This is a genomic window from Glaciecola sp. HA4-3, from assembly GCF_055693685.1.
Genome location: NZ_CM146340.1, coordinates 3,088,871 through 3,146,541 on the forward strand (window position 1 = coordinate 3,088,871; position 57,671 = coordinate 3,146,541).

The window sequence follows — 57,671 nt, forward strand, 5'->3', positions numbered from 1 at the left end:
TAACGACGAAAAACTATGGATTGGCACTCCAAGAAACGGAACGTTGGTAAAGCTGACTAAAGGCAGCGAAACAAAGTTTGCGTCACTATTTAACAGTTTAACTCCATTAGAAGAGATAACAACTGACCATCAGACAGATTGGAAAGAGTTATTACCAACAGGGGCGATATTGATTTCTAATGAAAGAATGTATCTAGCATCTTCAAATGGCATTGTCTCAGTGAAGAATGGTGAAATTACACCGATAGTTTACTTTGTATATCCTAATGGAATGGAACGAACCCCTTATACTTCGAGTCCTCAATATGGATATCACATTAAGCCACAACGATTAGGCAAATTTGAAGATGGAAGCTTTGTAATTGGTGATCGATTTGATGGAGTGTACTTACTTTTGAAAAATGGAGAGTCTTTCGAATTTTTCTTACCCTTGATTTCAGAAGAGGCGCATCACATTGAGGATTATGAACAAGTAAATTAAAAACTTGCAGGGTACGCTAAGTCCACTACGGGTAAATATTTGTTGACCAAACTCTCTGAAATCGATTCACTCGAACGACCGCTTTCAGCACTTTTGCTATCATTTAAACATCCGAGTGAACGCTACACTTACACAACCTGTCCTGCGACCCAGCCGCTGGACCACGCCCATTGGAAATTATAGCCACCCAACCAACCGGTAACGTCAACTACTTCACCAATAAAATACAAACCTTTGTTATCTTTTGATTCCATAGTCTTTGATGACAAATAGTCGGTATTAACACCACCAAGTGTTACCTCTGCTGTGCGATAACCTTCTGTCCCATTTGGTTTGACTTGCCAATTAGTAAAGGCCTGAGCGGCTTCTTGCAATGCTTTAGCGTGATATTGCTTAAGCGGTTTATTTTCAAGGCCAAAATAATCAATTGCCGCCTGAATAAAGCGTTTGGGATAATGTTTAGACAAGGCCGTCGACATGTGAATGTCGGCTTGGCGTTTTTGCGTTTCCTGCAAATAATCAAGCAAATCGCCATTGGGAAAAAGGTCAAACTCCACAGCTTGTCCAAGGCTCCCAAAAAGAGCTTATTTGCAACACTGCTGGCCCACTTAAGCCTCGATGTGTGAATAAAATATTTTCATTAAAGCTAGTGTTATTGCAGCTAGCGCTTGCATCAACTGATATGCCACTTAGCTGCGCAATAACCGCCTTGTCTTGTTCGTGAAGGGTAAATGGAACCAAAGCTGCTCGTGTTGGTACCATGGGAATATTGAACTGCTCGGCAATTTGGTAACCAAATGGCGTCGCGCCCAGCTTTGGCATACTTAATCCACCCGTTGCAACAACCAAGGATTCACATTGGTAGTTGCCTTTAGATGTTTTCACAATATAACCAACGCTGTGTTTTTCAACCGTATATATCTCTGTTCGATTACTCACCACTACCTTGGCTTTATCGCACTCACTCATCAGCATATTTACGATGTCTTTAGCACTATCGTCACAAAATAGCTGCCCTAAGGTTTTTTCGTGATGGGGAATTTTATATTCGTTTACCAACGCAATAAAATCCCACTGCGTATAACGACTTAACGCCGATTTACAGAAGTGGGGATTTTGTGACAAAAACTGCTCTGGTGACGCATACATATTGGTGAAATTACATCGCCCGCCACCACTCATTAGGATCTTCCCGCCAAGTCGTTTAGCGTGATCAAGCACTTCAACATTTCGGCCTCTAAAGCCCGCTTGAGCCGCGCAAAACAATCCTGCGGCACCTGCGCCTAATACAAGTACATCTCGTTTTATGGTCGCCGGTGCATTAGAAGCCATATTGAAACTGACTTAAAGCTGAGCAAGCATTGTTTGTGCATCTGATACTTCGAACTTACTCAGGCGCTTCAACATTCAGTGATTTAATTACACCATCATCTACTAACATACTGTAGCGCTGCGATCTAAAACCACCAAAAGTGTCCGTTTCCATGCCTAGGCCCAGTGCTTTGGTAAATGAACCATTACCATCAGCTACCATACTTATGTGCTCTGCATTTTGAGATAACCCCCATGAATGCATAACAAACGCATCATTTACCGAAATACAAACGATACTATCTACGCCTTTTGCCTTTATCTTGTCTGCAAGGGCAACATAGCCTGTAGTAAATGAGCTTGAGAGCAGGTTGGAGTGTAAGCTCCTAGCACAGCAAACATTACTACTTTTTTGCCTTTAAATAGCTCTTCGCTTGTCGGATTTTTCATATCCGACCCATCAATCATACTCAGTGTTGCTGATGGGATACTTGCGCCGACTTCTATCATAATATTTCCTTACCTTAGGGTTATTTATAGCTTATGGTTGAGACATTAAATACACATCAAATCGATGCTTTTTTGATTTAATTGCCATACTTGGACGCAAGTCATGCACATTGTCTATACTTGGTGCACTTGCGGGTCTTTTTACTACGATACGTTTAGGCCGATAGTTTATAGCGGCATCCATTAATTCACGGCTATCTACATCTTCGCCTAGTAACATTTGAAACGCTCGCATCTCTTTTTTTACTAATGCGCTTTTCTTTTTGTGCGGAAACATAGGATCTAAATAGATCACATCAAAACGCGCATCTGTATTTTGTAAATAATCAATCGAGTCCTCGTTAACAAAGTTCATCGAATGATTCAATGTTGGCTCATTTTGGTCCATATTCCCTTTTTCAAAACGCCATAATGCGTCTTCTAACAGCGCTGCTATAAATGGATGACGTTCAAGCATTGTCACTTGCGCACCAACATTTGCCATTATGATGCTATCTACGCCCATACCCGCAGTACAATCTAATACCTTAAGCGTGCTTTTGCCTTTGATGCCAATCGCTTTGGCTATCGCTTCACTGCGCCCGCCACCGTGCTGTTTGCGGTAATTAATGGTATCGGAAAGAAAATCAACACTAATATCAGACCATGATGGTTCACTAGTAACGCGAAGAGACAATCCGTTTTGCGTATATACTAATATCCACCTTGCACTATTAAAAGTATTTTTGACCGCCCCCAAAGGGATAGTGTGTACTTGCAAACCAAGCCTTTGTGCTAACTTTTTCGCTCGTTCTTGAACAGAGATGCTGTCTAAGTCTTCTATAATAATTGCCGCATCTTCACGCATTAGAATACTCATCCTTGTTGGCTAACCACCGGCGAATGAGGGCTTTTGATTGTTCAGGATGGGCGCTCCACATTGTTTCAGCTAAGGCTTTAACTTGAGGAATAAGTGCTGCATCTCGCACTAAATCTGCAATTTTTAAGTCAGCGATACCGGTTTGTTTGGTGCCAAGTAGCTCTCCTGGGCCTCTAATTTCAAGATCTTTTTCGGCAATATAAAAACCATCGTTAGATTCGCGCAATACTCCTAAACGTTTACTTGCCGTTTTTGATAAAGGACTTTGGTACATCAACACGCAATGGCTTTCAACAGAGCCGCGCCCTACTCGACCCCGTAGCTGATGTAATTGAGCCAAGCCTAAGCGCTCTGGATTTTCAATGATCATTAAACTTGCATTAGGCACATCCACACCCACTTCTATCACGGTGGTTGCCACAAGCAAATCAATGCTCCCCGATTTAAATTCACTCATCAACCTTTGTTTTTCTGCCGGCTTTAAGCGACCATGAACCAATCCAATGGCTAATTCAGGAAGCAGTTCAGCAAGTGAGCTTGCTGTATCTTCAGCTGCTTGACACTGTAGCGCTTCAGACTCTTCAATTAACGTGCATACCCAATAAATTTGGCGTTTATCGCTCAGTGCGCTGTTTCGAACACGCTCAATAATATCATTACGTCTGCTGTCAGGTAGCACTACTGTTTTTACAGGCGTGCGCCCTGGTGGCAGTTCATCAATAATAGAGGTATCTAAGTCCGCATAGGCTGTCATCGCCAAAGTACGAGGTATAGGCGTTGCTGTCATAATCAATTGATGTGGGTATTTACCGGCGTGCTCACCCTTTTTGCGCAAAGCCAAGCGCTGGTGCACACCAAACCGATGTTGCTCATCTACAATCACCAAGGCAAGCTGGTGATAATTTACAGCTTCTTGAAATATTGCATGCGTACCCACTAACATATTAATCTGGCCATTTTGCAGCGCTTCAAGTGTTTCGTTTCGTACTTTGCCTTTAGTTTTACCTGCTAACCAACCCACTTTGATATCTAATGGCTCAAACCATTGCCTAAAATTATGTGCGTGTTGTTCTGCTAGCAATTCGGTAGGGGCCATCAACGCTACTTGCATACCTGCTTCAATAACAGGCAAAGCAGCTAATGCAGCAACAAGCGTCTTGCCCGAGCCCACATCTCCTTGCACCAATCTCATCATTGGTTGATGTAAACCAAGGTCATTGTGAATTTCGGTGACCACACGAGATTGTGCTTGGGTGGGTGAAAACGGTAAATTAGACAAAAATTTATCTATCAACAAATGACGGCTATCTACTCTAATACCAGGGTCTTGATTAGACTCACTGCGGACTTTCAACATTCCTAAATGATGCGCAAGCAACTCCTCTAATACCAGCCGAGTTTGAGCAGGATGCTGTCCTTCATCCATCATTTGCAAATCAATATCAGGAGGTGGTCGATGCACCAATTGTAGCGCCTGTTTTAGAGAAAGCTGCTGAGCATATAAACCTTCAGGTAGAAGGTCTGTCAATGCGCCCTTTTCAAGCTGTATCAAAGCCTGTTCGGTCAATTTGCGCAAGGTAAGTTGATTCACGCCATCGGTGGTTGGATAAACGGGTGTTAAGAACGCTTCGACTTCGACCTCAGCCTCAGGATCAATTATTTTATATTCCGGATGCATGATTTCCCATCCAGTGCCGCCAGAGCGAACCTCACCAAATGCTTTTACGGTATTTCCAGTTGAAAAACCATTAAGTTGGGCGGCAGAAAAGTGGAAAAAACGCAAAGTCAGTATATCGCTACCATCACTTACCTTTACAAGTAACATGCGCTTACGACCATATTTTATATCGGCACTCACAACCTTAGCGACGACGCTTGCGTGTATGCCGGTATATAAATCGGCTATTGGGTACACGCGAGTACGATCCTCATAGCGCAAAGGCAAATGAAACATCATATCTTGTAGATTTTGAATACCCAGTTTAGCGAGTTTTTCTGCAACTTTTGCCCCCACGCCCTTTAAGGTGGTGACCGAAGTATCAGCCAATGACAACATGCTGCCTGTGTTCCTGATTGCTTAGTCAATAAAGAGTAACAAAATCAGGGTTTTTCGCCAGCTGTAATCAAGATCAGAAAGACTTTTGTACCGAAAAACTGATAAATGCTGAACGAGGGGCGTCAGTACCGTCTATTTCGGCACTCTCACTGCTCCAACGTACATCTAGCTGAGCATGCTTGAACATGGTAAGTCCCAAGGAATAGTATGCCAGCTCAGTGCCGACAAGGTTTTTTGAGTAGCCAAGGCGCAGTTGTGGAATAAACCAATTATTAAATTGCGCCGTCATACCAATACTGGCCCACTGATACAAATCCCCAATTGGGTCATTCTTATCATTTAAATCAATCGCCCCACTCAAACTCCATACCGTTTTTTGACCAAACCATGCGCTAGCTTCAAGCGTTGCTTGTGCATTAGCAACATACACCTCGTTTGCGGAGATTCGCCCATCAGCAATAATATCTTGCGCAACAAAACAGTTATCAAGCGAGAGACCAACAAGATCTGCGCAATCTGACGCTAAACTACCATAATCGTATTCAGGCTCATTTATATCCTTAACACTAAACCCTAGCGAATACTGTGAAGCTGCCCAAAGCAATCCTAAATCAACACCAAGATTGACCGTCGCATTGGCGTTATTTTCATAATCATCTTGTATCGCATTTTCAATATTTTCACCATCTTCCAGACCCGCTAATGAAATTATGTTTTTTGAAAGGCTGTAACGATTCAAGCGAAATGTGGTACCAGCATATAAAAATGCGTCATCTAATTTATACACCGGTCGACTATATCCTGCAGCCACAGATACTAAACCAGCACCTTTAACGTAGCTGGCCGCTGATGTATTAATTTGAAAGGAATTATTAATAGCAATGATATCAATCTCATCATCTAAGACTGTGCTTCTAAGGCTACCACTGACATGCATATTGAAGCTAAATGTTCCGATTTCAGTACTTCTGTAAAACGCAGGCAATAGCGGAACGCCTGCACTACCAGTCGCTTTCACCATTCCATCAATTGCCGCTTGGCGCAAGAAAGGATCAAAGCGGTCTTTAGCATCAAGTGCATCTTGAGCACTTAAATCATCTTGCTCAAGGATATCAATTAGCTCGTCTAATTCATCAATCAAAGAATCTATTTTACCCACTTCATAACCGCCGGTGATGGGCGCTATGTAGTTCATTCTAAAGCCTTCATAAGTTCTTGAGAAATAAGCGGCTGAAGCAGGATTGTGCGCGGTTGAATAAGGATCGCTTATATAAGCGACACTACCACGGCTTAATGCACTGCCAGTATGCTGAAAAGGGTCATTTGCTAGTGCGTTTTCCAATATCGAAAAACAAAGCAGGGGCGAGAGTACAAGGCTTGCGGAAAGTCGCTTCAAAACATTATCCTATTATCTAAAAAGATGTATAAGATGTTAACGGTAAAGGCGATGATTCCTTTACCTGTGTTTTAAAGCAACTTGATTTATATTACTGGTATTACTGAGCTGGTGCTTTGACTAACTTAGCGGCGCTTAATACCAAATCAGCAGACGGCCTTACTCTGAAATTTGGGTTCACGTAACTAAATACAACCTGGCCTTCGGTGTTAGTAATAAACACTGCTGGCGCTGGCAACACTGCACGATCTGCTTCATCTACAGTCAAGTCAACGTTCATGCGTTCTTTATATAATTTTGATGTGTCGTTAGGCACATAAAAACCTATACCAAAGCCTTTTATCGCTTGTAGTTTATCATCCGAGATAAGTTGAGCAGCAAACTCAGTCTCTAGCTTTTGTTCATTTAGCTTTTCAACAGTTTCAGGCGAAATTGCAATGATCTGGTAACCTTCATCAACCAAATCTTGTTCAATGTCTTTTAGCTCAGCAAGCTGTCTTGAACAATAAGGACACCACCCCCCACGGTAAAATACAATGACTGCTGGCTTTTGCATCAATAACGCTTGTAAGCTTACTGGTGACCCATCAGCCGTTTTAACCGAAGCATTTGGCGCCATCATGCCGTTGAGCAAAGGCGTAACATCTTCAGCATTTTCTCGTATTTGTGTACGATCTACAGCAAAAGCTTGGCTTACAAAAACGCTTGCGATAAGCACTAATATTAATTTTTTCATCAATTTACCTGTTTGAAATATCACACTGAGCATGTGAAATAAGTTAACACTTGAATAAAATATTCATTCCCATCCATCAGACCGGACCAGCGAATATTTTATTTCACGTTTTCTTATTTTTCTCAAAAATATTAATAAACGCTTGTTTATACAAGATCCTAAGAATATTTCAGTGCATCCCACCACTGCTGCGATGCTTCAATTTCACCTTGATCATTGATATGCGGATATTGAAGGCCACGTTTAAGGCATTGTTCATGCAATACTGGAAATCCACCTTCAAATAGCACTTTTTGTATTTCATGCACCGGTAACAAAGCTTGTTTATACATGCCAGCTAGCTCACGTTGTCGCTGAGCTTCATACAAAATAGTAGCTGCGGCAACTGATACATTTAACGATTGAACCATCCCTACCATCGGTATCAAGATTGACTGGTCAGCCAACGCGATTGCTTCATCAGTTGCACCGTCTTTCTCTTGGCCCAAAATGATCGCGGTAGGCTGGGTGTAATCAATTTGTCTAAAATCAACGGCAGTATCATCTAAATTGGTCACTAGCACTTGCATTTTTTGTTCATGTAAATGCCTAACTGCATCACCGACGCACCCATGTGTTTTTGTATCTACCCATATCTGGCTGCCCATAGCGGTGCCTTTTCGAAGCTCAGTGTCACCCTCCCATACCGCATGAATTCTGTTAATGCCCACCGCATCTGCGCTTCTAATAACTGCCGACACATTGTGAGGTTTATGTACCTCTTCGAGCAGTAATGTTAAGTCTGGCTGACGCATCTTAAGCATTTCGGTAATACGTTTATATCGCTCAGGCGACATTTTCTGAGTGAAGCTCATATTATTCTGGTAACACCATAACAGCGTCTATTTCTATTTGCGCACCTTTTGGTAGAGCGCTTACTTCCACCGCAGCTCTTGCTGGATATGGCTGAGTAAAATACCTTGCCATAACTTCATTGACCTTAGCAAATTGCCCTAAGTCAGTTAGGAAGATATTGACCTTGACCAAGTTTGATGTGTTACCACCTGCTGCATTGGCGACCGCCTGTAAGTTCTCAAACACCTGAACAGCTTGTTCTTCAAATTCCTCAGAAACCATCTGCATGGTTTGTGGCAAAAGTGGGATTTGCCCCGAAATATAAACCGTGTTGCCCGCTTTGACAGCTTGACTATAGGTGCCAATGGCCTCTGGGGCATTGTTTGTTTGTATGATAGATTTTGACATCATGCTCTCGCGTAAATAAAAATATAATTACAAAGTGTAGTGGTCTTTGCGTCGAATGATAGGTTTATAGCATGGAATGTCATTGTTTCACAGCCTATACTTTGCCGAGGCTCTAGCGACATAAACGACACATTAAACGATTAGACGAAAACAATCGTACTGATAAGGTCTAAAACAAAGATTGATTATTTATGGTACAAAATACAGTAGCATCATGGCTTGCACTAATGTTGTTTTTAGCAACAGGCGTCGCATTTGGCAATGAGGAGTCAACAAGCCATCAAACTGTGGTAAACACTGCCAGTGCAACGGGTCCCCATATTGAAGTTTTTTTGTATTCTGAGCACGATGCATTTGTACCAGGGTCTACAAGCCATATTGGTGTATTATTAAAACCAGAAACACAATGGCACACCTACTGGTTAAACCTAGGGAGACTCTGGTGAAGCCCCAGTGCTAGATTGGCATGAAACAAAAGGGATTTCATTTGGGGATATTCAATGGCCAATTCCCAAGGCGATACCAGTAGCGCATCTTGTTAATTATGGATACTACAATCCCAACTTGTTAATTGTTCCTGTTGAAGTATCAAACGATGTATTAATTGGTTCAAACCTTTTGGTCAAAGTCGACCTTTCGTGGTTAGTATGCAAAGAGGATTGCATACCTTGGTTGGGCTACACTTCAAATCGAGATACCAGTACGCGCCCAAGCAAATAATAGTCAATATGCCGAATTATTCTCAAATACCCGTACCAAACACCCTAGTGACCTAATTTTAAATGGACAATTCGAAATTACTCAAGAGCACATCGTGGTGGGTTTGCCAAATGCAGGCCAGTCACTTGAGGATTTAGATGTTGATTCACTCAGTATATTTCCGTTTAGGGGTGATGTTATTGACCATGCTGGTCAACAACAATGGTTGCTTAACGATGATATGATTAGCGTTGTCATTCCGCGTTCGTTATATTTTGATGAGTCTGCTTTTACCCAATCGCAAACCAAACAAACCCTTTCGTGGCTAGTGAGCGACTCAAAACGTGCTTTTTATCTGGAAACAACCTTTAGTGATATAAGTGCAAATCCTATCATTGATGAAAATCTGCCTTTACAAGACATCCTACTTTATGCTGGTATGGCATTTCTAGGGGGATTGATCCTAAATTTGATGCCCTGTGTTTTACCAATCTTGTCTATTAAAGCCCTAGCGTTACAACATTCAGATAACGCAAATATGCATAAGTTTTCTTACTTAGCGGGTGTAATGGTCTGTTTTAATTTATTTGCCATAATCATTATCGCCCTACAAGTAAGCGGTCAGCAAATTGGCTGGGGGTTTCATATGCAAGAACCTCTAGTCATTGTATTGTTGGTTTTTCTATTTACATTTATTGCCTTAGTATTGTTTGACACACTGACTGTAGGCACCAGTCTTACTGGGTTTGGCCAAGGGTTTGTCTCTGGCGATTCTGCAAGCTCTCATTTTGCAACCGGCGCCCTTGCCGTCATAGTTGCTTCACCATGTACAGCTCCATTTATGGCGGCCGCCTTGGGTATAGCGTTTATTAGTCCACCAAGTATTACCTTGCTGCTTTTTAATGCTTTGGCGTTAGGGTTTGCACTACCTATCACGTTATTGTTTATGTCCAAACGCGCCCTTAAATGCTTGCCCAAGTCAGGCGCTTGGATGGAAACGTTCAAACGCTTGCTTGGCTTTCCAATGCTAGCAACGGTTGCATGGTTATTATGGGTATATGCAGGTCAATTAGGCGGCGACGCACAATTTTTATTAATAATATGCTTAATTCTATTTTGCATGGCGTTATGGCTTTTGGGTTTGCTCAAAAGTAAGTGGGCTAAAACACTGTGCGTAGTGCTTGTTTTGCTCAGTATTAGTCTACCGATGATTAGCGTAAATACCTTTAAGACGACGCTCAAGAAGCAAAACACCACTGATGATAATTTCGCTATTCAATACACACCCAACGCACTTTTAGAATTGCGTAAAGAGGGCCAAGTTGTGTTAGTCAACATGACCGCAGATTGGTGCATTACCTGCAAAGTAAATGAGCAGCTTGCCTTAAGTGACCAAGATGTAATTGAGTCATTAACGCAAAGCAATGTTCATTACATGGTAGGTGATTGGACTAACAAAAATGACGAAATTTTGAATTATTTAAGCCAATATGAACGCGCTGGCGTACCACTATATGTGGTTTATGCAGGCACAAATTCGCACGAAGTGCTTCCCCAAATACTCAGTCCCAATATGGTTATTGAGGCTATCGAAAAAGCAAAACAGGAGATTAACAATGTCAATTAAACGAATATTTTCAGTCGCATCTGTCGCACTGTGCTCTGCAGTCCTAAGCTTTAGTGTTAACGCTAAAAAGGTAGATGCTCCGGCACCTGATTTTACATTAACTAATAGTATGGGTGAGCAAGTCAGCTTATCTGACTATGCGGGTAAACATGTTGTGCTTGAATGGACCAATCATCAATGCCCATATGTAGTAAAACATTACGATAGTAATAACATGCAAGACTTGCAGCGCAAATTCACCGAGCAAGACGTCGTGTGGTTATCCATAATATCGTCTGCACCTTATGGTAAACAAGGCCATGTAGACGCGGATAAAGCAAATGAGCTCAGCTCATCGCGCAACGCGGCGCCTTCACATGTTTTGTTTGATCCAACAGGCGAAGTCGGTAAAGCTTATGCAGCTAAAACAACACCACATATGTATATAATTAACCCTGAAGGCGAACTTAAATACGCTGGTGCAATTGATAGCATTAAGTCGGCTAATCAAGCAGATATTCCAAAAGCAGACAACTATCTTGACCTTGGCCTAAGCGCACTATTATCAGGCGAAGAAGTTAGCAAAAAAATAACCCCTCCGTACGGTTGTTCAATCAAATACGCAAGCTAATTTACGTTTTGTATTCAAAATAAGCTACGTGCACGAATAGACCTATCACAAGATTTATTCGTGCATATACGGCATAACCTGATCAGTAAATAATCCATCAACACCTGCTTTTTTGAGTACTTCAAATTGTTTACTCGCTGGAAATTGTTTTTTAGCGCTGTCTTCGCGGTGCGTAAAAGGATGAACAAACAAACCTAGTTGCTGTGCATCTTTTAATATTGGCATGACTGTTCTGTTTTTAAGGTTCAATATAACCGGAATCCATGGCCCTATACCATCAGCATATTCAGAGATTTCCTGTAGGCCCAATTGGGTAGTCATGTGCGCATAATCAACGTTTGGATGCTGCCAATTTCTGCCCCCAATTAACTGAAGTAAAGGGACTTTAATACCCAGCTCGTGTTTCAAACGCTTCAAACTTGTAGGATCAAAACTTTGCACGATAATGTTCGCTTCAACGTGATTTAGACGGTGCTTGTTTAGACTTTTTACTAACAAACTGGCTATATCGACACCTTCTGATAGGTGCCATTGTGGCGCTTTTATTTCAGGGTATATGCCAACATTCTTATCAAACATTCGATTCAGCTCATTGATGAGCTCTATGTGCTCATCAAAACTAGCGATTGTGAAATGTGCGTGGCCACTATATCTATTGTCAAAGACTTGCTGGCCCTTAATATTTTGACGTTCATGTACGCGCAATTGCCTCAGCTCATCTAAGCTAAAATCGATAACATAAAAGCGGCCATCTTGGCGTTTCCTACGTGGAAAAACGACTTCTACATTAGTAACGGTATCAAGATATATGTCGTGCAATACTATAAGCTGGCCATCCTTGGTGACGACCAAGTCTTGCTCAATGTAATCCGGGTTTTGCGTATGCGCTAACACGACAGCTTCTTTGGTATGCTCAGGCAAATAACCTGAAGCCGCCCTATGGGCAATAATGTCCATGGCCATCGTTGTTGAGCATAACAATGTAGAAATACTGCCAAGTACAACTAAGGCGATACAATTTCGAATATGACTGCACTTACGATTTGTCTTAACCCATGCTATACGCATTGTTATTGACTGTGTCTTGAGACTTTCTGAAGCTCATCAAGGGTGCGAATCTTACGCATAACCGTGGCAAAATGAATGCGGTTACGAGTGGTAAGCTCAATATCGATAATAAAGCGCCCATCATCCCTATCTTCTGTTTGCATATTGACAATCGACGAGTCACACGCTGCTATAGCAGAGGTTAATGCTGCCAGCGAGCCTCGTTGATTGGTTAACTCGACACGCAAAGCCGCTTTAAAATCACCTTGTGCATCGTCATCCCATTCCATTGGTAACACGCGTTGAGGCTCTTCTCTAGACAACTTACGAATATTTGTACAACCGGTTTGATGGATGACGACACCGCGCCCCGGGCTTAATATTGCTACAACTTCATCATCTGGTATAGGATGACAACAGCGTGAATAATAAACGCTCAATCCTTCAGTACCTCGAATAGCTACATTTGATTTTTTCTCAGGTATTTCAGTGTTATCGCCAACTAGTCGCCTTGCAATCATAGCGCTTAGTTCATTCCCCATGCCAATGCTGGTCAGTAGTGCATCAAAATCGTCATACTTAGTTTCGTCAACGACCCTTGCTTTGGTCTGGTCATCAATTTCATCTAACTTTATGGTACCTAGGGCATGACGTAACAAGCGATTACCCATACTGATAGCATCATGCCGATGTTGCGTCTTAAGATAACTTCGCACATTAGCCCTTGCCCTTGCACTGACCACAAAATTAAGCCAGTTTGCATTGGGTTTAGCTCTAGGTGAGGTGATAATTTCTACGCTATGACCATTTTCAAGCGGCGCGCTTAACGGATAGTTTTTGTGATCAACTCTTGCGCCTACACAAGTATTACCTACACCTGAATGCACTGCATAAGCGAAGTCAACAGCCGTTGCGCCAGTTGGTAATTCGACAATTTTGCCTTTGGGTGTAAATACATAAATTTCGTCAGGGAATAAATCTGATTTGACGCTTTCTATAAATTCAACTGACGTGCTTGCATTTTGCTGTAGTTCAACCAAAGACTGCATCCATTGATTGGCGCGCATTTGCGAAGTATTGTTCTTCTCACCGTCATCTTTATACTGCCAGTGTGCTGCCACGCCTTTATCGGCTAAATGGTCCATATCCTCGGTTCGAATTTGTACCTCAAGTGGAATGCCGTGTGAACCTTTCAAAGACGTATGCAAAGACTGGTAACCGTTTGAACGGGGTATTGCGATGTAATCTTTAAAACGATTTTCAATCGGCTTGTACATCCCGTGTATCGCACCTAGTACCCGATAACAATTGTCGACACTATCTACCACAATCCGGTAGCCATAAATATCCATGACTTCAGAAAAAGAAACTTCTTTATTTTTCATTTTCCGATAGATTGAGTATAGGTGTTTTTCACGGCCAAATACCCTGCCTTGAATATCAAATTGCTCAAGCTTTGCGCTAAGCTCTTTTTCAGTGCGCTCGATAATTTCTTTGCGATTCCCACGCGCTTGAGCAACTGCGCCTTGCAATGCGCGATGGCGAAGTGGATACATCGCTTGGAAACCAAGGTTCTCAAGCTCGTTTTTAATATCGTGAATACCTAATCGATGCGCTAAAGGGGCATAAATTTCGAGGGTTTCTAGCGCTATTCTGCGACGCTTATCAGGTCTTAAGGCGCCTAAGGTTCGCATGTTATGAGTACGGTCAGATAGCTTGATTAAAATGACCCGTATATCTTGAACCATCGCCATAAGCATTTTACGGAAATTTTCAGCTTGAGCTTCTTGCTTTGAACTAAATTTCAATTTATCTAGCTTACTGACACCCTCGACTAACTCTGCAACAGTTTCACCAAATGCTAAACTAAGGTCTTCTTTTGTGTATTCGGTATCCTCAATGACGTCATGTAGCAATGCCGCCATGAGCGTCTCGTGGTCAAGTTTCATATCTGCAAGGATGCCAGCTACCGCCACAGGGTGGGTAATGTAAGGGTCACCACTAGAGCGAGTTTGCCCTTCATGTGCATCGCGCGCAAGCACATAAGAAGCCTTTACATAATCGACTTGTTTTTTCGGCAAGTAACTACTGATTTTCGCTTGCAGACCTTCAAACAAATACACTAAAAAAAATGTCCTTTCTATACTCTAATCATAAATTAAGAATACGTATATTTTTGGGATATGCAAACGCAAAACGCCGATAATAATCGGCGTTTTGTAAAATAGTAGTAATTATCTCGAAACAGAGCTGTTTCGTTAGAAAATACTTAGCCGTTGTTAGCTAAAATGCTGGCTACTGAAGCAAATTCTGCTTCTTCTTGAGCGCGTTGATCTTGCATCTCAGTTTGCTCAACTGTCTCTGCGGTCACAAGGCCTTGTTCAATTTCACGAAGTGCCACTACTGTTGGCTTATCGTTTTCAGCGTCTACAAGCGCGTCTTTGCCTTCGGTTGCAAGCTGACGAGCGCGTTTTGCCGCAACTAAAACTAAATCAAAACGGTTACCAACCTTAGTCAACTGCATCTTCAACGGTTACACGTGCCATATATTGCTCCGGTCTTGTAGTGGCTTATTTTGAAAAAAGTAAGCCAAATTAGGTCGTTAGATAGTGACTAAAGGTAAGCCCTATCACTTGTTCAAAAATTGGTCGCGAAGTATAAAGGATTCCGCGCTAATAATATAGACCACTTAGTGAATATTTGCGGCATAAGCGAAAAATTATTACTTATTTACTTAAAAGCTCATCAAATAATGCTTTATTTCGGATGCTTTGCTTGGATTTGCTCAAGCTCGATGCCTTCACGATCGTAATGAGCTCCTCAAGGGCATGGGTAAATTTGTCATTGATCAGTACATAGTCGAACTCATCATAGTGCGACATTTCTGATTGCGCTTGTTGCATCCGTTTATCGATAACTTCCTGTGAATCACTGCCACGACTCAACAATCTAGCATAAAGCTCGTCTCGTGAAGGCGGCATGACAAAAATAGTGATGACATCAGGATTGACCTGCTTGACTTGGCGTGCGCCTTGCCAATCAATATCTAAAAATACATCAATACCGTTTGCTAGCTTATTTGAAATCGCTTGCTTGGATGTACCGTAATAATTATCAAATACCTTTGCATGCTCATAAAATTCGTCATCTTTTATCATGCTTTCAAATTCATCTGTACTGACGAAATGATAATGCATGCCATCTACCTCACCTTCGCGAGGTTCACGAGTTGTATGTGAAACAGACAATTGCGCTTGATTGAACAAAGTGCCCTCTTGAGCGCGTTGCAAAAGTGCTGTGATCAAGCTCGATTTACCCGCGCCAGATGGCGCAGCGATGATGAATAGATTACCTAATTGCCGATTGGAGGATTCACTCATTATCAGTCCTTGTATCGTGTAAGCGATTAATAAAATTGTTTGCCAACTAACGCGCTAGGGACTACATAAGCTCGCCGGAAATATGCTAACATGCACTGTATTATACACATCTGTAGCTAGTTAGAGACACAGATCGTTAAAAAAACCAAATATCGCCAATTTTTTGCTTGTGTATTGGCTGATTGATTAAAGAAAGGATCCGTAGATGAACGAAAGCCAATATGATCAGATGATTGACGAACTATTTATCAAAATTGAAGAAGCCCTCGATGAGCTTGAAACACCCGATATCGATTTCGAGAGTGCCGAAGGTATCCTTACCCTAATTATGCCTGATCAGTCTAAAATCATCCTAAATAAGCAACCACCTTTACTGCAGCTTTGGGTGGCAACTAAGTTCAATGGGCACCACTTCAACTACACTGATGGCAAATGGATTGATGAACGCTTTGGTGGGGAGTTTTTTGAGTTTTTCGATGACGCAGTGAGCAAACAAGCTGGCGAACAAGTCACCTTAAATATTCAATAAGCACTAAATAGTTTTTATCACTTTGAGTAAAAGGACATTTTATGTCAAATAATCTATTGTCATCTGTAGACATTGCTCCACCAAGCCTACACAAATCAACCATCATCTGGCTTCATGGCCTTGGTGATTCAGGTAACGGTTTTGCTCCCATTGCCCCTGAACTCAGGCTTGCAGACGAGCTAGGCGTTAAATTTGTATTTCCCCATGCACCCGTTCGTCCAGTCACAATTAATAATGGCATGGAAATGCGAGCATGGTATGACATTAAAACATTGGATATGGAAAGCAGAGCTGATATTGAAGGTGTGCTCGAATCAAGTTCTGCGGTTGAAAGATTAATCGATAAAGAAATCGAGGCAGGCATACCCGCCAACAAAATCATGTTAATTGGTTTTTCACAAGGAGGCGTTATTGCACTTCACCTTGGCACTCGTTATCAAAACAAACTTGCCGGTATTGTCGCCTTATCCACATATATGGCCAGCGCTAAAACACTAGGTGATGAAAAAAGTGAAGCAAATCAGAACACGCCTATATTATGCTGTCACGGACAGCAAGACGAAGTCGTACCATTAAGCCTTGGGAAGGCTGCCTTTCAAGCACTTGAAAAAGAAGGTTATGATGTGCAATTCAAACAGTACGTGATGCAACATAATGTATGCATGCCTGAAGTAAACGACATCGCGACCTTTATCACTCAGCACCTACGCTAAATCGACTTAGATAAGGATATTTAATCATGGAAACAAAACCGCTTATTCGCATTGCAACACGAAAAAGCGCCTTGGCTATGTGGCAAGCTTATTATGTCGAAGCGCAGTTGAATAAGCATTTTCCTGAAACAAAGGTCGAGTTAGTGCCAATGTCGACCAAGGGTGATCGAATACTAGATACGCCTTTGGCAAAAATCGGTGGTAAAGGTTTGTTTATCAAAGAGCTTGAAATCGCAATGCAAAATGATTTAGCAGACTTAGCTGTGCATTCCATGAAAGATGTCCCTGTCGCCTTCCCCGATGGTTTTGGCCTGCATTGTATTTGTGAACGAGAAAATCCCTATGATGCATTTGTGTCCAACCAGTATGATTCATTAGATGCATTGCCCGCTAAAGCAGTTGTTGGTACATCAAGTTTAAGAAGACAATCACAAATTAAAGCCGCGCGACCTGACCTAATTATTAAAGACCTTCGCGGAAACGTAAATACACGACTCCAAAAGCTGGATGACGGTCACTATGATGCAATCATATTAGCTTGTGCTGGTCTAATTCGCTTAAATATGCAAGAGCGAATCAAGCAAGAAATCCATTATCAAGACTCGCTACCCGCCGTTGGACAAGGGGCAGTTGGAATTGAGTGCCGAAATGACGACACTGTATTGATAAATATGTTGTCTAGTTTAAATCATGATGAAACCGCGTTGCGTGTAACGTGTGAACGGGCCATGAATGCAGCGCTTGAGGGTGGATGCCAAGTACCAATAGGCAGTTTTGCTTTGTATAAAGACAAACAACTTACTTTGCGAGCCTTAGTTGCCCAACCGGACGGCAGTGAGATATTACACGCCCAACAAAGCACTAGTTGCGCAATTGATGATCTAAATGAAGCAACAAAGCTTGGTCATCAAGTAGCTAATGCTCTATTGGGACAAGGCGCTAAGGCAATTTTAGATGCCTTACCTGAATAATACGACTTTCGGTATGTAAAGATGAGTTTCTTAATCGCTCGTCCCGAACCAAAAGCAAAATTCACATCTGATTATTTTGGCAAACATGGCCTACCCAGTTGCACTTTATCGGTTGTTGATATTCAAATTTGTACAAAAAAAGTCAATGTTGACTCGCTTCTTAGGGATAAGCCTTATGCCATTATCATCACATCGAGTTATGCCGTAGAATGGCTCACCCAGCAAGCGCTTACTACTAGTCTAAAGTCAATAAAATTAATCTGTGTGGGTAAAAAAACCTTTAATGCTTTATATGCCTATTTACAAGATAACAATCACACTTTTGAGCCTCAAAATGTTATCTGCGCAAGGCCTGAAAATTCAGAAGGCGTTTTGGCTCTTGAAGCACTAAATGTGGATATGGAAAATAGATCTGTCCTATTACTGAAAGGTGAAGGTGGGCGCTCCTTGATTTTTGATGCGCTGACCACGCGAGGTGTTTTAGTGAAGGAATTAAACGTTTACAAAAGAGTAGCGCGTGACATAAGCCACCAAAAGGATACATTGGTAAGCCAAGGTATTCAGTGTATTATAGTAACAAGCGTTGAAATTGCGCACGAGATAATAAAGCAATTACCAAATATATGGCTTCAAAACCTTCATTGGATTGTCGCTAGTAATCGAATTCGTGACTATGCTATAGAACAAGGCATAAAAAACTTAAGTGTAAGCGAGGGAGCAAGCCCCCAAGCACTTGCCAACGCCGCCAATAAGCTTGTCTCTAAAGGAGTTGTTAATGTCTGATAAGCCAATCTTGCCTGAAAATGAAAAATTATCTGCTCAATCGGGCGCATCAAGTACAAGTGAAAAAAAGCAAACATCCACCGCCTTATCTGGACACAAAAAAGACACCAATAGTAAACATACACCAAAAGATGCTGCCGTAAGTCCAGCGCCTAACAATAAAGGCAACTCTGGGCCAAAAACAACATTATTATGGGTAATTAGTGCGCTCAATTTTGTCTTTGTTTGCCTTTTGGGTGCTGCTGCATATTGGTATTACATACAAGTAGACGAAGTCGAAACCGAAACTGCGAGCAGCATTACCCGTCTTGAGCAAGGTCAATCACAACTTAAACAAAATGCGCTAGATATACAACAACAAGTCACAAGCACCCTTAGTGCGAGTCAAAACCAGCTAGCTAGTAACGAGCAACTTCAGTCTCAAGTACTCAAAAGCGTCGAAACCTTAAGCGAACAAGTGAATCAAAATGCAACAGGACTTGAAGTTCAAGGCCAACGGGTCGCAGAGTTAAACGGACGTAGGCCTTCAGATTGGTTATTGGCCGAAGCAAACTACCTAGTGAACATGGCTGGACGTAAGTTATATTTAGAAAAAGATTTAAGAACCGCTTTAACGCTTTTACAAGAAGCAGATGCCCGTATTGCTGACCTAAACGACCCATCGCTATTTCCTGTTAGGGCGCTAATTGCAGGTGATATCCAAGCAATTAAACAAGTTAATCCGGTTTCAACTTATTCAATTGCTTTAGCAGTAGGTGCTATGTCGCCGCGTGTTGAAGCACTCCCAATGGACTCATTACAACTACCAGAGCTAGAAACAACCACAGACAACGAGTTAAGCAATGATGTAGCTGATTGGCGTGATAATCTTGCTAAAACATGGCGTTCGATTGTTGGCGATTTCATCACTATCGATACCATTGATGAGCCATTAGAGCCTTATTTAGCTCAGCGTCAGCAGTGGTTAATCGAGCAGCGTTTACAGTTTGCCTTAGCACAAGCACAGACGGCAGTACTTAATGAGCACATTGAGCTTTACAGAGCGTCCATGCAACAAGCAATAACACTTATTGTGGACTTTTACCAATTAGATGATACTAGCGTTGGTCAATTTTTAAGTGCTCTGCAAGAGCTACAAAATGCTGACCTTGAAAGTAAGCTTCCCACGCAATTAAAGTCCGTCATCTCATTACAAGATATCACTAAAGCCCGCATTCAAAGCTTATATAACAACATTCCCAAGCAGCCAGAAGTTGGTTCTTTAGTTCCGCAAAATGAGAACGAAGGTAATGCGCTATGATTAAATTTATTGTCATTATTGTATTAATTCTCTTTGCCCTTGTTTTCGGAGAGTTGTTACTCAGCGTTGAAGGTAAAATTATTATTGCCTTACCGAATACAGTTATCCAACTAAGCATCATTAGCGCAATAATTATTGGCTTATGCTCAATCATGCTGTTTTGGATAGGCGAATGGAGTATAAAAAAACTAATTCGATGGCTACAAGGTTCAAAAAATTGGTTTGGTGCCCTATCTAAGCGTCAACGTGACAAAGCATATTTTGAAGCGACCAAGGCACTTTTACTCGATGACAAGCAAAACGCCTTAACCTTATTGCGCAAAACCCAAGGTGGTGACTTCAAAGGCAGTAACCTTTTGTTAGCAGCCGAGATTGAAAAACAGCTTGGTAACACCCAACAAGCAAAGGCTTTTTTAGTACAAGCAATGGAAACTAAAGAGTCTTTACACGTATCGAGTTTAAAACAATCCGAGATTGCCTTACTAGAAGGTAAAGCAGAAGAAGCAATGGAGCTACTTGCAAGCATTGAAGGCAAGTTACGCAATACCAAAGCATTTGTGTTGTTGAAGCTAAATATACTAGAAGCACTAGATGATTGGTCACAAATTCAAAGATACGCACAAGCCAATAAAAAAGTATTAGGTGATGATTATGAAAAATGGTCAACACAATGTGTTTTTGGTGAATTTTCTGCGATTGCTAGCAAAGAAGGTGCAAATGCCCTTAAACTGCACTGGCAAGCCTTACCTAGAAGCGTACGTAAAGATGTCGCCTGTCAAACTGCATATGCTCAATTATTGATTGATCAAGGCTTGTATTCTGATGCCGAAACTATGCTTGTCAGCTTTGCCACAAAGCAACGCAATCCGTCATTTTGGCCTTTGTTTAAGCAAATAAGAATGCCCAACCCGGCCAAAGCAATTGGGTTTATTCAGTCAGCGATAAAGAAAACACCTGCAGATGCGTTGTTGTACTCTGTTTTGGCAAACCTTGCATATAACAGTGGTGATTACGCGCTTGCCGAAAAAGCCTTAACAAAATCACTTGAGTTAAAAGATAATCGAGATGATCGCTCACTGCTAGCTAAAATCCTTGAGCACGCTAAGGACTATGAAGGGGCTAATCACATCTATCATCAATTACTTGATCAGTAGATACCTAGCTTATAGCTTGACCCTAATGAACAGGCTTATTCATAATAGGAAGTGTAATGCAAAACACGCTTCCTTTTTGCAAATCACTATCTACGCTCAAATGACCTTGATGTTCGCTAACAATATCCCGCGCAATCGCAAGGCCTAAGCCTAATCCACCAGGATTGCTTTGCGTGCTGTAGAATGGGTTAAATATCTCTTGAATATTATCCTGTGCGATACCGCAACCGTTGTCACTTACGTATACTTTTATGGCTTGCCCTTTATAGCTTGAATGAATATGAATCTCACCTAAGGCATGTTTTGTATCAATCGCTTGGCAGGCATTGGCAATTAAGTTACTAAATAACTGAATGATCTTGGCATTATTGAGTAAGGTGTAAGGCACCTTATCTAGCGTCAAGTGCAGCTTAGCGTGTCCTGCAATCTTATCAAGGTTATAGCCACAAGCTGTTTTGATACACTGATTAATGTCACGTGAATCTTTCTCACCCTGCTCATACGAGTGTGCAAATATATTGCTACCAAGCACATTGTTAAGCCTAGACAAGCTTTGATGCATATCGTCTAACAAATGCGTCGCCATATCGTCATCGGTTGTTTGTGTAGCTTGAGTGTACATCTTATTTACTTGTTTTTTAGAATCAGACATTTGACGCATCCATGTCATCTAAGAAACTGGCAAAATGGTACAAATCGACAGGTTTGGTAAAGAACTGAAGGTTGCTTTGCTTACCAGATATATTAATAGTATTGCTTGACGAGTTCTCATATACGAAAGCAATAATATGGGCATTAAAACTGGCAGAAGACTTTATTTGCTCAAGTATAGAATCGTCAAAACGGTTCATTTGCGAGGTGTCTAATATAACTAAGTGAGGCTCATGCTGTGCAATTGACAATCCTGCCTCAATTTCATTTGAAACTACATGTCCCACATAGTCTTCATTGCGCACTATTCTCATTACGTGACGCGTTAGATGCTTGTCGTTTGATAACATCACGCAGTGACGCTCAACCTGCCCCATCATCTCAACGGGGACAGGGATTTTATTGGCCATTAAAAAAGAAATTAAATCAGCCTGTAGCAACTCTGTTATTGCCTCTACCTGTAGTAACTTAAACGCCTTAATTCTTCCTGCATCAATCCAACGAATCACGGTACGTGGTGTAACATCGCACAATTTTGCTACTTCACCACTTGAAAACGACTTCATTTATACCTCACTGCAATTTTAAACCGGACTTAGGTTATCAAAACAGCGGTATGAAGTTATCTACAGCATTAATACATAGGTATTTTCGGATATGCTTATTTTATTTGTACCTTTACTTGACTGGTATCCTCACATTACCTTCCATCAATATTCTTGCACTCCTGCTCATGCTGACTTTTTCTACCTGCCAATTACTGTTAGTTTGATTGGCTTGCGCTCCTACTTTTAAAGTACCAGAAGGGTGTCCAAAGGTGACTTCCTGACGTTGTTTAGCAAGTCCATTACCAGTTGCAAGATTCACCAAGGTTCCGGGAATGGCGGCCGCTGTGCCGATTGCTACGGCCGCTGTTCCCATCATCGCATGATGTAGTTTACCTATCGATAATGCGCGCACACAAAGATCAATTTGCTCTTTAGTTACTGATTTTCCACTTGAGCTGACATAGTCAGATGCTTGCGAGACAAAAGCAATTTTAGGTGTATGTTGGCGTTGTTTAGCTTCTTCTACATCACTAATTAAGCCCATCTTTACCGCTGCGTGAGCACGAATTTTCTCAAGCTTCGCTAAGGCATGTGGGTCACTGTTAATGTCTTCTTGTAGTTCTGTACCCTTATAACCAAGGGCTTGTGCTTGTAGAAATACGGTTGGGATGCCCGCATCAATATAACTAACTTGGAAATCCCCCACATCGGGTACATGTAGAGTATCGATCACGTTTCCTGTGCTTAATACTCCACTGTTTTCGCCATCGGCTGCAGGCTTCAAAAAGTCTACTTTGACTTCTGCAGCTGGAAAGGTAACGCCGTCTAAGTCGAAGTCACCTGTTTCTTGAACCACTGAGTTTACAATAGGCACATGCGCAACAATCGTTTTTTGAATATTTTGCTGCCAAATATAAACTTCAAAAATACCGTTTTGTGGTAGTAAATCCGGATCCACCAAGCCTTTTTCAATCGCAAAGGAACCAACCGCCGCCGTTAAATTGCCACAATTACCACTAAAATCGACAAAGGGCTTATCAATGGCAACCTGCCCAAATAAATAATTTACATGGTGGTCGGCTTTATCACTTTTACTCAAAATAACAATTTTGGAGGTGCTTGATGTAGCGCCCCCCATTCCATCGGTGTGTTTTCCATAGGGATCTGGGCTTCCAATCACACGCAAAAGCAAATCATCTCGCGCCTTCCCTGGTACTTGTGCGTCTTTGGGGAGTTCATCTAAGCTAAAAAAGACGCCTTTACTTGTTCCACCGCGCATATAAGTGGCGGGCACTTTTATTTGTGGTTTATGAATTTTTGTCATAGACAATGCTCCTTTGCACACACCACTAACTTGCGTTAGCTAAAAAGTCTTCAGCAAAACGCTGTAATACGCCGCCGGCATTATAAATAGAGACCTCTTCTGCTGTATCAAGCCTACATGTTACCGGTACAGTAATTTGTTCACCCGAATTACGCGTGATATTGACACTTAATGTCGCACCTATGGCGATATATCACCGCTTACGTCGTAAGTTTCACTACCATCAATTTGTAAGGTATTTCGTGTAGTGCCAGTTATAAACTCAAGCGGCAACACCCCCATACCTATAAGATTGGTTCTATGAATACGTTCGAAACCTTCAGCGACTATAACCTCTACACCAGCCAACCTTACGCCTTTTGCAGCCCAGTCGCGTGAAGAGCCTTGCCCATAGTCGGCCCCAGCAACAATAATTAATGGCTGCTTACGATTCATGTAGGTTTCGATTGCTTCCCACATACGCATAGTTGTGCCCTCAGGCTCTACTCGCGCATATGAGCCTTGTTTCACATTTCCAAGCTCATCTTTTACCATCTCATTTAACAGTTTTGGATTGGCAAACGTCGCGCGTTGGGCGGTTAGGTGATCACCACGATGCGTAGCATAAGAATTAAAATCTTCTTCTGGCAAGCCCATTTTAGCTAAATATTCACCTGCTGCACTACTGGCTAAAATAGCGTTTGAAGGTGATAAATGGTCCGTAGTGATATTATCACCAAGCACTGCTAAAGGCCTTAGACCTGACAGTGAGCGCTTACCTGCAAGTGCGCCTTCCCAATATGGTGGGCGGCGGATATAAGTACTCATTTCACGCCAATCATACAAGGGATCAGTCAAGCTATTGCTAGCTTCTTTTACCGCAAACATCGGTTCATAAACCTTTCTAAACTGCTCTGGTTTAACAGATGATTTGATCACTGCATCAATTTCTTCATCAGTGGGCCAAATATCTTTTAAATAGACTGCCTTGCCACTTTCATCAAAACCAAGCGCGTCTTTTTCAATATCAAAACGAATACTTCCTGCAATTGCATATGCGACAACTAGTGGCGGTGAAGCTAAAAACGCTTGGTCTGCATGCGGATGGATACGTCCATCAAAGTTGCGGTTACCCGATAATACCGCCGTGCTATACAGATCGCGGTCTTTTATTTCTTTTTCAATTTTCGGATCTAACGCTCCACTCATACCGTTACACGAGGTACATGCAAATGCCACAACACCAAAGCCTAAATCCTCAAGTTCAGGTAGCAACTTTGCTTCTTCTAGATAGAGTTTTACCGCTTTTGAGCTAAGGCGCTAAAGAGGTTTTTACCCAAGGTTTACGTGTTAAGCCTTTTTGGTTGGCATTTCGAGCAATTAATCCAGCTGCAATCATATTGCGAGGGTTGCTTGTATTAGTACAACTTGTAATAGCGGCAATAATCACTGCCCCATCAGGCATTTCACCGTCTTTTGACGCGTAATCACCCGTTAGACCGCGTGAGGCTAGATCTGCTGTTGCTAAACGATTATGCGGAGTAGAAGGCCCTGCCATATTTCGACCGACACTAGATAAATCGAAAGTAAGCGTGCGTTCATACTCAGCACCTTGCATTTCATCTCCCCACAGACCGGTATGTTTAGCATAAGCTTCAACTAATCTGATCTGTTCGTCTGAACGACCTGTTAAACGCAAATATTCTATGGTTTGCTCATCAATGTAGAACATCGCGGCTGTCGCGCCATACTCTGGTGTCATATTCGAAATAGTTGCTCGGTCACCTAAGGTAAGATGTTTATTGCCTTCCCCATAAAATTCTAAGTAAGTGGATACAACACGTTGCTCTCGTAAAAACTCAGTTAAGGCCAGTACAATATCCGTCGCAGTGATCCCTGATTGTGGTTTACCGCTGAGTTCTACGCCCACAATATCGGGCAAACGCATATAAGATGCTCTACCTAACATGACGCTTTCAGCCTCTAGACCACCAACGCCAATTGAAATAACACCTAGGGCGTCAACCATTGGTGTATGACTATCAGTTCCTACTAATGTATCGGGGAAAGCAACACCATCTCGTTGTTGAATAACAGGTGACATTCTTTCAAGATTGATCTGATGTAAAATTCCGTTACCTTGTGGAATAACATCTACATTCTCAAATGCAGTTTTACACCAATTGATGAAATGAAAACGATCTTCATTGCGTCTGTCTTCAATCGCTCTGTTTTTCTCAAACGCATCTTTGTCATATCCACCATGCTCAACTGCAAGAGAGTGATCAACAACAAGCTGTGTCGGTACGACCGGATTCACTTTGGCAGGATCACCTCCTTTGAGTGATATCGCGTCGCGTAGGCCAGCTAAATCAACAAGCGCAGTTTGTCCTAATATATCGTGGCAAACGACGCGCGCTGGAAACCAAGGGAAATCCAAATCACGTTTACGATAAATAAACTGACTAAGTGCGGCGTCCAGTTTTTCAGGTTCACACTTACGTACTAAATTTTCTGCTAGCACTTTAGAGGTATAGGGTAGTTTTGCATAGGCCCCTAGCTCTATTTTGTCTACAGCTTCCTGCGTATCATAGAAATCTAAAGTAAACTCTTCAGATGGAAAAGGTTTTCTATAGTTGTAATTCATTATGTACTTTCCTTTTGTGTCTACGCTCTATCTTGAATAGGAGTCACCGGGCGCAATGCTTCACCAGTATAGTCTGCAGATGGTCTGATAATTCTATTGTCTGCTCGCTGCTCCATTACATGGGCAGCCCAACCAGTTAAGCGTGACATTACAAAAATTGGAGTAAATAATTTGGTCGGAATAGCCATGTAGTTATACGCAGAAGCATGGAAAAAATCGGCATTACAAAAAAGCCCTTTTTCTCGTTTCATAACAGCTTCACAACGCACAGAAACATCATATAAAGTACTATCACCAAACTCTTGTGATAACTTTTGCGACCACCCTTTTATAATATCGTTGCGCGGATCTGACTCAGAATAAATCGCATGACCAAAGCCCATAATTTTTTCTTTTCGCTCAAGCATTCCAAGCATTTGCGTTTCAGCATGTTCTGGATCATTGAACTTTTCAATCATATCCATCGCAGCTTCGTTAGCACCACCGTGCAAAGGGCCTCTTAGCGAGCCAATAGCACCCGTAATGCAAGAGTGCATGTCAGATAATGTTGACGCACATACTCTTGCGGTAAATGTGGAGGCGTTGAACTCATGTTCTGCATACAAAATAAGTGAGACATGCATCACTTTCTCATGTAACTCAGACGGCTTTTTGCCATGTAGTAAATGTAAAAAGTGGCCGCCAATCGAATCATCATCTGTTGCAACATCTACACGAACACCATCATGAGAGAAACGATACCAATAACAAATGATGCTTGGGAAACATGCCAACATGCGATCAGTCATTTTGTCTTGTTCAGTAAAATCATTTTCAGTTTCAAGGTTCCCTAACATTGAACAACCTGTACGCAACACATCCATTGGGTGAGCATTTGCAGGAATTCTTTCAAGCACGTCTTTTAGGGCTTGTGGGATATCGCGTAAAGATTTTAAAAGAGTCTTATAGTCTTCCAATTGACTGACAGTAGGCAAAGCGCCTTTCAAAATTAAATATGCTACTTCTTCAAACGTGCAGTTTTCAGCTAAGTCTTTTACATCATAGCCTCGGTAAGTCAATCCAGAACCAGATTGTCCGACTGTTGATAATGCTGTCTTACCCGCTACTTGACCGCGCAAGCCTGCGCCACTTAATACTTTAGCCATTGGAAACTCCTAAATAATACTGATAAATTGGATAATTAAAATTGGTCTTACGTGTTAGCTTTTGTCTTTTTCAAACAAAGCATCTAATTTTTGCTCATAGTCGTGATATCCCAGATAATCATATAAGTCCATCCGGGTCTGCATTGTGTCAACAACCGCTTTTTGGTCACCGTCCTTAAGGATATGTTGATATACGTTTTCAGCTGCTTTGTTCATAGCTCGAAATGCACTCAATGGATACAACACCATATCCGCGCCCCACTCACCTAGCTCTTTTTTGTTCCAAAGCTCCGTCTTACCAAATTCTGTAATATTGGCTAGGATAGGAACAGACAAGGCATTTGAAAATGCTTCGTAGTGCTCTTGAGTTTGGATCGCCTCGGCAAAGATACCATCGGCGCCTGCCTCAACATACGCTTTTGCCCTTTCTATTGCTTTTTCTAAGCCTTCTTGAGCAAAAGCATCTGTTCTTGCCATAATGAAAAAGTCAGGATCAGTTCGAGCATCTACCGCTGATTTAATTCTATCTACCATTTCTTGTGTAGATACGATTTCTTTATTTGGTCGATGACCACAACGTTTTTGCGCCACTTGATCTTCCATATGAACGGCTGCTGCACCTGCTTTTTCCATATCTTTAATGGTTTTAGCAATATTAAAGGCTCCCCCCCATCCTGTATCAATATCAACTAACAGGGGTAAATCACACGCCGCGGTAATACGCTGCACGTCAACGATTACATCGTTCAAAGACGTCATACCTAAATCTGGAAGTCCATATGATGCATTTGCCACACCACCACCTGACAAGTAAATTGCTTTGTGACCAATTTGTTTTGCCATCATTGCGCTATAAGCGTTAATTGTACCTACAATTTGTAATGGCGAGTTTTCAGCCAAAGCTTGTCTAAATTTTTTACCTGCACTCATAACAACTCCTCAAAATTAGTGTTTGGGCTCTAGCCCTGATTTAAAAGTAATTTGGCTTCGATATTTTGCCGAGAGTATGCGATATGTCGACGCATTAGCATTTCAGCTAACTCCGGATCACGATGACTTATAGCGTTGACGATATGCTGATGCTCAGCAAAAGCAGTAGTCACACGAGGGCCAGCCATCCCCAACTGCACGCGGTACATGCGTACTAGGTGGTAAATATTATTCATCAACATGCCTATTAGATATTGATTATGGCTTCCTAGTACAACGCGATAGTGAAAATCAACATCTCCGGCTTCTTGATAATATGATTGTCCATCTTTGACAGATTCAAAGTGAGTGGATAGTAAACTGTTGAGTTTATCTATTTCGTCTTCTGTCATATGCAATGCTGCTAATCTAGCAGCCATGCCTTCTAAAGACTCACGAACTTGATACAATTCAACAAGTCCTTCAAGGCTCAGGGTGACGACTTTTGCGCCAATATTTGCGCGACGCTCAAGCAAATTCGCATTTTCAAGACGGTTAATACATTCTCGGATAACCGCTCGGCTAACTTGGTATTTACTCGACAATTCTGACTCATTTAACTTACTCCCCGCCACAATCTTTCCCTCAACAATATCGCTTCTTAACGCGATGAAGATTCTATCGGCATGAGTAATGGGCTTTTCTATTAGTGGTGACAACATGAGAGGTGACAAAATTCTACCCATTTAATAATTGTCGACAATATAGCGTAAATTTCATCTTTATTCAATCTTAAAGTCATTAACTACACGCATATTGTCGACTATATTTGTATTTTACGGCTATGAGTATGCATTACGCTTGCGTGAGAATTTAGACTATTTTTAGTCAATCAAGACTACAATTTGGTGGTTTTGACGAATTCTTAATTGTCGCTATTACCACATAAAAATTATCTTGTTGTTTTACATAGGTTTTTTATTTTGGCACCTTTTTTGATACTAACTGCTAACATATAAAAAGTACTATGCAACCTTATACACAACAGGAACATACTTATGACATCTCACGTTAGAAAACCACTTTTCACGGCTATCTTTACGATTGCTTCATCTATTTTGCTATTAACTGGATGCATTATTCATGTTGGCGCCGATGATGACTATTCTAGTTCATTCCATTTTGGTGAAAACCGCTCTACCGTCAATAAATCCTTAAGTATTGGTGAGGGTAAAGAGGTCGGCGACCTAAGTACTGTCAATGGCAGGCTAACGCTTAGAGACAATGTTACCGCCAAAGAAATTGAAGGCGTCAATGGTGGGATAACTATTGGTCGTAATGTTAGTCTTGAAGACGTTTCTAGCGTCAATGGCAAAATTGCAGCTAAAGAAGGTCTGCGTGTCAGTAATAACATCAGTTCGGTAAATGGCCGCATTACACTTGAGAAAGATACTGTAATCGATGGTTATATTGAATCGGTAAACGGTGATATTGATTTGTCAGGCGTCAAGGCAAATAGCCTGACAACGGTTAATTCAAATATCACGCTAGCTGATGGTTCGATCATCACTACTGATATTATATATGAAGCTAATAACGGCCGAAATCGTGGTAGCAATCCAGTGTTAAGTATCTCCGCAGATTCACAGGTCAAAGGCCAAATTATTCTTCGCCGCCCCGTAGATTTAGAGCTTTCAGATAGCTCACTACAAGATAAAGTGCTTGTGGAGTATTAAGTTACCCTTCAAGGTAATTCACACTAAAAATAGTGGTTTTATCTTTATTTTGGCGTCCACTAGGACGCCTTTTTTATTTGGTGAAAAAGAAGGCTGAATATTGCTCCCTGCCTATTCAGCGGCCTCTTTGACTAAACCATTTTTAGACATTATTTGTTTAAGCTCCTCTATGCTAGCAGGGTCGTCAATTGTTGATGGCACCACAATTGATTCATTCTGTGCTATTTGGCGCAGTAATTTACGTAGAATCTTACCAGAGCGTGTTTTAGGAAGACGAGGGACAATAAGTGTTTGTTTTAAGCAGGCCACTGCGCCAATTTCTTTACGTATCATCATTGCAAGTTCTTTTTGTAAGTTGTCTTCGCTTATACTTACACCATCTTTTAATAAAGCTAAACCCACTGGAACTTGCCCTTTTAGCGCGTCATGAACACCAATCACGCTGCATTCTGCAACCGCTTCATGAGACGCTAGCACCTCTTCCATCTCGCCGGTTGATAGGCGATGACCTGCGACATTGATAACGTCATCCGTTCGCCCCATCACAAACAAATAACCATCCTCGTCAATATATCCGCCGTCACCCGAACAATAGTACCCAGTAAATTGAGTCAAATATCCACTAGTGAACCTTAGCATGATCACCCCATATTGTCGATAAACAACTTGGTGGTAAAGGCAGTTTTATCGCAATTGCGCCCTGTTGATTAGCAGATACCTTTTCACCATTTGCGTCTAGTATATGAATTTCAAATCCAGGTACAGGTTTTGTTGATGATCCCGGCTTAGTCGGTAGCATTTCAATACCGGTTAAATTCGCGGCGATTGCCCAACCAGTTTCTGTTTGCCACCAATGATCAACAACCGGCTTTTGTGTTTTATGTTGTGTCCATTCAAGCGTTGATGGGTCTAACCTTTCCCCTGCCATAAATATGGTCTGTAGACATGTTAAATCATATTTATTGATTAGTTTACCTTGTGGATCTTCTTTGCGAATCGCTCTAAATGCAGTTGGCGCAGCAAAAACTGCTTTTACATTGTATTGTTCAATGACTCGCCAAAATGCGCCTGCGTCAGGCGTTCTAACTGGTTTACCTTCATAAACAATAGTTGTACAACCATGCAATAAAGGGGCATAAACAATATACGAATGGCCAACTACCCAGCCAACATCCGATGCTGCCCAAAAAACATCACCTGGTTCCATGTTATACACAGCGCTCATCGAATATTTCAATGCCACAGCATGACCGGCGTTATCTCTGACTACCCCTTTAGGCTTACCTGTTGTTCCGGAAGTGTAAAGAACATAAAGAGGATCACTGCCTTTGACACAGGCGCAAGGCGCGGGTTTTGCAGTAGACATAGCTGTTATCCAATCTACGTCATGGGGCTGACTCATTTGGGCAATACATTCAGGGCGTTGAAGCAATATAACAGCATCGGGTTTACTATTGGCCAGCACAATGGCTTGATCTACCATCGGCTTGTATTCAATTATTCGATTTATTTCAATACCACAAGATGCTGTGACGATGGCTTTAGGTCTTGCATCATCTATTCGAACGGCTAGTTCATTTGCCGAAAAACCGCCAAACACAACCGAATGAACGGCCCCTAATCTGGCACATGCAAGCATCGCAACTAAAGACTCAGCAATCATCGGCATGTAAATAATTACGCGATCGCCTTTGACAACGCCTTGCGCTTGCAGAACGCCGGCAAACTTTGCTACCCATTGCTGTAATTCAAGGTATGTATATGATTGCTGCTGCTTGGTTACTGGCGAATCATAAATGATTGCAGTTTGTTCACCTCGGCCTTGTTCGACATGATAATCAAGTGCCATGTAACAGGTATTGAGCTCGGCATCAGGAAACCAACTTTGCAATCCGTTTTCGTCTGTCGATAAAATCGTGACGGGTGTTTTAAACCACGGAAGATCTTCAGCCTTTCTGGCCCAGAAGGCTTGTGGCGTATTAATTGAAGCATTGTATTCATGCTGATAACTAGTCGCTTGGACAAACGCAGAATTCGTTGACATATCGGCCTCGGATGCAATTAATGTTACTAGTTTGTAACAATAAAGCACACACGACACCTCGGGAATTCGACTTAAGCCTTACATCTTAAGGCGTAGATTCATTCTCAGGCTTAGACTCTATCTGATCTGGCACTGCGCGCGACACTGCACGAGGCCTTGCACAAGCGATGAGTAATAGTAGCAGCCAAAGGTAATGCAAAGCGCCACCGCTATCTTCATTATCGGGTGGAGCTGCAACAGGGCTTGTATCGACAATCGTTAATATAGTTGATGCAAGCACTTCTTTATTTGCATCACTAACAATGACGCTAAAGCTAATCGTTTGTTGCGTATCTACTTCGGGGGTAATAAATGTGATCTGAGGACTGCCTTGACCGTCAAAGCTAATGTCAGGGCCTGAAGTTTGTTCCCAGCGAATATTAAGTACATCACCATCAGGGTCATTCACATTTGCGGTAAATGTGAAGGTCGTATTTTCATCTATAACTGCACTATGGGAGGCAATGCTAACGCTAGGTGCACGATTGGTATTGCGAATTTGCACGCTAACGGTGACTGACGAAGTATCACGACCATCAAAGACTTCTAGTAAAAACAATAGATTTTCATTATTTGTAACCTGCGGGGCAATAAAGGTTAGTAAAGGACTGTCGTTACGCCCAAAGCTAATAGGTAAGCCTCCAATTTGAGTCCAATTAAAGACCAAGGAATCACCCTCTATATCACTAGTCAAAGAGGCATCTACTCGTAGCTCTTCGCCCTCAGTCACGACTACTTGTGTCGCCACGTTAATATTAGGAGAAGTATTTGGCAAGGGATCCGTTAGTACACTAACAAACCTAATAGCACCGTTGGCAACTTTGTCACCATCATTGAGCCCACCGTCGCTAATTGTTACGCGAATACAATTATCTGCGATATTTAAGCCCGGTAAATACAATGACGAACTTGCTACTGGACAATTACCATTGCTATCTTTTGATGCACTGGCAAGTTGGTCGTTACTATTTTCAACAAAACTCCCCCAACCATTATTTGGTTCATAAACTCGTAAGGTCATTCCTTCAGCTAACACTGAATTTGCTGCCAAGGGTATAAGAATACTGGCGCTTTTCCCAACTTGCTGGGTATGCCTTAAAGACAAATCATAAATCCCTTGGACGGGGGCATAATGCACATCAGTCGCAAGGCCAGAAGATTCAGCGTTGATGCCACCATATGCTGCAATATCGTTGGTATCGATATTCACCGAAACTAAATCGCCTGGATTTGCTAATTTAGCTATATTGCCAGCGGCAAGTGCGAAGTCGCCTTCAATGACAATAGGTTGCAGGCCGTCACTTGTTTGTATTGTGGTACCTGCTAGGTTGTTATCAAGATAATCTGCAATTCCATCTTTATCGCGATCGGATATGCCTTCAACTGCATCAGAAAGCCCATCAAAGTCACTATCAGTATTCGCACCCAAAAGTGGGGCACGTTGACTTAATGTAAATGCTATTTGTTGTGTGTTCTTAAAGCCCTGGGTCGTGTTTGTTTCAGTTAAGGAAAATTCTGCTAAATAATTACCTAGTGGCAACGCGCTTGTATCAAGGTTTAACACCCTATTGTTAGCTGAAATACCCGCTTGACCGATATCAATAGGGCTTGCGGCACCGCGGCTTACTGAAAACAAAGTCCATTGAGTGTCGTATACGTCTGCTGAGTTAATATCGATGATCTGAGCAATCACACTTGCTTGACCTTGGTCTTGATACAAAGTCGCCACTAATTGGTCGTTTTGACGCAAACTGATATCAACTAAAGGCGCATACTCTTGCGAATCAATGTCTATTTGAGCAATATTGTTTTGATTACTGCTCGCGTTAGATGCGTTATCAAATAACACAACTATCGTTTCGCCATTTACAGCCGTTGCTGCAACCTCAAGCTCCAAGTTACCAGTTTGACCTTGGCTGATTTCAAGTTGCCCACTTCTAGGGCCAAGAATTGGACCGGTCACGTTATACTCTATTGTCACAGGATAAACTGGAGCTAAGCCGCTTAAGGTAACAGGGATATTTAAGCGTGCACCGGCAGTAGCGACACTAGATGCTTGCACAAATATTTGCGGGAGCACGTCAATGAATACTTCGTTAGTTGCGGTATTTCCGGATAAATCAGTTGCAGAAACAACAACACTATTGCGACCAGAAGCGAATACTGTTTGTGTTAGTGTATTTGCTTGTACGATCCCATCAACAATATCATCTGCGGTAATAGCTAAATAAGATTGCACGTCAGTAAAGAAGCCTTGCGCTTCAATCACAATGGGATCAAGTTGTGTAAATGTGGGAGCCGTTGTATCTTCCACGGTGATTGTTTGAACAAGCTGTGCCATATTGCCGGCAAAATCGATTGCAGTCCAAGTGACAATATTTTCACCTAAAGCTAGGGCCCCTGAGTAATCACTGCTTAAGGTACTTGGAAAAAGATTATTGTCGCGCACTCTGGGCTCTTGTAACACTAATGGTGTTTGTAAGCCTGTTGCTTCTATTGTGAAATCACTGATGTTGTCAAGCACCGGTGCTTGGTCATCACCTATGCTGGGGTTTTGGGGCTGGCTATCTTCTTCATCAATAATCCCATCATTGTCATCATCAGGGTCTGCGTTATTACCAATACCATCACCATCTGTATCTTGTGATTCGGCAGCAGATAACGGGAACGCATCAACATCATCTAACACGCCATCGTTATCGTCGTCATCATCTGCATTGTTACCAATACCATCTTGATCAGTATCTACGGTCTCAGAGGCATCAAATGGAAAAGCATCCTGCGCGTCTAAGACGCCATCATTATCATCATCGTCGTCTCTGTTATCGCCCAATGAATCATTATCAAAATCAGCCCACTCGCTAGCATCGAACGGAAAGATATCATCAACATCGTTAAACCCATCGTTGTCATCATCCTGATCAGCATTGTTACCGATACCATCTTGATCAAAATCGGCGCTCTCGCTAGCATCAAATACAAAGGCATCTTCAAAGTCTAAGACGCCATCATTGTCATCATCTGTATCTGCATTATTGCCAATACCGTCTAAATCATTATCTCTAGCTTCAGTTGGGTCCAAAGGGAATAAATCATTTTCGTCCAATACACGGTCACCATCATCATCAGTATCGGTATTGTTGCCCAAACCATCAGAATCTGTATCTGTATCTTCAGTCGGGTCAAAAGGAAAGGCATCGTTGATATCTTCAACGCCATCGTTGTCATCGTCAGTATCGGCATTGTTACCAACACCGTCATTATCGTTATCTAAGGTTTCATTAGGATCGTTTTCAAACGCATCAAAACGGTCCTCAACACCGTCATTATCGTTATCTGGATCAGCATTATTACCAATACCATCACCGTCCGTATCAAACCACTCTCTCACCGAAAAAGGAAACGCATCAACAACATCTAACACACCATCATTATCGTCGTCGGTATCTGCGTTATTACCAATACCGTCGCCATCAAAATCAGTAACTTCGTTTGGATCAAGCGGGAAACTATCAAATTCATCATCCAATCCGTCGTTATCGTCGTCATTATCTTGATTGTTGCCGATGCCATCGTTATCTGAATCAACTGATTCTAAGGGATTAAATGGAAACGCATCTGAGGTATCCACTACACCATCATTATCGTCATCATTATCTGCGTTATCGCCTATACCATCTTGGTCGTTATCTCTGAAGTCACCAGGGTCAAGCGGAAACTCATCATCACCATCGACGATTCCATCGTTATCATCATCATCATCTGAATTGTCACCAATACCGTCTTGATCACTATCGATACTTTCATTTGGGTCTCGAGGAAACGCGTCTTGGAAATCTGGAATACCGTCATTATCATCATCGCGGTCTTCACTGTTACCCACGCCGTCGCCGTCAGTATCAAGGACTTCACTTGGGTCCAATGGAAAAGCATCAATTGTATCAAGTGCGCCGTCGTTGTCATCATCACGATCTTCGTTGTTGCCAATACCATCTGCATCGGTATCAATTGACTCGCTTGCGTCAAAAGGGAAGGCATCCGCTGAATCTAACACACCATCATTATCGTCATCTAAATCGGCAATATTGCCTTGCCCATCTAAGTCAAAGTCTGCATTTTCAGTAGGGTCAAAAGGAAAGGCATCTTGGTTGTCTGGTACGCCATCATTATCATCATCTTGATCAGCAACATTGCCAGTGCCATCGTTATCCGCATCTTCAAATTCAGTAGGATCAAATGGGAAACGATCAATAGTATCAATTACACCATCATTATCATCGTCAGTGTCTTGTTCGTTGGGAATACCATCATTGTCTGCATCTTGGATAGGGATAATTAAGGTATTATCTAACCAATTACCTTCAAACCCGCCAAGTGTGGGCTGAACTAAGACCGTATACTCAAGCTCAAAAATATCAGCTGCATCGGTTACAACTGCAGCATCAATTGCAATGTTATTATTTGAAGATGTAACAGAACAACGAGCAAAATCAGCAAAAATAGAACACGCTTGATTAAGGCTAATAGCATTTGAAAATGTAATGCTTTGAATTGGGGTCGCTTCATTTGGCACTAACCAAACATTATATTCAATAGCGTCTTGCAAGCGAATTTGTAAATTTGTGGTTTGCGTCGCGCCATCCTCAATAATGGCACCAGAGCTACTAGCGCCTGCATCAAATACTTGTTGCGAAGGGGCAGTTGTTAGCGATATAAAAGGATTAAAGCCTGCAACAATAATTTCTTCCGGTGTATCGTATGCATCATTGATATTATCCTCGCTATCTTGAGCAACTAAACCTGTTAAAGCCCAAATTCCGGGAGATGAAGTATTGTCAAAATCACCTGAAAAGCTCACCGTTGCAACGCCGTTTTGCAATACCGCCGCGCCTTGTTGCACTAATGGGATTTGCTCACTTGTGTTTACATTGGATAAAAACAACTGAGGAATGAGTAAAGTAGACCTTTCTGAGAATGTCAGATTGACTGTTGTTTGGGTAATCTGATTTTGTGCAAGTAAGCTTCGCTCACTGATACTTAAAGATAATAATTGCGGCGCATCAGTATCTGGCTCATTATCAGTTTGTTGTGCACTTAAAACGTCCATTCCCAAAAACAACAAAGCATTTGAAACCGCAAGCGCAACAGCAAGCTTTTTGAGCGAGCTTGATAATTGCGTTGAAACATCCTTTTCACGATCTAATTTATCAGTCGATGCGACTATAAATTTGCCATAAATACTCATTAATATAACAGGCCTCAAGGCTAAAAGTGTTTAATACTTATTATAGTTAGGGTGTCGGATTTATAGCGAAAAGCTGAAGCTGTGTATAGAGGACAAAAGTTGCCAAATGTGCACAAAAAATGTGCACAAAACAGTCACCTTATTATTCCCACTCGGCTTAAAGAGAGAGCGAAAACTCACTTTTTTAGATTATAGCTTTCGCGACTTAGGAATGAGTTTATATACCTTAAAAAGCTTTAAATATGGTTGACTTTGGCGCTTGCGTTGCCAACCCTGTTCTAAGCGGTGGAGTTATCCCTAACCTGAAAAAATCTAGATAAATATGTTTTATCAACTTTGAGATGTGTTTGCCTTTTTAAAGCCCAATTTTTTTACTTTAATACCAGTTTCTTCGGACTGCTTAATTGAAGTTAGTGCACACAAACTGTATATGCAAATAAATTCAACACTTAATTTACGCGTAACCCATAAACATTAATGACAAAATCAACGCTTACTGTTTTAAGATTATGTAATAGGGTTTCTTTTTTATCTTGCGAAACCGTCCAATAATAGGGTGTCATCAGTAATAGATTTTCGCGTTGCAGCACTGAATCTAAACTAAGCTGATAAGACACATTGAATGTTTCATGTAATATGAACGGGTCGAGATCCTCAAGCTTGATTGCATGTGTCTGGACCTTGTCATAAACGTGCGCTTTCATTTCTACTAAATGCTGCGGCCCGGGCATGACCCTTATCCAATGACCACTTTGTTTCAATATACGGGCAATTTCGTTTTTATCAGAAGGCGCAAAGACTTGAAGCACCGCGTCCTGTGAATCATTTGCTAAAGGGATGTGATAGGTACTGGCTACTGCACAATTTACGTCATTCAAACGTTTCGCTGCCTTTTGAACGCCAACTTTTGAAATATCAATAGCCGCATAACGAACTTTCTCGGGCATTGCAACATGCTCTTGGATTTGTGAAAGGTAATATCCCTCTCCACAACCAGCATCGAGCAGAGAAAAAGGCTTTTCAGTTGCCTGCTCGCTAAGATATTGATTAATGATGGCTACAATTTTCATTGCTAATTGATTGTAGTGGCCTTGATTTAAAAATTGACGCCTTGCCATCAACATTGCTTTGTTATCACCTGGCTCTTTGCTCTTTTTATGTGTGTTTATGAGCAGGTTCACATATCCATCTTTTGCAACATCAAAACTGTGATTGTTTGCACATTGCCATTGGTTATTAGACAAGCTAAGTGGCTGTTTACAATTAGGACAATCCCAGAAAAATCCAGGTACATTTCCGCTTTGTTCAATCATCTGTTTGTATACTCCAAAACCCAGCATTGATTAATGCTACTAGCAATTGGGTGCTTTGTTTCAATTCAACACAATTGAGCGAATAAGTGAGTTCATGATAAGTACATACAGATTTTGCAAATAGCTTGCGAGCAAATTCACCAAGTGTTTGGTCTACCGTAAACTGATGCCCATCGATGAAAAAATCAAATGTTTGTGTTTGAAATTGCGCATAGATTGGCTTTACACCTATTGTTTTTACAATATATAAGGAGTCTTCACCATACTTTGATACAAAATCCTCAAATGCCTGAGGGCTAGTTTGTTCAATATCCTGTTCAATGCTTAGCTCTTGTCTTGATAAATATTTCAGCAATGCGTCATCTACATCAGACGTGTCTAATAGTGCATGCATTTGTTGTTTCAATCTGTCTAACTCGTTTTGTGAGACTAATTCTGGCGCCATATCGTGTTGTCTCATCAAAGCAATATCTGGGTCAGTATATCGGCTAGATACTGCAACTAAACCTTCACTTTCATCAAGCAATCCGGTTAGGGTTTGTGAATTTGTAGGCGCTCTGAAACCAAAGGAATAGTTTATACATGAACTAAATGTTCTCCCGCGATGAGGATGTTTTGGTGGGATATATAATGCATCACCCTGCGCTAACTCTTCGTCAATAATCGGTATAAAATCTTCAATCTGTTTTAATAACTTATGGGGATATATCGTCTTATCTTTATCTTGAGGCAAGCCTACTTGCCAACGCCTTCGGCCTTTGCCCTGAACAATAAAAACGTCATATTCATCGATATGGGCACCGACACCTGCACCCGGCGTCGAAAAACTTATCATAACATCATCAAAGCGCCAACTAGGTAACATTGCCACATTTGAAGTCAACGCTTGTACTTCAGGTATATATCGGTCAACACCTTGAACTAACAAGCTCCACGCTCCCACGCAATGTTGTTCGAAGTTTTCAAAAGGTCCTTGACTTGCGCTCCATACTCCGTCCTTCAAGCTGACAATTCTACTGTCGACGTAGTCTTCTTGCGCAAGGCCAGCAAGATCATGCTCATCGATTGGATCGGTAAAATTTGGGATAAAGTTTTTAATTAGACACGGTTTTTGTTGCCAAAACTCACGTAGAAATTGCTTGCTAGAAAACGAAGATATGATCATGATTCGGCCGTTATTAAAGGTCACCAATTATTATAACCTGAACTTAGCCTGTCGTTTACCACTAATTCACTGTTATAATTTTGCTAAGCTTTGATTAAACATCATTTTCAATACTATGCACAAATAAGGAATCATTGTGATTTTTATTAATCCTTCATTGTCAATTGACGAATCAGAAGTCCAATTTTCTGCGATACGTGCAATGGGCAATGGCGGCCAAAACGTTAACAAGGTTTCAAGCGCTATTCATCTACGGTTTGATATCAAGGCGTCTTCGCTAAATGAGAAACAACAAGCGCGTCTATTAGGCTTGTCAGACAGTCGCTTAACAAAAGATGGAGTCATCATCATCAAAGCGCAATCATTTCGTACTCAAGAAACAAACAAAGAAGATGCAATAAAACGCCTAAAAGTATTTATTAATGAAGGCCTCAAAGAAGACAAACCTCGTCGAGCAACACGCCCGTCCTTATCATCTAAACGAAAAAGGTTAGATAGTAAAAAGCGAGCTGGTTTTACCAAAAGCTTACGAAAAAAAATCGATTTCTAATCACTTTTCCGAACGGCCAATTTGAAATCCATACCAGCCAGCAGTTGCACAACAAGCAGTCAAAAATACTCCCCAAGGCCAATCTATAAGTAATATTGTCAAGCTATAGCCTTCAATAATACTGTAGTTTGTTAAATTATATGCGCCATAGCTCGCTAAGCCCAATATTGCCCCTTTAACAAAGGCAAGATACCAAGCTTGGTCGCGCGCTGCGAGGCTAGCCAATACAAAAGTGGCAAAGCCATACATAATATAAAAAGCAACCCAAGGCCACGTTATGTATTGTTGACGCAGAATCGGTTTCATCTGTGTTTGATACCAATCAGATGCGATATATCCAAGCCAAAGTGCATCAAGTAATGCAAATGATATAAAAATGAACAACACCGATAAAACGCAAGCTTTTGTTTGGATAGATGATTGATTTAGCACATTTACTCCACTAGTACGCAAAATAGTCGCTTTGTTTGCATAACAGTATAGTAAATATACGCTAAGTGAGTATAATTATTAAACTTTAGTAAAGGAAATGTTATTTGTTTCACTCTGGCTTCACGATGCCCATCACAAAAAAGTACCTAAATATGACCAAGCTTCAAAAATGCTTCTTGGGAATAATATGTGCGCTGCTCTCGGTGAGCCTAAAGGCAGAAATTGCGCCTTCGCAACAGCATTTATTCCCTTATTTACCGTCAGAAAACGCGCTTTGCTACTCCCAATACTGTGATGTTGGTAACCCTGTTGCGACCGTATTTACCGCACAAATGCATGGTGGTCACAATCAAAATTGGACATCAATGCAAGCACAAAACGGGCTTGTATATGTAGGTCATACTCAAGGTGTAAGTCAGTGGGACGGGGAAAACTGGGAAAATATTACCACGCCACATTCTACCCCTGTACGTGCCATTGTAGAGTGGGAAGGTGATATTTACTTTGGTACTACAAATGATTTTTTCCGTTTACGCCAAAAAGACAACCCGAATAATGAAGTCGAGAGCCTAATTCAACAATCTGCTATTAGCGGACTGGATTTTGGTGAAGTGTGGGGCACGGCTGTCAATAAGCATGGGATACTGTTTTCAAGTTCTGAGCATATTTTCTTTTTTGACGGCGAGAAGACCATCATCATGGAAGAAAGTTGGCCTTCGAAGCACGCAGTATTCGGTGTTGATGACTCATTCTATTATAAACCACGACACTCTGAAAATCTTTACCGAGTCCAAACAAGACAGATTGGTGGAGACCTTGTACTTACCAATATCAAGCTTCCCTTTAGTCTCCCACCTAATTCTCGAGTAATGGAGATTATCAAAACTGGTACTAATGATTTCACGATTGTAACTGAGCAAGACGGTGTATTTATCGTTAAGAATCAAATTATCACGCAAGTTCTTAGCCAAAGTGACTTTGCCGAGGGCGCGCAACTGTATGATGCCATATTATCAAAAGACGGCTTTTACTATATCAGTTCAAGTTACCATGGCTTGTTTATCCTAAATGAAAACCTAGAAATCGTTAAACACTACCTTGAACAGCACGGCATCAGTATGAATACTGTTTTTTCGGTCAATGAAGATCTACAAGGTAATATTTGGCTAACGGGCATCCCCAATATTGTCAAGATTAGACCTCCACATATTATTAGCCAGTTCAAGGCGGGTACTGCGTCTACTGAGATCTTAAGCTTAATTAATTCTCCGTTGGGTATTTTTGCCTCGGGTAATGGCGTCACACGCCTAACCAATGATGAAAACTCCTTGCATCCGCCAAAATTTGTTGCATTAAACGACAATATTGAGAGCAGTGTTGATTTGCTGGCAAATGGTGATCATTTGATTAAATCAGGGCGTGCGGGAATTTTTGAACTGAATCTAAGTGAGGATTTAAGCCAAATCACCAGTGAGCGTCTTATCGTAGAAACCGCTCTAGGCAGAACTATTCAATCCACTGAACAAGAAAATTTATTTGTTGCAAGTAGTACAGATAATGCATTTATCTTGCGTTTAGAGGCAGGTTTATGGATATCTGAGCGCCTCACCAACCAAGCTAATCAACTAATAAGCTTAGCCTTAGATAAAAACGATACTCTTTGGTTAGGCTCGGCAATCGGCGAGCTCTTTAGATTCGACAACATAACCACAACAACCAGACCAAACGTAGATGTCTACCGCGATATAGACGGGCTTGCGCCAGGTCCAGTCGAGGTATTCTTAGTGGATGGCGAGGCCGTCTTTAGTAGTGGCGGTCAGTTATTTGAAGTTATCAATGATAGAGTTACACCAAGCGATTTACCGATGTTTACTCAAGATTGGCTTTTATACAGCGTTCAATTTGACAAACTGGTACAAACGCCAGCATTTCAAAATTTACCGAATCGGCTTTGGTATCGCAAAAATTTAAAAAGCGGGTATTTTGAACAAAACGACGATGGCACGTGGAGCGAATACACCGAAATTTTTGATGGTATTAATGATGGTGGTTTCAGTGATCTATTCGTCACCCCAGATAATATTGTATGGTTTGTTAGAGATAAAGCTGAAATATATCGTGTTGATATTGAGTTAGCTAAACAAGTTCCTCCTCAGGCACCGGTGAATATACGACAGTTCACCTCTCAAGATGGTGAGCGATTTTTATTCGACTCTGACGAGTCCATTGTACTGGGTCTAGATCAAAAGAGTATTCGTTTAGGGTATGCTTCAACCGATAGTAGCTCACAATCATCAATCAGTTATCGCACCCGACTGTTGGGTAATGATAGCGATGCTTGGACACCTTGGTCAGCAGAGACCTACCGCGATTTTACGGGCTTATCCCCTTCTAGTTATACGTTTGAAATACAAGCTAGAGACGCATGGGGTCGAATTTCATCAAATTCGGTATCATTTGAAAAGCCTGCTCCATGGTATCTGACAACGATTGCAATTGTCGCTTATTTTCTTGCAGGTGCACTACTAATCTTCGCATTATCTTATGGTCTGCAGCGCTGGCGATTAATATCTTTAGAAGCTACAAATAAAGAGTTAGAAGAAAAGGTGATTGCTCGGACTGCACAAGTTAACGAAAAAGTAGAGCAACTGCGCCAACAACAAATTCTTAAAGATCGCTTTTTTGGTAATATTTCACATGAATTTAGAACCCCGTTGACATTAACAATTGGGCCTTTAGAAACCTTATTAAATGAGCATAAAGAGACACTTGATAATAATGTATTCTTTTTAGCAAACACCGCACTTAATAACGCTACAAAATTACTGGCCTTAGTGGGGCAGATGCTTGACTTAAATCGACTTGAAGCAGGAAAGTTACCATTAAAGGTTGAACAATATGATATTGCCAAGGTGATCAGAGAAACATCCGAACGCTTTATTCAGTGGGCTGAACAGCAAAATCAGTCCATCACGATTGTTAATTGCGATGACAAAGAACTGCTGTATTTTGACATTGAGCAAATTGAAAAATGCGTATCAAACCTTTTATCAAATGCCATTAAATATAGTGGGCATGGCAGCAAAATTATTGTTGAGTTAGAAAAAACTCCTAACTCCCTGAATGTCTTAGTCAGTGATAATGGCGTCGGTGTTAGTCAATCTGCTGAGCACAAGATTTTTGAACGCTTTTATCAAGACAAAACATCTGAAAATAATGCAGCGCCTTGGCACCGGTATTGGTTTGTCATTGGTGAAAGAAATCATGCAACTTCACCAAGGTACGGTTGTCCTAAGAGATACTGGTAATGAAGGTTGCTGCTTTGCACTTGAGTTTTCACTTGGCAGTGATCACTTTACGCAAGAGCAAATGGTTGAGCCGATCGCCCTAGATATCTCAGAGATTGATTTAGCAGAAGATGAGCTGCAAGATATTAATGAACTCGTTGAGGATGAAGCGGATGTAACCACTTTGCTTGTAGTAGATGACAATGCAGAGTTACTTAACTTTATGAGTCTACGTTTGTCTGCAAATTATAAGATACTCCAAGCGTCAGATGGTATCGAAGGCTTGGAAATTGCAAAAGAGTCATTGCCTGACCTTATTATTTCAGACGTCAATATGCCAAACATGTCAGGCTTAGATATGGTGGCAAGTATCAAGGCAGATCCGCAAACAAAAACAATCCCTATTATTTTATTGACTGCTAAAGTAACCAAAAGAGAGGTAGTCGAAGGTTTTAGTGCCGGTGCAGATGATTACATTACTAAGCCTTTCGATACTTCAGAGCTTATTGTTAGAGTGAATGCCTTAATCAACGCCAAAAAAGTGATTAGGGAGTCGTATCAAGATATTCCTGAATCGGCAAATCCTGATCAAACTGATGGTTGTGGTGAAAGCGAATGGTCAATCAAAGTTCATAATGTGATTGAGCAACACCTTGCTTTACCAGGTTTTAATGTGGAACAACTTGCCAATCTCATGCACGTGTCTCGAGATACGTTAATACGTAAATGTAAAAAAGAGTGCAACGAAAAGCCCTTAAAGCTAATCGTTGATGCCAGAATGAATCGAGCAGATGAACTGTTAAAAGCAAACGAAATGAGCATATCCGAAGTTGCTTATGCTTGCGGCTTTGAAAGTCTTGGCTATTTTTCTAAAAGCTATAAGAAAAATAGAGGCAAAAACCCTTCTGAGGCGTTTGTCTAAAACGATCAAAGCACCAATCAGCGTGCTTTGATCTTTCAAACCACATCAAAATCAAGATGTAGTGACGTTAAAAAAATTTAATTAACCGATTTTCTATTCAACATTTATCGCCCATTATCGCGGCCTTGTGTGGATTCGACCACGCTGTCAAAGGCAGTTTTACCTAAAAAATATACTAAAGTATTTTTAATTTTACATCTTGCAGTAAATGTACTAAATGTTGCAAAAAATATCCAAAGCCATAGACACCCTTTATCGGTATTGTTAATGCTCAACGGACAGCGGAGTTTGTCCAAGCAATACTTTAGGAGTCAACCATGAAACATTTAGGATATTGCCTTGCAAGCTTGCTAGTGGTCATAGCATATGCTTCAAGCGCACAAGCTAGTGTGCTTAAGGATTCACATGTAAGTGGCCAAGTAAGCACCACTACCTATCCTCCTATTGATAACTTATCAGAAGAGCTACTAATTAAAGAAAAATTGCTCGTTCAACCTTTATTATTTTTAAATCCTGTTGAGCAAGATGCAAATCCTAACAAAATAGTTAGAGCAGGCATGAATGTTGATGCAGCTGGTAGCAATGCGCCATATATATACGGCGTGATGGTAATGATATTAGTATTGGCTTTACGATGGGACGATAAGTCTATTGTTAAATCAATGAGAAAGCACTAGGAGCGTTGGTTTCCTAAACCAACGAATTTAAAACAGTTTATGTTGTGTAAGTTTGGCCTAACCTTCGTGGTTAGGTCATTTTTTTGCCTTGATAAGCACCTGATTATTATAGAGTTAGTGCGGTTACTGCAACAAATTAACAAACCTTCTGCAACAAATTTACCACTGGTTTTTAATAATGAAGCCCATACTTTTCATGTAATTGTTTGAGCTTGCCTTGCGATTTTAACAACGCGATAGCTACATCAAATTTCTTTTGGAAGTCCCTTGCATAAGGAAATTGTTTAGATGTAAATGCCGCATCAGAATAGCCAATATGCACTGAGTGACGCAATATCTCGTTAACAACTATTATCTTATCAACCTTGATTTGTTCACTTTGCTGTAAAAACTCCTTTGTACTTTCGTAAGTTGCTTTTTCAAAAATAGTGCAATCGACAATACCTTTGTTAACACCCAGCATTGCCAAACGAGTATTAGGAAACTCAAAAAAGTTTACGGTATTGATACTACGGTGCCGAATACCATCATCCAACCAACCATCGTAACCTGCAACTGTGCCAATTTTCATTCCACTATAGCTATCAGGCCACTTTGCCTCACTATTTAAGTCTGCGTCTTTGTTACATATTGTAATAGTCGTTTCATATGAGAATGGATAAGAGTAAGGGTATATCTTTTCCCAGATATGCGCATTGAAATACGTACCAACAAGCCCTAAATACTCACCCTTGCGGAGCTTATGCTTTGCTTTTGGCCATGCCATCGACTTTAGCTCAATATTGTACTGCGGGATAAGCAGGTCTATCTCTTTTATTACGTCGATATAAAAACCTTTTACTTGCCCAGCTTCTTCATAAGAATACGGCCTGTAACTGTTCTCCGTTAGCAAAGTCACCTTAATTGGCGACTCGCTGATCAGAGCCTCTTGCGAAAACAACAATGAAGAGCTTACCAAGCAAGCTAAAGCAAATAACAATTTAGTTTTTATCATAATAGATATTATGCCGATTAAATTCATACTAACTAGCATGTCAGACACTTGAGCATACATCAAGTACTGCCCAATTCGGATCAATACAGAACATTATCGATTACGTTTACCATTAAGTATTAGTAATAATATCCGATGACTTATGAAGAACACGCTATGCAAAAACGGCTAGTGGCTGTTAGCTATCTGCGCGCATAAATATGCTCACCAGGATTAAACAATACCCACGATGTGAGTATATATTTATCATTTGAAGCCGGCACATTTCCCCTATGTGTGTGTGTAAAGCCACTTGGTGCAATCACCATACGTCCTGTTTGCGGTGTGATTTTTTTGTCTTGGTAATAGAACTCCGTTTCCCCGCCTTGTGCAACATCATTCAAGTAGTACATGAATAACAAATTGCGATGTAACGCTTCTGTTGAACCTTGTTGCGGATAATTTTCCGAGTGCCAGTAAGGATAACCTCCCTCGCCGACAATATATTTCTGCGCGTTGATTTCGCCAATTCGAAACAAATAGTTCACAATTTGTGGTAATCGAGGAAGTGCTTGTTCGTTAAAGTTATCAATTGTCAATTTTACTGGCTCACCTGTACTAATGTCAGCCATTGTTAAGCCTATGGGGCCAATTAATGCAAAAGGATAACGGGTAAAATACTCTACTAGATATTTCCCAGTAGTGCTTGCTACTTCAGGGTAAAGCTCAGCAAACTCATCATTGACCGAGATAGACACATCCATAGAGCGCTTTTTGCTCTCGTCTATGCCCCCACCTGTTTCCCTAGCGCGACATTTTGACTCTGCTCAAATGTATCTATTAATGCTTGGCACAATGCCGGTGAGAGCGCATTGTCGATTACGCTAATAAAATCGGTGCTCATAGGTAGTGTTTTGTCCTTCATGTTTACGTCCTGACTCATGCCTTTTGAAATTTATTTGGCTAAAGATTGACCACATCTGCTTTCCCTCATAGTATCTATGTTACTCATAATGCGAAATGTTTGTTAGGAATATTATTTGCACCGACTGATATGTGTGTTTTTAACACTAGCAATTAGCTATTCATCACTTGCTGCCAAAGAGCTACAAAATGCTCAAGCGCTTACAAATGATGATGAGCTAATATTGTATGCGCGTAATTATACTAACCCATTTGTTTACCGCAGCGTACTTAACCTATTATCGTTGTCGCAAGACAAATATGGCTCTTTTACTTTATTGTCTTCTGCAGATATGGAGCAAGGCAGAGCATTTTCAGAGCTACGAAAAGGCAATATCGATATTTTTGTTGGCGCACCAAATCTAGACAGAGAAAATCAAGCCAACATGATATATGTTCCTCTTGATAGAGGCTTGTTAGGATTTCGAATCTGCCTAGTGAATGAGTCTAATAAGGTCTTTGACGGTATTGATAATTCTAGGCAATTTAATGCTCGTAAGCTTACTGTTGGGCTAGGAACGCACTGGCCTGACCGAGAAATTTTTGAATCTAACGGCTTTCAAACAGTGCCTAGCCCTGTGCATGAGAACTTATATAGCATGTTACAGTATGATCGGTTTGACTGTTTAACTAGAAGTATTAATGAAGTACAGCCTGAACTGCTTGTGCATCGTGAAAAAGGGATCTCAGCTGATGAGCAGCTTATTTTCATCTATCCTAACTCAGATTTTATTTTCGTGAATTTTGAAAACAAGCTTTTGTTGGAGCGGCTCAGCTATGGTATGGGAAAAGCCATTGAAGACTATAGCTACTATGATATTTTTGACGAAAACTTTGGGGACGTATTAAGGGAAAATAGAGTATATGAACGCAAACTAATATTTATGCAAAACAATACGATGTCGGCTAAGGCACTTAAATCGATAAATAGCTTTGGGTTGGCCAGTTTTATCACTGCTCCTTCAGTTCCAACTAATCAACAAAGTGATTAAGATTTTTACCAACTGGCTTTTGATTTACTTTCATACAAGCGCCATACAAAACCTAGCCCAACGGTATAGGTAATATCATCCTCGTAAAGCGGACTATCTTCATTAGCGGCTCCTTGATGAAACTGTAATCCGCCTCCTAAGAACCCCCTCATACCTTCGGCTATTTCAAAAGACACACCGATAGAAAGTTCACTTCCCAAGTAACCGCCACTGGCGTCAAATTCACCTCTATTTTGCGTCACAAAAGGAGTATCTACCTTAGTAAAAATAATCATGTAATTTTTCAGATGCAAAATTGGCACTTAGCGAAATGTTCAAGCCTGTATTTTCAAATAATACGCCACGTTGCTGATAGGTAATAGTCGGTGCAAATACAAAGCCTCTATCATCAATACGCTCAAAATCAGTCGAAAAAACGGCTCGGGCTTGAAAGCGAGCATTTAGCCGTCCTTTACCACCATTATCAAATTCATAATCTTTAAGTTTGTAGACAAGCTGCGGCCCCACTTCAAACAAAAAGTCTAATTCTGGCATGCCTTCACGTGCAGTATTATCTTCACTGTCTGCGGAAAATGCCCCTCCAAAGGAAATATCAAGTTGGAAGTCTTTATCTTGCGCAACAACTGCTCTTGCGCCACCACCCCCAAGCCTAAAAACATCTCCCCGATAGATAAAATAAGGAAGCGCTAGGGCAATAAAATTTCGTTCACTAGAAGCAGGATAATTTGCTGTCTCAATTAGCCCTGAGCCTATACCAAACTCCCATAAAGGCTGAGCTTCATTAAGGTCTTCAAAGCCAGTCAAGTCACGTTCTGGTGTATCAGACGTGCTTATTGCATTTGCCTTATTATGAAACACCAAGCAAAGTGCAACAGTACACAATAGGGAAGTTGCGAAAGCATAAGAAGGTAAGCATAGACGCATTATCAAGAGCCATTTTTACAAAGATTAGGATAAGGTATACGTAATTGAGTCTGTTTAAGTTTGATGATTATCATTCACTGCCTATCAACGGACTTTAGATGAGTGGATAGTAAAAATATGCAATACTGTTTATCTGAATTACTAACCAAGCACGATATCATGATAAAAATATACCGTTTACTTAGTGTGATTGCATTTATTGGCACTTCAACCGTCAGCCTCGCTGAACAAACGCGCCCGGCCCCTTTAGTATCAATTCCAACACATGACGCGTTTTTTGAAGCGATTGCCAAACACTGTGGTAAAGCATTTGAAGGCAAAGTGGTGTTTGATAATGACCCAAGCCCAGCATTCGATAACACCTTAACTATGCACGTGCGCCATTGTGATGAGACCCAATTGCAGATCCCTTTTCATGTGGGAGATAATGCTTCGCGTACATGGATTATTACCAAGACTGGCAGTGGCCTGAGCCTCAAACATGACCATCGCAAACCAGATGGCAGTGATGACCCCTTAACTATGTATGGTGGTCACACCCTTGATGCTGGATTCAACAACATCCAATCTTTTCCTGCTGATCAATATTCTAAAGAAGTGTTTGCACAGCTTGGATACGCTGTATCCATTAATAACACGTGGGAGATGTTTATTTACCCCGATACCTTCACTTATCGCTTGGTGCGTCAAGGAAGAGAATTTCGAGTGGAATTTGATTTACGCAATCCTGTAGAGCTTCCTCCAACGCCATGGGGATACTAAAAATAAACCCCAAGAGCCAAAGCTGCTTGGGGTTTACTGGCGTAGCTGTAGATTAATTACAGACTTTTGACATTCATGTTATAAAGCGTGAAGCCATAAATATCAGCTAATTGCTCAATAGTTTTACTTACAGGTGTGCCTGCGCCATGACCGGCATCGGTTTCAATACGAATAAGCGTAGGATTATTGCCTGTTTGATGCTCTTGTAATACGGCTGCAAACTTAAACGAATGAGCTGGTACCACGCGATCATCATGATCAGCCGTGGTCACCATGGTCGCAGGATATTGGACACCCGACATCACATTGTGAACTGGTGAATATCCTTTCAAATATTCAAACATCTCTTTGCTTTGCTCAGATGTTCCATAGTCATATGCCCAACCAGCACCTGCGGTAAATGTATGATATCTAAGCATGTCTAATACACCGACGGCAGGCAATGCAACTTGCGCTAAATCAGGTTGTTGCGTCATGACTGCGCCCACTAGTAAACCGCCATTTGAACCGCCTTGCAAGGCAAGATACTGGCTACTGGTATAGTTATTGTCAATTAGATACTCTGCCGCGGCAATAAAGTCATCAAATACATTCTGCTTTTGTAATTGCGTTCCCGCCTGATGCCAAGCTTTACCATATTCACCACCACCGCGTATATTAGGCACCGCGTATATACCGCCTAGCTCAAGCCAAGAGGCAACACGAGTACTATAGCTTGGCGTAAGACTTATATTAAATCCGCCGTATCCATATAGTAGTGTAGGATTACTGCCATCTAATACCGTGTCTTTTGCATGCGTAATAATCATCGGTACTTTTGTACCATCCTTTGAAGCGTAAAAGACTTGTTTTGATACGTAATTAGTACCATCAAACTTCGCATCAGGTTTATTAAACAAGCTCGATTCACCACTTTCAATATCATACTGATAGATAGATGTAGGGGTAATATAGTTGGTAAATGTGAAATAGGTATTGGTGCTATCTGGTTTACCACCAAAACTGCCTGCTGAACCAATATCGGGTAAATTAATCTCCCTTACTTGCTCGCCCTCTAAGGTGTACTGATAAACTTTTGAAATAGCATCTACCATGTATTCAGCAAATATAAAACCACCGGCAGTACTAGGTGATAGCACATGCTGAGTCTCCGGGATAATGTCGACCCACTTATCTAAACTTGGAGATGAAGCATCCACTTTTACTATTTTAGTATTTGGTGCTTGATAATTTGTGCGCATATACAAGCTACTACCATCACTTGTCAGTAAAGATATATCTCCTTCTAGCTTGTCTTTAATACTCAACCAAGGAGAATCTGTTTGACTCAAATCCTTCAGGTAAGCTCTGTTCCCTGATGTTGAATTAGCTGCTGAAACAATCAAATAACGACTATCATCAGTAACTTGCGCAAAAACATAACGGTGTTTTTCAGCCTCGGAATGACCAAATACTTTTATATCATCAGCTTGGTTGGTTCCTAAAGTATGAAAATATAGTTTGTGTTGATCGGTTTTTTCGCTCAGCTGTGAACCTTGAGGCTTGTCGTAGCTAGAATAATAGATACCTTCGTTCTTATACCAAGACATTGCTGAAAATTTCACGTCAACCAATGGTTCACCTAGTTTCTCTTTGCTTTGGGCATTCATGAAATGCACTTCTCTCCAATCGCTACCTCCTGTAGAGGTTTGATAGGCCACTAGAGAACCATCCTCAGAAAAAGACATGCCAGCTAACGAGACCGTCCCATCTTCACTCAGTTTATTGGGATCAATAAATACTTCAGGCTCACTGTCCCCTTTTTGCCTATATACGACGCTTTGATTTTGTAGTCCGTCATTTTTATAAAAATACGTGTATTCACCCTCTGTAAATGGTGCAGAAACACGTTCGTAATTTACCAAGTCTTTGACTATTGTGGCTATATCATCGCGATAAGGTATGCTACTTAAATAGTTTTGAGTTGTTTTATTTTGCTCGATTACCCAAGCTTCTGTTTGTGCACTGCGATCATCTTCCAACCAACGGTAAGGGTCAGCAACTTCAGTACCAAAGTAAGTATCAACTACCTCACCCTTTTGAGTAACTGGGTAAACTAGCGCTGATTCCTGCTTGGCTTCGTTTTGATCGGCACTTGGCATTGCAGAAGCTTCCTCGTTGTTAGGTGAGCATGCACTCAAAGCGCTTACGGCCGAAACAGCAATGAGCGTTGTTAGCAAGGTCTTTTTCATGTCGTTATCCATTATTATTATAAAGAAAATATGTTGCATTTTATCGATAAAAGCATACTGATAAGCTTAATAAGGTCAAGTCGGCTTTATCGATTCTATACAACGCTATTATTTTGGCTTGGTTTTGATAGGATGAACATATACTTGTAACACCTGCACAAGGAAGCTTCACTTGCCCTGTTCAAGACACGATAGTAATCCATTTAGACTTATTACCACACGAGTAAAAAGCTCAAGCCCTGAAACCCATGTGAAAGTTGAGGAGCTTGAACGTGAGTTTGAAAGCGATAGAGGACGGATTTTAAACAGCGCTGCTGTTCGTCGCTTACAGCAAAAAACGCAAGTTTTTCCTTTAGAAATGAATTCAGCTGTTCGAAGCCGATTGACTCACTCCTTAGAAGTGATGCAAGTGGGCCGTTTTATTACTCGCTCTATTTGTTTTCCAAAAGAAAAAGCTCACGCTCAAACAGCAAGCAAATTGGGTTTTGCAGATTATTCAAGAGCTTTAGAATCTGCCGTTGAAATGTCTTGTTTATTGCACGACATAGGTAACCCACCATTTGGGCATTTTGGTGAACATATAATCAGTAGCTGGTTTACAAAGCATGCGCAAGACATGTTTAGCGAAGCAAACCAAATGAAGCAAAGCTATGATTATGGCCAACAAGCAAATGCCTTATTCACGGATATGTGCCACTTTGAAGGTAACGCTCAAGCCATACGCTTAGTCCACTCCTTGATGGGCTTAAATCTGACTTTGACCCACATAGCTGGCATTTTAAAGTATACCCGCTGTGGCACCCAAGCTAAGCCTCTTGAATCAGATAGCTTTGCTTACTTAGGCAAAAAGGTTGGCTATTATTACAGTGAAACAGATCTAATTGAGCAGCTCCAAAAACATGTCAGCCTAGCACCAAAGCACCGGCATCCCATCGCGTATATTATGGAAGCTGCTGATGATATCTCATATTGTATGGCTGACTTAGAAGATGCCGTAGAAAAAGGCATTTTATCGGTAAATGATTTAGTTGATCATCTTTTGTCACAATATCAAGCCGTCCTTAAAGAGTTTAATATCAATGATAGTCGTAACAGCATGGCCAAGATCTGTGAAAACGCACTTAAATCCTTTAATGACAATACGCTGAAGCAAGCCAATAATTTTTTTATCGCATTTAGGGTTGGCGTAGTACACCCATTGGTAAGTCATGCAGAAAACCGTTTTTTCAAGCATATCGACGAAATCTTAAATGGAAGTTTTGATGGCGCTCTTCTAGAAGATGGCAGCTATCAGCATGCTATTTCGCAAACATTAAAACGCGTTGCACTAGATCAAGTCTTTACTCACAGTGAAGTAGAAACACGTGAACTACAAGGTCATACGATTCTCAATGACCTGCTAAATAAATTTGCTTGTATTCTTAAACTTAACCATAAAGACTTTACACAAGTGCTGCAAGATAAGACTCGTAAGTATCCATTGGCCTCAAGAATGCTAAAGCGCATTGGTAAGAAACATTTAGATTGTTATTTGCTAAGTGTAAATAAACAACAAGACGCCAATGGTGACATCAATCAGAAAGTTAAGGAATATTACTATCGCTGCCGATTAATACAAGACCACATAAGTGGAATGACCGATCACTTTGCGCTACAAGAATATAAAGACTTGAACGCATTGATGAAAGAATAAATAAAAATAGCGGAAATATAACTACGTGTCAGATAACAACAATTTTGATGAGTCTGCGCCATCAAAGGCAAAAAGCACTAATACATTGCAAGCAGGATTAGTGCGCGCGATAGTTGGCCTTGTTTTATTGACCGCGTTACTAATATTAACCGCTGTTTGGAATAACCTCAGTAGTACAGTGCACAACAATATAGACCGAGGTTTGGGCGGTGCACGAAACAATTTAGAAAACCTATTATCTAAGAAAGACGCAGAACTGACCGAACAAGTTAAACTCAACTTAAGTATTTCTCAAACCAATCGAGCACAAGATGTTGCAATTAATGACAATGTTAACTTGATTGCCTCATCACTGGGCTTTGACTCTGTACTTATCATCGATAATTCTTCAAATCAAAACGAATCCACTTCAGCGTTGAATATTCAAATTGCACAGAGCCTCAAACCTTTGGTTCTTAATCAGGATGATGATAAAGCGCTTTATCTATTTGATGACAACTTATTGTATTGGGCACTGCCGGTAAGACTTACGTCATCTTCAGTTTTATGGTTAATTAAAACCGTTGATGATAAATACGTAAGTGAAATATCAAAACAAGCTAGTAATAGAGTAGCGTATGTAGTTTATGACATAAATGAGACCCTATTTGTATCGCACCCGGGTTATGAAAATAAGTACACGGGCGAACAACTCATTGATTGGCAGATTACGTCTAGTTATTTTGGCTTTTTTAATCCAAGCGTGGTCTTAGGTAGGCAAATGCTCTATACCAAAGAGTTAATATTGCCTTCACAGGCCGATATTAAAGTATCTGTATTTATTACGTCTAATGCTCAAGCAATTGCCAGCAACTTTATTGATCTATTAACCACTATTGCTCTTATTGGCCTTGCAACGGTTGTATTGGCAATCATTCTTGGTGTGTATTTATCAAAACGAAACTTAACGCCACTCTATCAACTTATTGAACAGACTAAAAAAATTAGAGATGGCGACTACTTGTTATCGAGCCCAAAAAAACAGTCTTTTTTTGAATTCACACAATTACACAATGCCTTTGATGACATGCGCAAAGCTATCGAATCCAGAGAGAATAAAATTGTCTCTCAATCTCTAAAGGACGAATTAACTGGCACATATAATCGCAAGTATATTATTCAATTTATTGACCAAAAAGTAGCACAGGCTAAACCATTCAATGCCGTGTGCATCAACATAAAGGGCTTTCGAAATATTAATGATGTATTTGGTTATCAACAAGCAGATAAATGCATTCTAGCCTTGGCTAAACATGTCGATAAGCTTTATGGTACGACTGCAAGGCTCAATGGTGGAGAGCTATTATGGATTCCTTCTGACAGACTTTCCCTTAACGACATTAAAGCTATTCAAATATCCCTTGAAAACACGCTTGAACAGGAAATGGGGATGAAACTAAAAACTTCGATGGGGGTGGTAGAATATCCACAACATGCAGGTTCAACACAAGACATATTCAAACGATTAAACATAGCCTGTGACGCCTCTGAACAAGCAAAAAGTGAAGCGCTATATTTTGAGCCCCATCATGAACAAAAGTATCTAAGACGCTTGGATATAATTAATGATTTAAAAGATGCCATAGACACCAAAGACTCATCAAAGCTTAACCTATGGTCTATCAACCCAAAATTAAACTCTTTGATAATAGCGTTAATAGTGTTGAAGCTTTAGCTCGCTACACTCATCCAACTTTAGGGCATATCAAGCCGGACGAATTCATTGCCATCGCACAAAATGCAGGATTTATTAATGAGTTAAGTCAATGGGTTATCATCTGTGTAATTGAGGATATCTTACTAAAAACTGACGATGTTAACGTCGCAATTAATATATCGGCAAGTGACCTATTTGATGATAATTTGCTGCCCTTTTTGCTTTCAGCGTTTACTGAACACGAAGTTGCCCAATCACGCCTTATCCTCGAGCTAACAGAGAGTATAATTGTTGAAGACCCCAATGAAGCCATATCACGTCTGAATGTATTGCGAGACAACGGTTTTAAAGTCGCTATTGACGACTTTGGTACAGGCTATTCTTCTTTACTTTACTTATCTCGCCTACCCGCAGATTACCTAAAAATTGACCGCAATTTTGTATTTGAACTTTTCCAAAATCCTGACAATCAAGCAATATGTCAGTCTGTTATTTTGCTTGCACACAAGTTCAAGCTTGAACTAGTAGCAGAAGGAATAGAAGACGAAAAAAGTCTACAACTATTAGATGATTGGGGGTGTGAATTTGGTCAAGGATACTATTTTGCTAAGCCCATGCCTTTGACTGATTTGCTAGCATGGATGGCACAAAAAAACCCTGCTTGCTAAAACAAACAGGGTTATATTTTTACTTTAGGACTTATTTACCCTCATCTTCACTTTTCAAACGCTCAGACATGCCTAAATCAAACTCAGGCATTGCATCATTGCGCGTTGCATCTTCTGATAAATAGGTATCGAACCATCGCATTGCGCGCAAAGCGTAATCATACTGCGCGGCTGCCATGCGATTGCCATGCCCCTCGCCCGGATAAAATACTAAGCGGACTGGCGTATCGGTGCGCACCTTCATTGCTCGATATAATTCCATTGATTGGCTTGGGTGGACACGCGTATCTTGCTCTCCATGCATAATCAAGGTCGGCGTCGTGCTCTTGCCAGCATGATAAATCGGAGAGCGTTCTATAAGGTTCATCCAATTATCTTCCCAAGGCCATTTTAGTGAATGCACTAAGTGCATTTCTTTAGGAATATCACTGGTGCCAAATTTTGAAATTTGATTTGAGATACCGACAAATGCAACTGATGCTGCAAAATGCTCGGTTTGAGCAGTAGCCCCCCACATCGAGGCATAACCACCATAACTACCGCCTGTAATTCCTACGCGATCTTTATTGACAATACCTGCTTCAACAAGTGCATCAACGCCATCCACTAAGTCGTTAAACTCTTTACCCGCATAATCATCTTGATGCTCTTTGGCAAACGCGACCCCACGGCCTGTCGAGCCTCGGTAGTTTGGATAATATACCGCATAGCCGTCTGCAGCAGCATATTGGCCAGATGTTGAATATCCTGTT

45 protein-coding genes and 6 pseudogenes (2 of these 51 running past the window's edge) are annotated in these 57,671 nt (G+C 41.1%); 21 read left to right on the plus strand and 30 right to left on the minus strand.

Annotated features, from left to right (window positions below):
* A protein-coding gene (locus ACZ1G6_RS14875) for a DUF6794 domain-containing protein (RefSeq protein ID WP_472617009.1) crosses the window boundary here: on the plus strand, positions 1 to 481 show its 3' portion. Its footprint begins 1,175 nt before the window's first position; only the last 481 of its 1,656 coding nucleotides appear in the window; its start codon lies off the left edge, out of view; it ends in the stop codon at positions 479 to 481.
* Positions 482 to 609: 128 nt separating this feature from the next.
* On the opposite strand, the pseudogene ACZ1G6_RS14880 reads toward ACZ1G6_RS14875, so the two are convergent.
* The 8 genes and pseudogenes from ACZ1G6_RS14880 to ACZ1G6_RS14915 all read right to left on the minus strand — a co-directional run bounded on the left by ACZ1G6_RS14880 (position 610) and on the right by ACZ1G6_RS14915 (position 8,591).
* A pseudogene (locus tag ACZ1G6_RS14880) lies at positions 610 to 1,813 on the minus strand (BaiN/RdsA family NAD(P)/FAD-dependent oxidoreductase).
* A gap of 12 nt (positions 1,814 to 1,825) precedes the next feature.
* Positions 1,826 to 2,302 (minus strand): annotated as a pseudogene (locus tag ACZ1G6_RS14885) (redoxin family protein).
* Positions 2,303 to 2,333: 31 nt separating this feature from the next.
* Entirely contained in the window at positions 2,334 to 3,149 is an 816-nt protein-coding gene (locus ACZ1G6_RS14890; RefSeq protein ID WP_472617010.1) for a class I SAM-dependent methyltransferase, read from the minus strand.
* The gene (gene recG, locus ACZ1G6_RS14895) at positions 3,142 to 5,217 is read right to left on the minus strand and encodes an ATP-dependent DNA helicase RecG (protein WP_472617011.1); all 2,076 of its coding nucleotides are present in this window, start codon (positions 5,215 to 5,217) and stop codon (positions 3,142 to 3,144) included. The genes ACZ1G6_RS14890 and recG overlap by 8 nt, the downstream gene beginning before the upstream one ends.
* A 73-nt stretch (positions 5,218 to 5,290) precedes the next feature.
* Positions 5,291 to 6,613, minus strand: coding sequence for a conjugal transfer protein TraF (traF, locus tag ACZ1G6_RS14900; RefSeq protein WP_472617012.1), 1,323 nt, complete (start codon positions 6,611 to 6,613; stop codon positions 5,291 to 5,293).
* Between the two features lie 100 nt (positions 6,614 to 6,713).
* Positions 6,714 to 7,349 (minus strand): peroxiredoxin-like family protein, encoded by a 636-nt coding sequence (locus ACZ1G6_RS14905; protein ID WP_472617013.1) that lies wholly within the window; start codon positions 7,347 to 7,349, stop codon positions 6,714 to 6,716.
* 158 nt (positions 7,350 to 7,507) lie between these two features.
* Positions 7,508 to 8,185 carry a tRNA (guanosine(18)-2'-O)-methyltransferase TrmH gene (trmH, locus tag ACZ1G6_RS14910; protein ID WP_472618995.1) on the minus strand — a complete coding sequence of 226 codons (678 nt, stop codon included), beginning with the start codon at positions 8,183 to 8,185 and terminating at the stop codon, positions 7,508 to 7,510.
* Positions 8,186 to 8,204: 19 nt separating this feature from the next.
* A complete protein-coding gene (locus ACZ1G6_RS14915; RefSeq protein ID WP_472618996.1) occupies positions 8,205 to 8,591 on the minus strand; it encodes a RidA family protein in 387 nt (128 codons plus the stop codon).
* Between the two features lie 191 nt (positions 8,592 to 8,782).
* On the opposite strand from ACZ1G6_RS14915, the gene ACZ1G6_RS14920 reads away from it, so the two are divergent.
* The 4 genes from ACZ1G6_RS14920 (at position 8,783) to ACZ1G6_RS14935 (ending at position 11,527) form a co-directional block, all read left to right on the plus strand.
* Complete coding sequence (locus tag ACZ1G6_RS14920; protein WP_472617014.1) at positions 8,783 to 9,037, plus strand: hypothetical protein; 255 nt, start codon at positions 8,783 to 8,785, stop codon at positions 9,035 to 9,037.
* Between the two features lie 7 nt (positions 9,038 to 9,044).
* Positions 9,045 to 9,311, plus strand: a complete 267-nt coding sequence (locus ACZ1G6_RS14925) for a protein-disulfide reductase DsbD domain-containing protein (RefSeq protein ID WP_472617015.1) — start codon at positions 9,045 to 9,047, stop codon at positions 9,309 to 9,311.
* A 94-nt stretch (positions 9,312 to 9,405) separates the two neighbouring features.
* The gene (locus ACZ1G6_RS14930; RefSeq protein ID WP_472617016.1) at positions 9,406 to 10,917 is read left to right on the plus strand and encodes a protein-disulfide reductase DsbD family protein; all 1,512 of its coding nucleotides are present in this window, start codon (positions 9,406 to 9,408) and stop codon (positions 10,915 to 10,917) included.
* Positions 10,907 to 11,527, plus strand: coding sequence for a redoxin domain-containing protein (locus ACZ1G6_RS14935; protein WP_472617017.1), 621 nt, complete (start codon positions 10,907 to 10,909; stop codon positions 11,525 to 11,527). The genes ACZ1G6_RS14930 and ACZ1G6_RS14935 overlap by 11 nt, the downstream gene beginning before the upstream one ends.
* A gap of 54 nt (positions 11,528 to 11,581) precedes the next feature.
* Here the strand turns inward: ACZ1G6_RS14935 and glpQ are convergent, their stop codons facing one another.
* The 4 genes and pseudogenes from glpQ to gmk form a co-directional block, all read right to left on the minus strand.
* Positions 11,582 to 12,595, minus strand: a complete 1,014-nt coding sequence (gene glpQ, locus ACZ1G6_RS14940; RefSeq protein WP_472617018.1) for a glycerophosphodiester phosphodiesterase — start codon at positions 12,593 to 12,595, stop codon at positions 11,582 to 11,584.
* Positions 12,596 to 12,597: 2 nt separating this feature from the next.
* Positions 12,598 to 14,697: a bifunctional GTP diphosphokinase/guanosine-3',5'-bis pyrophosphate 3'-pyrophosphohydrolase gene (gene spoT, locus ACZ1G6_RS14945; RefSeq protein WP_472617019.1), complete on the minus strand. Its 2,100-nt coding sequence runs from the start codon at positions 14,695 to 14,697 to the stop codon at positions 12,598 to 12,600.
* 146 nt (positions 14,698 to 14,843) lie between these two features.
* A pseudogene (gene rpoZ / locus ACZ1G6_RS14950) lies at positions 14,844 to 15,120 on the minus strand (DNA-directed RNA polymerase subunit omega).
* Positions 15,121 to 15,300: 180 nt separating this feature from the next.
* On the minus strand, positions 15,301 to 15,954 hold the full coding sequence (gene gmk / locus ACZ1G6_RS14955) for a guanylate kinase (protein WP_472617020.1): 654 nt from the start codon (positions 15,952 to 15,954) through the stop codon (positions 15,301 to 15,303).
* 205 nt (positions 15,955 to 16,159) lie between these two features.
* Here gmk and cyaY point away from each other — a divergent pair, with 205 nt between their 5' ends.
* From cyaY to ACZ1G6_RS14985, 6 genes are read left to right on the plus strand one after another with little or no spacing between them, the layout of a single operon-like run.
* Entirely contained in the window at positions 16,160 to 16,483 is a 324-nt protein-coding gene (cyaY, locus tag ACZ1G6_RS14960; RefSeq protein ID WP_472617021.1) for an iron donor protein CyaY, read from the plus strand.
* Positions 16,484 to 16,524: 41 nt separating this feature from the next.
* Positions 16,525 to 17,196: an alpha/beta hydrolase gene (locus tag ACZ1G6_RS14965; RefSeq protein ID WP_472617022.1), complete on the plus strand. Its 672-nt coding sequence runs from the start codon at positions 16,525 to 16,527 to the stop codon at positions 17,194 to 17,196.
* 26 nt (positions 17,197 to 17,222) lie between these two features.
* The gene (gene hemC, locus ACZ1G6_RS14970) at positions 17,223 to 18,167 is read left to right on the plus strand and encodes a hydroxymethylbilane synthase (RefSeq protein WP_472617023.1); all 945 of its coding nucleotides are present in this window, start codon (positions 17,223 to 17,225) and stop codon (positions 18,165 to 18,167) included.
* Between the two features lie 21 nt (positions 18,168 to 18,188).
* Positions 18,189 to 18,950, plus strand: coding sequence for a uroporphyrinogen-III synthase (locus tag ACZ1G6_RS14975; RefSeq protein WP_472617024.1), 762 nt, complete (start codon positions 18,189 to 18,191; stop codon positions 18,948 to 18,950).
* Positions 18,943 to 20,250: a uroporphyrinogen-III C-methyltransferase gene (locus tag ACZ1G6_RS14980; protein ID WP_472617025.1), complete on the plus strand. Its 1,308-nt coding sequence runs from the start codon at positions 18,943 to 18,945 to the stop codon at positions 20,248 to 20,250. Before ACZ1G6_RS14975 ends, ACZ1G6_RS14980 begins: the two co-directional genes overlap by 8 nt.
* Positions 20,247 to 21,404, plus strand: a complete 1,158-nt coding sequence (locus ACZ1G6_RS14985; RefSeq protein ID WP_472617026.1) for a heme biosynthesis HemY N-terminal domain-containing protein — start codon at positions 20,247 to 20,249, stop codon at positions 21,402 to 21,404. Before ACZ1G6_RS14980 ends, ACZ1G6_RS14985 begins: the two co-directional genes overlap by 4 nt.
* 22 nt (positions 21,405 to 21,426) lie before the next feature.
* On the opposite strand, the gene ACZ1G6_RS14990 is transcribed toward ACZ1G6_RS14985, so the two are convergent.
* From ACZ1G6_RS14990 to ACZ1G6_RS15020, 7 genes and pseudogenes are all read right to left on the minus strand, one after another.
* Positions 21,427 to 22,056 (minus strand): sensor histidine kinase, encoded by a 630-nt coding sequence (locus ACZ1G6_RS14990; protein WP_472617027.1) that lies wholly within the window; start codon positions 22,054 to 22,056, stop codon positions 21,427 to 21,429.
* Positions 22,049 to 22,621, minus strand: a complete 573-nt coding sequence (locus tag ACZ1G6_RS14995; RefSeq protein WP_472617028.1) for a helix-turn-helix domain-containing protein — start codon at positions 22,619 to 22,621, stop codon at positions 22,049 to 22,051. Before ACZ1G6_RS14995 ends, ACZ1G6_RS14990 begins: the two co-directional genes overlap by 8 nt.
* 112 nt (positions 22,622 to 22,733) lie before the next feature.
* The gene (gene prpF / locus ACZ1G6_RS15000) at positions 22,734 to 23,927 is read right to left on the minus strand and encodes a 2-methylaconitate cis-trans isomerase PrpF (protein WP_472617029.1); all 1,194 of its coding nucleotides are present in this window, start codon (positions 23,925 to 23,927) and stop codon (positions 22,734 to 22,736) included.
* A gap of 25 nt (positions 23,928 to 23,952) precedes the next feature.
* Positions 23,953 to 26,553, minus strand: a pseudogene (gene acnD / locus ACZ1G6_RS15005) (Fe/S-dependent 2-methylisocitrate dehydratase AcnD).
* A gap of 20 nt (positions 26,554 to 26,573) precedes the next feature.
* Positions 26,574 to 27,698: a bifunctional 2-methylcitrate synthase/citrate synthase gene (gene prpC / locus ACZ1G6_RS15010; protein WP_472617030.1), complete on the minus strand. Its 1,125-nt coding sequence runs from the start codon at positions 27,696 to 27,698 to the stop codon at positions 26,574 to 26,576.
* Positions 27,699 to 27,752: 54 nt separating this feature from the next.
* Positions 27,753 to 28,628, minus strand: coding sequence for a methylisocitrate lyase (prpB, locus tag ACZ1G6_RS15015; protein ID WP_472617031.1), 876 nt, complete (start codon positions 28,626 to 28,628; stop codon positions 27,753 to 27,755).
* 29 nt (positions 28,629 to 28,657) lie between these two features.
* Positions 28,658 to 29,329, minus strand: coding sequence for a GntR family transcriptional regulator (locus ACZ1G6_RS15020; RefSeq protein WP_472618997.1), 672 nt, complete (start codon positions 29,327 to 29,329; stop codon positions 28,658 to 28,660).
* A gap of 336 nt (positions 29,330 to 29,665) precedes the next feature.
* Between ACZ1G6_RS15020 and ACZ1G6_RS15025 the strand changes: the two genes are divergently transcribed.
* Positions 29,666 to 30,343, plus strand: coding sequence for a DUF4097 family beta strand repeat-containing protein (locus ACZ1G6_RS15025; protein ID WP_472617032.1), 678 nt, complete (start codon positions 29,666 to 29,668; stop codon positions 30,341 to 30,343).
* A 111-nt stretch (positions 30,344 to 30,454) separates the two neighbouring features.
* Here ACZ1G6_RS15025 and ACZ1G6_RS15030 read toward each other — a convergent pair.
* From ACZ1G6_RS15030 to ACZ1G6_RS15045, 4 genes and pseudogenes are all read right to left on the minus strand, one after another.
* Positions 30,455 to 32,387 (minus strand): annotated as a pseudogene (locus tag ACZ1G6_RS15030) (propionyl-CoA synthetase).
* Positions 32,388 to 32,472: 85 nt separating this feature from the next.
* A complete protein-coding gene (locus tag ACZ1G6_RS15035) occupies positions 32,473 to 37,671 on the minus strand; it encodes a thrombospondin type 3 repeat-containing protein (RefSeq protein WP_472617033.1) in 5,199 nt (1,732 codons plus the stop codon).
* Positions 37,672 to 38,120: 449 nt separating this feature from the next.
* Positions 38,121 to 38,984 carry a putative RNA methyltransferase gene (locus tag ACZ1G6_RS15040; protein WP_472617034.1) on the minus strand — a complete coding sequence of 288 codons (864 nt, stop codon included), beginning with the start codon at positions 38,982 to 38,984 and terminating at the stop codon, positions 38,121 to 38,123.
* On the minus strand, positions 38,977 to 40,173 hold the full coding sequence (locus ACZ1G6_RS15045; protein WP_472617035.1) for a cupin domain-containing protein: 1,197 nt from the start codon (positions 40,171 to 40,173) through the stop codon (positions 38,977 to 38,979). Before ACZ1G6_RS15045 ends, ACZ1G6_RS15040 begins: the two co-directional genes overlap by 8 nt.
* Before the next feature lie 112 nt (positions 40,174 to 40,285).
* On the opposite strand from ACZ1G6_RS15045, the gene arfB reads away from it, so the two are divergent.
* The gene (arfB, locus tag ACZ1G6_RS15050) at positions 40,286 to 40,699 is read left to right on the plus strand and encodes an alternative ribosome rescue aminoacyl-tRNA hydrolase ArfB (RefSeq protein WP_472617036.1); all 414 of its coding nucleotides are present in this window, start codon (positions 40,286 to 40,288) and stop codon (positions 40,697 to 40,699) included.
* Here arfB and ACZ1G6_RS15055 read toward each other — a convergent pair whose 3' ends face one another.
* On the minus strand, positions 40,700 to 41,131 hold the full coding sequence (locus tag ACZ1G6_RS15055; RefSeq protein ID WP_472617037.1) for a DUF2177 family protein: 432 nt from the start codon (positions 41,129 to 41,131) through the stop codon (positions 40,700 to 40,702). It lies immediately after the preceding gene.
* Between the two features lie 152 nt (positions 41,132 to 41,283).
* Between ACZ1G6_RS15055 and ACZ1G6_RS15060 the strand changes: the two genes are divergently transcribed.
* The 3 genes from ACZ1G6_RS15060 (at position 41,284) to ACZ1G6_RS15070 (ending at position 46,017) form a co-directional block, all read left to right on the plus strand.
* Positions 41,284 to 44,439: a sensor histidine kinase gene (locus tag ACZ1G6_RS15060; protein WP_472617038.1), complete on the plus strand. Its 3,156-nt coding sequence runs from the start codon at positions 41,284 to 41,286 to the stop codon at positions 44,437 to 44,439.
* Positions 44,396 to 45,340 (plus strand): response regulator transcription factor, encoded by a 945-nt coding sequence (locus ACZ1G6_RS15065; protein ID WP_472617039.1) that lies wholly within the window; start codon positions 44,396 to 44,398, stop codon positions 45,338 to 45,340. Before ACZ1G6_RS15060 ends, ACZ1G6_RS15065 begins: the two co-directional genes overlap by 44 nt.
* Before the next feature lie 317 nt (positions 45,341 to 45,657).
* A complete protein-coding gene (locus tag ACZ1G6_RS15070; RefSeq protein ID WP_472617040.1) occupies positions 45,658 to 46,017 on the plus strand; it encodes a hypothetical protein in 360 nt (119 codons plus the stop codon).
* Between the two features lie 172 nt (positions 46,018 to 46,189).
* Here the strand turns inward: ACZ1G6_RS15070 and ACZ1G6_RS15075 are convergent, their stop codons facing one another.
* Both ACZ1G6_RS15075 and ACZ1G6_RS15080 read right to left on the minus strand, forming a co-directional pair.
* Positions 46,190 to 47,011, minus strand: coding sequence for a substrate-binding periplasmic protein (locus tag ACZ1G6_RS15075; RefSeq protein ID WP_472617041.1), 822 nt, complete (start codon positions 47,009 to 47,011; stop codon positions 46,190 to 46,192).
* Between the two features lie 182 nt (positions 47,012 to 47,193).
* Positions 47,194 to 47,894: pseudogene (locus ACZ1G6_RS15080) on the minus strand (2OG-Fe(II) oxygenase).
* A 136-nt stretch (positions 47,895 to 48,030) separates the two neighbouring features.
* Here ACZ1G6_RS15080 and ACZ1G6_RS15085 point away from each other — a divergent pair.
* Positions 48,031 to 48,945 carry a hypothetical protein gene (locus ACZ1G6_RS15085; protein WP_472617042.1) on the plus strand — a complete coding sequence of 305 codons (915 nt, stop codon included), beginning with the start codon at positions 48,031 to 48,033 and terminating at the stop codon, positions 48,943 to 48,945.
* Positions 48,946 to 48,950: 5 nt separating this feature from the next.
* Here ACZ1G6_RS15085 and ACZ1G6_RS15090 read toward each other — a convergent pair whose 3' ends face one another.
* Together ACZ1G6_RS15090 and ACZ1G6_RS15095 are read right to left on the minus strand one after the other, a co-directional pair.
* Positions 48,951 to 49,220 carry a MipA/OmpV family protein gene (locus ACZ1G6_RS15090; RefSeq protein ID WP_472617043.1) on the minus strand — a complete coding sequence of 90 codons (270 nt, stop codon included), beginning with the start codon at positions 49,218 to 49,220 and terminating at the stop codon, positions 48,951 to 48,953.
* Positions 49,204 to 49,803, minus strand: coding sequence for a MipA/OmpV family protein (locus ACZ1G6_RS15095; protein WP_472617044.1), 600 nt, complete (start codon positions 49,801 to 49,803; stop codon positions 49,204 to 49,206). Before ACZ1G6_RS15095 ends, ACZ1G6_RS15090 begins: the two co-directional genes overlap by 17 nt.
* Before the next feature lie 225 nt (positions 49,804 to 50,028).
* On the opposite strand from ACZ1G6_RS15095, the gene ACZ1G6_RS15100 reads away from it, so the two are divergent.
* Positions 50,029 to 50,631 carry a hypothetical protein gene (locus ACZ1G6_RS15100; RefSeq protein ID WP_472618998.1) on the plus strand — a complete coding sequence of 201 codons (603 nt, stop codon included), beginning with the start codon at positions 50,029 to 50,031 and terminating at the stop codon, positions 50,629 to 50,631.
* 56 nt (positions 50,632 to 50,687) lie between these two features.
* On the opposite strand, the gene ACZ1G6_RS15105 is transcribed toward ACZ1G6_RS15100, so the two are convergent.
* Positions 50,688 to 52,862 carry a prolyl oligopeptidase family serine peptidase gene (locus ACZ1G6_RS15105; RefSeq protein WP_472617045.1) on the minus strand — a complete coding sequence of 725 codons (2,175 nt, stop codon included), beginning with the start codon at positions 52,860 to 52,862 and terminating at the stop codon, positions 50,688 to 50,690.
* 172 nt (positions 52,863 to 53,034) lie between these two features.
* Between ACZ1G6_RS15105 and dgt the strand changes: the two genes are divergently transcribed.
* Genes dgt through ACZ1G6_RS15120 form a run of 3 tightly spaced genes read left to right on the plus strand, consistent with a single transcriptional unit; the run spans position 53,035 to position 56,919 of the window.
* Complete coding sequence (gene dgt / locus ACZ1G6_RS15110; protein ID WP_472617046.1) at positions 53,035 to 54,555, plus strand: dGTPase; 1,521 nt, start codon at positions 53,035 to 53,037, stop codon at positions 54,553 to 54,555.
* Positions 54,556 to 54,580: 25 nt separating this feature from the next.
* Positions 54,581 to 56,269, plus strand: a complete 1,689-nt coding sequence (locus ACZ1G6_RS15115) for a sensor domain-containing diguanylate cyclase (RefSeq protein WP_472617047.1) — start codon at positions 54,581 to 54,583, stop codon at positions 56,267 to 56,269.
* Positions 56,209 to 56,919, plus strand: coding sequence for an EAL domain-containing protein (locus tag ACZ1G6_RS15120; RefSeq protein WP_472617048.1), 711 nt, complete (start codon positions 56,209 to 56,211; stop codon positions 56,917 to 56,919). Before ACZ1G6_RS15115 ends, ACZ1G6_RS15120 begins: the two co-directional genes overlap by 61 nt.
* A 31-nt stretch (positions 56,920 to 56,950) precedes the next feature.
* Here ACZ1G6_RS15120 and ACZ1G6_RS15125 read toward each other — a convergent pair whose 3' ends face one another.
* Positions 56,951 to 57,671 carry the end of a S9 family peptidase gene (locus ACZ1G6_RS15125; protein ID WP_472617049.1) on the minus strand. The gene runs 1,325 nt beyond the window's last position, so the window shows 721 of its 2,046 coding nt (coding positions 1,326–2,046); the start codon falls outside the window, past its right edge; it ends in the stop codon at positions 56,951 to 56,953.

Coding starts and splice junctions, on each gene's coding strand:
- ACZ1G6_RS14890 (WP_472617010.1), bottom strand. CDS start 3,149: ATGCGTGAAGATGCGGCAATTATTATAGAAGACTTAGACAGCATCTCT.
- recG (WP_472617011.1), bottom strand. CDS start 5,217: ATGTTGTCATTGGCTGATACTTCGGTCACCACCTTAAAGGGCGTGGGG.
- ACZ1G6_RS14905 (WP_472617013.1), bottom strand. CDS start 7,349: ATGAAAAAATTAATATTAGTGCTTATCGCAAGCGTTTTTGTAAGCCAA.
- trmH (WP_472618995.1), bottom strand. CDS start 8,185: ATGTCGCCTGAGCGATATAAACGTATTACCGAAATGCTTAAGATGCGT.
- ACZ1G6_RS14915 (WP_472618996.1), bottom strand. CDS start 8,591: ATGTCAAAATCTATCATACAAACAAACAATGCCCCAGAGGCCATTGGC.
- ACZ1G6_RS14920 (WP_472617014.1), top strand. CDS start 8,783: ATGGTACAAAATACAGTAGCATCATGGCTTGCACTAATGTTGTTTTTA.
- ACZ1G6_RS14935 (WP_472617017.1), top strand. CDS start 10,907: ATGTCAATTAAACGAATATTTTCAGTCGCATCTGTCGCACTGTGCTCT.
- glpQ (WP_472617018.1), bottom strand. CDS start 12,595: ATGCGTATAGCATGGGTTAAGACAAATCGTAAGTGCAGTCATATTCGA.
- gmk (WP_472617020.1), bottom strand. CDS start 15,954: ATGAGTGAATCCTCCAATCGGCAATTAGGTAATCTATTCATCATCGCT.
- cyaY (WP_472617021.1), top strand. CDS start 16,160: ATGAACGAAAGCCAATATGATCAGATGATTGACGAACTATTTATCAAA.
- ACZ1G6_RS14965 (WP_472617022.1), top strand. CDS start 16,525: ATGTCAAATAATCTATTGTCATCTGTAGACATTGCTCCACCAAGCCTA.
- hemC (WP_472617023.1), top strand. CDS start 17,223: ATGGAAACAAAACCGCTTATTCGCATTGCAACACGAAAAAGCGCCTTG.
- ACZ1G6_RS14975 (WP_472617024.1), top strand. CDS start 18,189: ATGAGTTTCTTAATCGCTCGTCCCGAACCAAAAGCAAAATTCACATCT.
- ACZ1G6_RS14980 (WP_472617025.1), top strand. CDS start 18,943: ATGTCTGATAAGCCAATCTTGCCTGAAAATGAAAAATTATCTGCTCAA.
- ACZ1G6_RS14985 (WP_472617026.1), top strand. CDS start 20,247: ATGATTAAATTTATTGTCATTATTGTATTAATTCTCTTTGCCCTTGTT.
- ACZ1G6_RS14990 (WP_472617027.1), bottom strand. CDS start 22,056: ATGTCTGATTCTAAAAAACAAGTAAATAAGATGTACACTCAAGCTACA.
- ACZ1G6_RS14995 (WP_472617028.1), bottom strand. CDS start 22,621: ATGAAGTCGTTTTCAAGTGGTGAAGTAGCAAAATTGTGCGATGTTACA.
- prpF (WP_472617029.1), bottom strand. CDS start 23,927: ATGACAAAAATTCATAAACCACAAATAAAAGTGCCCGCCACTTATATG.
- prpC (WP_472617030.1), bottom strand. CDS start 27,698: ATGGCTAAAGTATTAAGTGGCGCAGGCTTGCGCGGTCAAGTAGCGGGT.
- prpB (WP_472617031.1), bottom strand. CDS start 28,628: ATGAGTGCAGGTAAAAAATTTAGACAAGCTTTGGCTGAAAACTCGCCA.
- ACZ1G6_RS15020 (WP_472618997.1), bottom strand. CDS start 29,329: ATGTTGTCACCACTAATAGAAAAGCCCATTACTCATGCCGATAGAATC.
- ACZ1G6_RS15025 (WP_472617032.1), top strand. CDS start 29,666: ATGACATCTCACGTTAGAAAACCACTTTTCACGGCTATCTTTACGATT.
- ACZ1G6_RS15035 (WP_472617033.1), bottom strand. CDS start 37,671: ATGAGTATTTATGGCAAATTTATAGTCGCATCGACTGATAAATTAGAT.
- ACZ1G6_RS15040 (WP_472617034.1), bottom strand. CDS start 38,984: ATGATTGAACAAAGCGGAAATGTACCTGGATTTTTCTGGGATTGTCCT.
- ACZ1G6_RS15060 (WP_472617038.1), top strand. CDS start 41,284: ATGACCAAGCTTCAAAAATGCTTCTTGGGAATAATATGTGCGCTGCTC.
- ACZ1G6_RS15065 (WP_472617039.1), top strand. CDS start 44,396: ATGCAACTTCACCAAGGTACGGTTGTCCTAAGAGATACTGGTAATGAA.
- ACZ1G6_RS15070 (WP_472617040.1), top strand. CDS start 45,658: ATGAAACATTTAGGATATTGCCTTGCAAGCTTGCTAGTGGTCATAGCA.
- ACZ1G6_RS15075 (WP_472617041.1), bottom strand. CDS start 47,011: ATGATAAAAACTAAATTGTTATTTGCTTTAGCTTGCTTGGTAAGCTCT.
- ACZ1G6_RS15090 (WP_472617043.1), bottom strand. CDS start 49,220: ATGATTATTTTTACTAAGGTAGATACTCCTTTTGTGACGCAAAATAGA.
- ACZ1G6_RS15100 (WP_472618998.1), top strand. CDS start 50,029: ATGATAAAAATATACCGTTTACTTAGTGTGATTGCATTTATTGGCACT.
- ACZ1G6_RS15105 (WP_472617045.1), bottom strand. CDS start 52,862: ATGAAAAAGACCTTGCTAACAACGCTCATTGCTGTTTCGGCCGTAAGC.
- ACZ1G6_RS15120 (WP_472617048.1), top strand. CDS start 56,209: ATGGTCTATCAACCCAAAATTAAACTCTTTGATAATAGCGTTAATAGT.